At 41.4% G+C, this 57,671-nt stretch carries 53 protein-coding genes and 1 riboswitch (1 of these 54 running past the window's edge); of the genes, 21 read left to right on the top strand and 32 right to left on the bottom strand.

Features of this window, described 5'->3' with window-relative positions; translation table 11 throughout:
• From QZT69_RS15500 to QZT69_RS15480, 5 genes are all read left to right on the top strand, one after another.
• A protein-coding gene (locus QZT69_RS15500) for an insulinase family protein (protein ID WP_294677050.1) crosses the window boundary here: on the top strand, nt 1-1,988 show its 3' portion. 94 nt of this gene lie to the left of the window's left edge; only the last 1,988 of its 2,082 coding nucleotides appear in the window; its start codon lies off the left edge, out of view; it ends in the stop codon at nt 1,986-1,988.
• 264 nt (nt 1,989-2,252) lie between these two features.
• Nucleotides 2,253-3,758 (top strand): T9SS type A sorting domain-containing protein, encoded by a 1,506-nt coding sequence (locus QZT69_RS15495; protein WP_294677049.1) that lies wholly within the window; start codon nt 2,253-2,255, stop codon nt 3,756-3,758.
• Between the two features lie 114 nt (nt 3,759-3,872).
• On the top strand, nt 3,873-5,381 hold the full coding sequence (locus QZT69_RS15490) for a T9SS type A sorting domain-containing protein (RefSeq protein WP_294677048.1): 1,509 nt from the start codon (nt 3,873-3,875) through the stop codon (nt 5,379-5,381).
• Nucleotides 5,382-5,412: 31 nt separating this feature from the next.
• On the top strand, nt 5,413-5,979 hold the full coding sequence (locus QZT69_RS15485; RefSeq protein WP_294677047.1) for a Crp/Fnr family transcriptional regulator: 567 nt from the start codon (nt 5,413-5,415) through the stop codon (nt 5,977-5,979).
• Between the two features lie 57 nt (nt 5,980-6,036).
• The gene (locus tag QZT69_RS15480) at nt 6,037-6,618 is read left to right on the top strand and encodes an NAD(P)H-dependent oxidoreductase (RefSeq protein WP_294677046.1); all 582 of its coding nucleotides are present in this window, start codon (nt 6,037-6,039) and stop codon (nt 6,616-6,618) included.
• 78 nt (nt 6,619-6,696) lie between these two features.
• Here the strand turns inward: QZT69_RS15480 and QZT69_RS15475 are convergent, their stop codons facing one another.
• Nucleotides 6,697-7,692, bottom strand: coding sequence for a 1-aminocyclopropane-1-carboxylate deaminase/D-cysteine desulfhydrase (locus QZT69_RS15475; protein ID WP_294677045.1), 996 nt, complete (start codon nt 7,690-7,692; stop codon nt 6,697-6,699).
• Here QZT69_RS15475 and QZT69_RS15470 point away from each other — a divergent pair.
• Complete coding sequence (locus QZT69_RS15470) at nt 7,626-7,811, top strand: DUF5522 domain-containing protein (RefSeq protein WP_294677044.1); 186 nt, start codon at nt 7,626-7,628, stop codon at nt 7,809-7,811. The two genes, QZT69_RS15475 and QZT69_RS15470, sit on opposite strands and share 67 nt — an antisense overlap.
• A gap of 70 nt (nt 7,812-7,881) precedes the next feature.
• On the opposite strand, the gene QZT69_RS15465 is transcribed toward QZT69_RS15470, so the two are convergent.
• From QZT69_RS15465 to QZT69_RS15455, 3 genes are read right to left on the bottom strand one after another with little or no spacing between them, the layout of a single operon-like run.
• Nucleotides 7,882-8,265, bottom strand: coding sequence for a DUF3037 domain-containing protein (locus QZT69_RS15465; RefSeq protein WP_294677043.1), 384 nt, complete (start codon nt 8,263-8,265; stop codon nt 7,882-7,884).
• Nucleotides 8,243-9,031 (bottom strand): HipA family kinase, encoded by a 789-nt coding sequence (locus QZT69_RS15460; RefSeq protein ID WP_294677042.1) that lies wholly within the window; start codon nt 9,029-9,031, stop codon nt 8,243-8,245. The genes QZT69_RS15465 and QZT69_RS15460 overlap by 23 nt, the downstream gene beginning before the upstream one ends.
• Nucleotides 9,032-9,033: 2 nt before the next feature.
• The gene (locus tag QZT69_RS15455) at nt 9,034-9,585 is read right to left on the bottom strand and encodes a 1-acyl-sn-glycerol-3-phosphate acyltransferase (protein ID WP_294677041.1); all 552 of its coding nucleotides are present in this window, start codon (nt 9,583-9,585) and stop codon (nt 9,034-9,036) included.
• Between the two features lie 41 nt (nt 9,586-9,626).
• Here QZT69_RS15455 and QZT69_RS15450 point away from each other — a divergent pair, with 41 nt between their 5' ends.
• Nucleotides 9,627-10,976, top strand: a complete 1,350-nt coding sequence (locus tag QZT69_RS15450) for a hypothetical protein (protein WP_294677040.1) — start codon at nt 9,627-9,629, stop codon at nt 10,974-10,976.
• On the opposite strand, the gene QZT69_RS15445 is transcribed toward QZT69_RS15450, so the two are convergent.
• Genes QZT69_RS15445 through QZT69_RS15435 form a run of 3 tightly spaced genes read right to left on the bottom strand, consistent with a single transcriptional unit; the run spans nt 10,977 to nt 13,676 of the window.
• A complete protein-coding gene (locus QZT69_RS15445; protein ID WP_294677039.1) occupies nt 10,977-11,420 on the bottom strand; it encodes a DUF2141 domain-containing protein in 444 nt (147 codons plus the stop codon).
• A gap of 47 nt (nt 11,421-11,467) precedes the next feature.
• The gene (locus QZT69_RS15440; RefSeq protein WP_294677038.1) at nt 11,468-12,256 is read right to left on the bottom strand and encodes an ABC transporter substrate-binding protein; all 789 of its coding nucleotides are present in this window, start codon (nt 12,254-12,256) and stop codon (nt 11,468-11,470) included.
• A gap of 58 nt (nt 12,257-12,314) precedes the next feature.
• Nucleotides 12,315-13,676: a pyridoxal-phosphate dependent enzyme gene (locus QZT69_RS15435; RefSeq protein ID WP_294677037.1), complete on the bottom strand. Its 1,362-nt coding sequence runs from the start codon at nt 13,674-13,676 to the stop codon at nt 12,315-12,317.
• A 211-nt stretch (nt 13,677-13,887) separates the two neighbouring features.
• On the opposite strand from QZT69_RS15435, the gene QZT69_RS15430 reads away from it, so the two are divergent.
• The 6 genes from QZT69_RS15430 (at nt 13,888) to QZT69_RS15405 (ending at nt 18,757) form a co-directional block, all read left to right on the top strand.
• A complete protein-coding gene (locus QZT69_RS15430; RefSeq protein WP_294677036.1) occupies nt 13,888-14,916 on the top strand; it encodes a DUF6340 family protein in 1,029 nt (342 codons plus the stop codon).
• A gap of 72 nt (nt 14,917-14,988) precedes the next feature.
• Nucleotides 14,989-16,104, top strand: a complete 1,116-nt coding sequence (gene dnaX, locus QZT69_RS15425) for a DNA polymerase III subunit gamma/tau (protein ID WP_294677035.1) — start codon at nt 14,989-14,991, stop codon at nt 16,102-16,104.
• A gap of 269 nt (nt 16,105-16,373) precedes the next feature.
• On the top strand, nt 16,374-16,703 hold the full coding sequence (locus QZT69_RS15420) for a hypothetical protein (protein WP_294677034.1): 330 nt from the start codon (nt 16,374-16,376) through the stop codon (nt 16,701-16,703).
• A gap of 4 nt (nt 16,704-16,707) precedes the next feature.
• Nucleotides 16,708-17,514 carry a hypothetical protein gene (locus QZT69_RS15415; protein ID WP_294677033.1) on the top strand — a complete coding sequence of 269 codons (807 nt, stop codon included), beginning with the start codon at nt 16,708-16,710 and terminating at the stop codon, nt 17,512-17,514.
• Entirely contained in the window at nt 17,511-18,137 is a 627-nt protein-coding gene (locus tag QZT69_RS15410) for a dienelactone hydrolase family protein (protein WP_294677032.1), read from the top strand. Before QZT69_RS15415 ends, QZT69_RS15410 begins: the two co-directional genes overlap by 4 nt.
• A complete protein-coding gene (locus QZT69_RS15405; RefSeq protein WP_294677031.1) occupies nt 18,134-18,757 on the top strand; it encodes a hypothetical protein in 624 nt (207 codons plus the stop codon). The genes QZT69_RS15410 and QZT69_RS15405 overlap by 4 nt, the downstream gene beginning before the upstream one ends.
• Before the next feature lie 205 nt (nt 18,758-18,962).
• Here QZT69_RS15405 and QZT69_RS15400 read toward each other — a convergent pair whose 3' ends face one another.
• The 3 genes from QZT69_RS15400 to QZT69_RS15390 form a co-directional block, all read right to left on the bottom strand.
• A complete protein-coding gene (locus QZT69_RS15400) occupies nt 18,963-19,523 on the bottom strand; it encodes a GNAT family protein (RefSeq protein WP_294677030.1) in 561 nt (186 codons plus the stop codon).
• A 132-nt stretch (nt 19,524-19,655) separates the two neighbouring features.
• Nucleotides 19,656-20,573, bottom strand: coding sequence for an FKBP-type peptidyl-prolyl cis-trans isomerase (locus tag QZT69_RS15395; protein WP_294677029.1), 918 nt, complete (start codon nt 20,571-20,573; stop codon nt 19,656-19,658).
• A 1-nt stretch (nt 20,574) separates the two neighbouring features.
• A complete protein-coding gene (locus tag QZT69_RS15390; RefSeq protein ID WP_294677028.1) occupies nt 20,575-21,180 on the bottom strand; it encodes an FKBP-type peptidyl-prolyl cis-trans isomerase in 606 nt (201 codons plus the stop codon).
• Between QZT69_RS15390 and QZT69_RS15385 the strand changes: the two genes are divergently transcribed.
• Nucleotides 21,179-21,412: a hypothetical protein gene (locus QZT69_RS15385; RefSeq protein ID WP_294677027.1), complete on the top strand. Its 234-nt coding sequence runs from the start codon at nt 21,179-21,181 to the stop codon at nt 21,410-21,412. The two genes, QZT69_RS15390 and QZT69_RS15385, sit on opposite strands and share 2 nt — an antisense overlap.
• 360 nt (nt 21,413-21,772) lie before the next feature.
• On the opposite strand, the gene QZT69_RS15380 is transcribed toward QZT69_RS15385, so the two are convergent.
• The 12 genes from QZT69_RS15380 to QZT69_RS15325 form a co-directional block, all read right to left on the bottom strand.
• A complete protein-coding gene (locus QZT69_RS15380; RefSeq protein ID WP_294677026.1) occupies nt 21,773-23,188 on the bottom strand; it encodes a serine hydrolase in 1,416 nt (471 codons plus the stop codon).
• 116 nt (nt 23,189-23,304) lie between these two features.
• A complete protein-coding gene (locus QZT69_RS15375; protein ID WP_294677025.1) occupies nt 23,305-24,303 on the bottom strand; it encodes a DUF6624 domain-containing protein in 999 nt (332 codons plus the stop codon).
• Nucleotides 24,304-24,375: 72 nt separating this feature from the next.
• Entirely contained in the window at nt 24,376-25,167 is a 792-nt protein-coding gene (locus tag QZT69_RS15370; RefSeq protein ID WP_294677024.1) for an AraC family transcriptional regulator, read from the bottom strand.
• A gap of 119 nt (nt 25,168-25,286) precedes the next feature.
• Nucleotides 25,287-25,745, bottom strand: a complete 459-nt coding sequence (locus tag QZT69_RS15365; RefSeq protein ID WP_294677023.1) for a GNAT family N-acetyltransferase — start codon at nt 25,743-25,745, stop codon at nt 25,287-25,289.
• A gap of 69 nt (nt 25,746-25,814) precedes the next feature.
• Nucleotides 25,815-26,981, bottom strand: coding sequence for an O-succinylhomoserine sulfhydrylase (locus tag QZT69_RS15360; RefSeq protein ID WP_294677022.1), 1,167 nt, complete (start codon nt 26,979-26,981; stop codon nt 25,815-25,817).
• Nucleotides 26,978-27,391 (bottom strand): OsmC family protein, encoded by a 414-nt coding sequence (locus tag QZT69_RS15355; protein ID WP_294677021.1) that lies wholly within the window; start codon nt 27,389-27,391, stop codon nt 26,978-26,980. The genes QZT69_RS15360 and QZT69_RS15355 overlap by 4 nt, the downstream gene beginning before the upstream one ends.
• The gene (locus QZT69_RS15350) at nt 27,388-28,635 is read right to left on the bottom strand and encodes a homoserine dehydrogenase (protein WP_294677020.1); all 1,248 of its coding nucleotides are present in this window, start codon (nt 28,633-28,635) and stop codon (nt 27,388-27,390) included. Before QZT69_RS15350 ends, QZT69_RS15355 begins: the two co-directional genes overlap by 4 nt.
• A gap of 1 nt (nt 28,636) precedes the next feature.
• Nucleotides 28,637-29,692: a homoserine O-acetyltransferase gene (gene metX, locus QZT69_RS15345; RefSeq protein WP_294677019.1), complete on the bottom strand. Its 1,056-nt coding sequence runs from the start codon at nt 29,690-29,692 to the stop codon at nt 28,637-28,639.
• A 151-nt stretch (nt 29,693-29,843) separates the two neighbouring features.
• Nucleotides 29,844-29,981, bottom strand: a riboswitch (SAM riboswitch).
• A 369-nt stretch (nt 29,982-30,350) separates the two neighbouring features.
• Nucleotides 30,351-31,775, bottom strand: a complete 1,425-nt coding sequence (locus tag QZT69_RS15340; protein ID WP_294677018.1) for an L-serine ammonia-lyase — start codon at nt 31,773-31,775, stop codon at nt 30,351-30,353.
• Between the two features lie 137 nt (nt 31,776-31,912).
• On the bottom strand, nt 31,913-32,677 hold the full coding sequence (yaaA, locus tag QZT69_RS15335) for a peroxide stress protein YaaA (protein ID WP_294677017.1): 765 nt from the start codon (nt 32,675-32,677) through the stop codon (nt 31,913-31,915).
• Nucleotides 32,678-32,822: 145 nt separating this feature from the next.
• Entirely contained in the window at nt 32,823-36,185 is a 3,363-nt protein-coding gene (locus QZT69_RS15330; RefSeq protein WP_294677016.1) for a gliding motility-associated C-terminal domain-containing protein, read from the bottom strand.
• 61 nt (nt 36,186-36,246) lie between these two features.
• Nucleotides 36,247-36,669, bottom strand: a complete 423-nt coding sequence (locus QZT69_RS15325; protein WP_294677015.1) for a hypothetical protein — start codon at nt 36,667-36,669, stop codon at nt 36,247-36,249.
• A gap of 539 nt (nt 36,670-37,208) precedes the next feature.
• Here QZT69_RS15325 and QZT69_RS15320 point away from each other — a divergent pair.
• Entirely contained in the window at nt 37,209-37,499 is a 291-nt protein-coding gene (locus QZT69_RS15320) for a helix-turn-helix domain-containing protein (RefSeq protein ID WP_294677014.1), read from the top strand.
• Between the two features lie 3 nt (nt 37,500-37,502).
• Here QZT69_RS15320 and lhgO read toward each other — a convergent pair whose 3' ends face one another.
• Entirely contained in the window at nt 37,503-38,714 is a 1,212-nt protein-coding gene (gene lhgO, locus QZT69_RS15315; RefSeq protein ID WP_294677013.1) for an L-2-hydroxyglutarate oxidase, read from the bottom strand.
• Between the two features lie 94 nt (nt 38,715-38,808).
• Here lhgO and QZT69_RS15310 point away from each other — a divergent pair, with 94 nt between their 5' ends.
• Together QZT69_RS15310 and QZT69_RS15305 are read left to right on the top strand one after the other, a co-directional pair.
• Nucleotides 38,809-39,924, top strand: a complete 1,116-nt coding sequence (locus QZT69_RS15310) for an acyltransferase (protein ID WP_294677012.1) — start codon at nt 38,809-38,811, stop codon at nt 39,922-39,924.
• Entirely contained in the window at nt 39,921-40,406 is a 486-nt protein-coding gene (locus QZT69_RS15305) for a GNAT family N-acetyltransferase (protein ID WP_294677011.1), read from the top strand. The genes QZT69_RS15310 and QZT69_RS15305 overlap by 4 nt, the downstream gene beginning before the upstream one ends.
• Nucleotides 40,407-40,456: 50 nt before the next feature.
• Here QZT69_RS15305 and QZT69_RS15300 read toward each other — a convergent pair whose 3' ends face one another.
• Nucleotides 40,457-40,714 carry a hypothetical protein gene (locus QZT69_RS15300; protein ID WP_294677010.1) on the bottom strand — a complete coding sequence of 86 codons (258 nt, stop codon included), beginning with the start codon at nt 40,712-40,714 and terminating at the stop codon, nt 40,457-40,459.
• Between the two features lie 111 nt (nt 40,715-40,825).
• Between QZT69_RS15300 and QZT69_RS15295 the strand changes: the two genes are divergently transcribed.
• Nucleotides 40,826-42,202 carry an exonuclease domain-containing protein gene (locus QZT69_RS15295; RefSeq protein WP_294677009.1) on the top strand — a complete coding sequence of 459 codons (1,377 nt, stop codon included), beginning with the start codon at nt 40,826-40,828 and terminating at the stop codon, nt 42,200-42,202.
• A gap of 348 nt (nt 42,203-42,550) precedes the next feature.
• On the opposite strand, the gene secD is transcribed toward QZT69_RS15295, so the two are convergent.
• The 6 genes from secD to QZT69_RS15265 all read right to left on the bottom strand — a co-directional run bounded on the left by secD (nt 42,551) and on the right by QZT69_RS15265 (nt 49,850).
• Nucleotides 42,551-45,577: a protein translocase subunit SecD gene (gene secD / locus QZT69_RS15290; RefSeq protein WP_294677008.1), complete on the bottom strand. Its 3,027-nt coding sequence runs from the start codon at nt 45,575-45,577 to the stop codon at nt 42,551-42,553.
• Nucleotides 45,578-45,794: 217 nt separating this feature from the next.
• On the bottom strand, nt 45,795-46,793 hold the full coding sequence (locus tag QZT69_RS15285) for a glycosyltransferase (RefSeq protein WP_294677007.1): 999 nt from the start codon (nt 46,791-46,793) through the stop codon (nt 45,795-45,797).
• A gap of 40 nt (nt 46,794-46,833) precedes the next feature.
• Complete coding sequence (locus QZT69_RS15280) at nt 46,834-47,520, bottom strand: hypothetical protein (RefSeq protein WP_294677006.1); 687 nt, start codon at nt 47,518-47,520, stop codon at nt 46,834-46,836.
• A gap of 70 nt (nt 47,521-47,590) precedes the next feature.
• Nucleotides 47,591-48,352, bottom strand: a complete 762-nt coding sequence (locus QZT69_RS15275) for a toxin-antitoxin system YwqK family antitoxin (protein WP_294677005.1) — start codon at nt 48,350-48,352, stop codon at nt 47,591-47,593.
• On the bottom strand, nt 48,349-48,891 hold the full coding sequence (locus QZT69_RS15270; RefSeq protein WP_294677004.1) for an HAD family hydrolase: 543 nt from the start codon (nt 48,889-48,891) through the stop codon (nt 48,349-48,351). Before QZT69_RS15270 ends, QZT69_RS15275 begins: the two co-directional genes overlap by 4 nt.
• 8 nt (nt 48,892-48,899) lie before the next feature.
• Nucleotides 48,900-49,850 (bottom strand): glycosyltransferase family 2 protein, encoded by a 951-nt coding sequence (locus tag QZT69_RS15265; RefSeq protein ID WP_294677003.1) that lies wholly within the window; start codon nt 49,848-49,850, stop codon nt 48,900-48,902.
• Between the two features lie 152 nt (nt 49,851-50,002).
• Here QZT69_RS15265 and QZT69_RS15260 point away from each other — a divergent pair, with 152 nt between their 5' ends.
• From QZT69_RS15260 to QZT69_RS15250, 3 genes are all read left to right on the top strand, one after another.
• Nucleotides 50,003-52,162: a M48 family metallopeptidase gene (locus QZT69_RS15260; RefSeq protein ID WP_294677002.1), complete on the top strand. Its 2,160-nt coding sequence runs from the start codon at nt 50,003-50,005 to the stop codon at nt 52,160-52,162.
• A 276-nt stretch (nt 52,163-52,438) separates the two neighbouring features.
• Nucleotides 52,439-55,063, top strand: a complete 2,625-nt coding sequence (gene clpB / locus QZT69_RS15255; protein ID WP_294677001.1) for an ATP-dependent chaperone ClpB — start codon at nt 52,439-52,441, stop codon at nt 55,061-55,063.
• Nucleotides 55,064-55,229: 166 nt separating this feature from the next.
• The gene (locus QZT69_RS15250; protein WP_294677000.1) at nt 55,230-55,883 is read left to right on the top strand and encodes an ElyC/SanA/YdcF family protein; all 654 of its coding nucleotides are present in this window, start codon (nt 55,230-55,232) and stop codon (nt 55,881-55,883) included.
• Nucleotides 55,884-55,968: 85 nt separating this feature from the next.
• Here QZT69_RS15250 and QZT69_RS15245 read toward each other — a convergent pair whose 3' ends face one another.
• Together QZT69_RS15245 and QZT69_RS15240 are read right to left on the bottom strand one after the other, a co-directional pair.
• Complete coding sequence (locus QZT69_RS15245) at nt 55,969-56,472, bottom strand: hypothetical protein (protein ID WP_294676996.1); 504 nt, start codon at nt 56,470-56,472, stop codon at nt 55,969-55,971.
• A gap of 332 nt (nt 56,473-56,804) precedes the next feature.
• On the bottom strand, nt 56,805-57,671 hold an 867-nt coding region (locus QZT69_RS15240), incomplete at its 5' end, for a lipase family protein (RefSeq protein ID WP_294676995.1).

The following is a 57,671-nucleotide window of genomic DNA, read 5'->3' as shown; positions in this document are numbered from 1 at the left end:
CGCCAACTATCAATATTAAAAACTCAGAAGTTTTCAAACTGAGTAACGGTATTACCGTAATCCTTTCTGAAAACCACAAATTACCGCGTGTTTCTTTCTCGCTTACAATGGGAGCTTCCCCGATGATCGAAGGTTCTAAAGCAGGAACTAACAACATGATGGGGCAATTATTGACTTCGGGAACAACCAAGCGTTCGAAAGACGTATTGGATAAAGAAGTTGACAATATGGGAGCTGACTTAAGTGCAGACGGACATTCCGTTTACTTCTCATGTTTGACAAAACACATGGAAACAGGATTGGACATCATGCAGGATGTGACCATGAATGCTGCTTTCCCTCAAAGTGAATTCGAGCGTATCAAGAAACAAAACGAATCCGGGTTGTTATCTGCGAAATCAGATCCGAACACCATGGCTTCGAACGCAGAATCAAAGATCGATTTCCCGAACCACCCGCTTGGTGAAGTTATGGACGAAGCTTCTTTGGCTGCAATCACTTTGGATGATGTAAAAAACAACTACAAACAAGTATTTACACCGAACGGAGCATATTTGGTAATTGTAGGTGACATCACGAAAGAGAATGCTATGAAAATGGCTGAGAAGTATTTCGGAGCATGGAAAGGCGGACAAGCTTACAAGGAAGATTTCGGAACCGGGTTGAAAGCAAAAGGAAACCGCGTAATCTTCGTAAACAAACCGGGAGCTGTACAATCCGTGATCTCTATCACCTTCCCTATCGAAATGAAACCGGGAGCTAACGATCAAATTGCTTTGAACGTTATGAACAGCATTTTAGGTGGTGGTTCATTCGGAGCACGTATCATGCAGAATTTACGTGAAAACAAAGCTTATACTTACGGTGCTTACTCTTCCTTTGAAGTAACCAGAAACGGAAGCTGGTTCGGAACATCCGGAAGCTTCAGAAATGAAGTGACTGATTCTGCAATCACCGAATTATTGGCTGAGATCCGAAAAATCAGCGACAGCTATGTGACTGATGACGAATTAAACCTGGCAAAATCAGCAATGGCAGGAAGCTTTGCACGTTCATTGGAAAGACCTCAAACAGTTGCACGTTTTGCATTGAATATCATCCGTGACAATCTTCCGGCTGATTACTACCAAACTTATTTGAAGCGCCTGGATGCAATTACCAAAGACGATGTATTGACAGTAGCACAGAAATACTTCAAAAACGGATTCAATATTGTAGTTGTAGGTAACGAAGATATTTTGCCAAAGTTGAAAGCTTTTGATACGGATGGTGTGATCGAGAAACTGGATCCGTTCGGAAATCCTGTAAAGGAAATGAAGAAAGCAGACATCACTGCCGATCAATTGATTGAACGCTATATCAATACCGTTACTAAAACTGCGAACGCGAAAGAGCTGGCTAAGAAAATGAAGAAAGTGAAGTCTGTAGTTAAGAAAATAGAACTTTCTTCTCCTCAGATTCCGGTAGTTATCACTATGACTGATGCTTTTGTTGCTCCGAACAAGGAAGCAATGAAAATTGAAGCACAGGGAATGGTTTTCCAAAGTTCTTATTACGACGGAACAAAAGGTTCTGAAATGAATATGCAAACCGGAAAAGAAGCCATGTCTGCAGAAGATATTGCTGCGAAAAAGAAAGGTGAAGGCTTATTCCCTGAATCCACTTACAAGACTTCAGGAATGAAATACGAAATCAAAGGTATCGAGACCATTGCAGGAAAAGACTATTACGTGTTGATGACAAACGATGGTCAAAAAGAGTCTTACGACTACTTTGATGCTGCAACAAACCTGAAATTCAAAACAGTTTCAATTACTAAAGAAGGTGAGGAAACCATGGAAGCTACAACGATGTATGATGATTACAAAGAAGTGAACGGGTTCCTTTTTGCTCACAAACTGAATCAGGTAATGGGTGAAATGACACTTTCAGGAACTGTAAAAACAATTGAATTCAACGGAGAAGTTGATAAAGCATTGTTTGAGTAAGCATTATTCGATTTGAATGGAGATCCCGTCTTGGCTGAGCTGAGGCGGGATTTTTTTTGACCGCAAAGCGCACCAGGTGCACTAAGAATAATGATAGGATTAGGTCTGCGCCTTCGGGCACGGTTCTTTTCACTTCCCGCAGATCTAGCAGATTATTCATTGTACTATTTATTATCTGCGCCTTCGGCACAGCTTTTTTTGTTAGAAGACCAACGAATTAAGAAGAAGTCTCGTTCTGATTCTTATAACGCAAAACCTTGATTTATGAGAACCATTATTACTCCCCTTGCATGTTTATGCTGTTTCTTTGCTTCCTCGCAAAACATTTTTTTGGATCCCACCTTCGGTTATGAAGGTTTTACCTACGTGGAAAACACCTCAGAAATTAACAAAATTGCCCTGAATCCGGATGGCAGCATTATCAGCGCCGGACGTAAATTCATATCCGGTGGTTCTAATATCGTTCTGACAAAGCATGATGCCATCGGAACACAGGATCTTACATTCGGAACGGGTGGAGTTGCACTTAACAGCAATTTTAATTCGGTTGATTTACGTGATATTCAATTACAGGCCGACGGAAAAATTCTTCTGGCAGGATCCAATTACACCGGATTAGATACCGGGCCAGGTGGCTCACCTATTATCCATGCATTCGTTATGCGGTATCATCCGAACGGGGTTATCGACTCCAGTTTCGCTACGAACGGAGTTTTCGAGGTGACTGATTACAACCAAAGCGAATTTAATGCTGTTCTGGTACAAAGCGATCAGTCCCTGCGCTTGATATCATACTCAGATGGTATTACCTACATCACCAAATTAACTTCTGCAGGAACATTGGATAATTCATTCGGAACGAATGGAAGCAGGGCAATTAGTGATCTTAGCACTTTCTTTTTCTTTAACCGGGGGGCAATTACCTTAAACGACGGTTCCATTTTATCTTATGGTTTGGATGACACCGGTTTTACCAATTCTAAACTAACCTGTGTAAAAATAAATGCTTCGGGAGATCTGATCACTTCTTTCGGACAGAACGGAATCTCTTCTTTCGACCTGGATCCGGATCCCAATACTATTGAACTAATTACAAATGCCCAGGAATTGCCCGATGGGAAAATAATTCTTGGAGGAAGTGCCACTGATAACCTGATTCTTAAGATAAAGGCCGATGGGACCGCTGACAGCAGTTTCTCCGTAAACGGGATTTTAAATCATACGTTCCCTTTCAGGGATATGCTCGTTCAGCCGAACGGGAAAATCGTAATCGGCGGTTCCTCCTTGATATCAATGAACAACTATGGTTTCTCGATCACAAGGTTTAACAGTGACGGAACTATTGATCTCGGCTTCAACAGTACCGGAACATTTGAAACAGATCTTACGGAAAGAAACGATCTTTTGTACTGCATGAGATTAGCAGGCCCCGAGCACTTATTGATTGGAGGTTCCATGCGTCCGATTGATTTTAACTCGATTTTTGCACTGGCACAAATTGATATGAGCGAGTCGTTGGGATTGACCGGAAACAAATCCGAAGTACTTTCCATTTACCCGAATCCTTTCTCCGACAACGTAACTGTTTCCATCGAAAACGAATCTGTTACGACAGTTCAATTAACGGATGCAACAGGAAGGATTATTAACAGTTACCCGGTAAACAAAACCGCTCTTTTATCGTTGGAAAATTTGGAAGCAGGTGTGTATCACCTTGTTTTCACGAATAATAGACAAGAAGTTATCAGTAAGAAATTAATCAAACAATAACTCCAATCATTTCGTGGGCAGGCGATTAATCGTCTGTCCACATGTTTTTTTTATTTTGATTGACAACCTTCGCTTTTTCAAGTTGTATTAGGGATAACAAATACTCCATACAACATGAAATTATTTTCTACTCTTTTCATCTCAATCGCTGGAATTTCGGCATTTGCCCAGACCGTTCATTTAAATCCCACTTTTGGGAATAACGGAATTGTCATTACACCCAACACTTCAGAAATCAACCGGATTGCCATTGACCCGAACGGGGTTATCTTTAGTGCAGGATACAGCATTGAGAGCGGCGGAACGGGAATTTATCACCTGACTGTTGCAAAAAACGGTATTCACGGAGCTCCAATTTCTAATTTCGGTACCAACGGATTGGTTACGACCACCATTGATTATTCGGAATTCCCATTGGATATTCAACTCCAGAGCGACGGGAAAATCCTGGTTGCAGGTTCGTCCTACTTAGGTCCTACCCAAAGCGGACCGGGAGATTACAATTCTTTTGTAGTTCGATACACACCAACAGGTGATTTAGACAATACTTTTGCGAACAACGGTATCTTTAAACTGAACCATTCGGACAGTCACATTGCAAAAATGATTGTATTATCAAACGGAGCTGTTCTTTTAGCAGGAAACAGTTACGGCACCGGTACAGTCAGCAAAATCAATTCAAACGGAGTATTGGACCCGAATTTTGGGAACGGCGGCTCCAAATTTCTTTCTGATGCCAATTTCACCTTTCTTCTCTGGGATGCTATCCTGCTTTCAGACAACACCATTCTTTGCGTTGGATACGACGGCAATGATTTGAACAACATGAAACCGGCTTACTGTAAACTGGATCTGGATGGCAATTTTGTTTCGAATTTCGGTCAAAACGGAAAAGTAGTGATGGATCTATTTGCCGGGGGCTTTCCTGAAGTGGTTGAATTTTTGCAAAAAGCCATCGAACTTCCAACCGGTCAGATCGTAATCGGCGGGCAGGCTATGGGATCAATGCTTATGAAGATAAATGCAGACGGAACACTTGTCAGTAATTTTGGAAACAACGGGATTTTGAACCATCCCTACCCCTACGCTGATTTTGAAGTCCAGGCAGATGGTAAATTCCTGATCGGCGGAAGCCATATCATTACGGATTACAATGCCGGTTTTTCAATTACCCGTTTAAATACTGACGGAACTTTGGACAATAGTTTCAACGGAACAGGGACATTTACAGCTGATATTTCTCCGGAAAATGATTACCTGCAGCAGATGAAGCTGAAAGACAACGGACACCTACTGGTTGGTGGCTCATCCGGTTTATTAAGCAACGGTTCGGATTTTATGCTGGCAGACATTGACATCAATCAAAGTTTAACGCTTTCCGAAGAAAACTTGGATGGAATGACTGTTTACCCGAATCCTTTTTCATCGGATCTAAACATTTCTATCACGAATGCAGAAATCGTTGAAGTAAAGTTGGCAGATGAAGCCGGAAGAATTATTGCTTCATTCATTCCCAACATGGAAAACACCTTGCATTTGAACACACTGGCTGGCGGAGTCTATCAATTGGTAATCACGGATCAATCCGGGAAAACAGCTGTCAAAAAGATCGTGAAGGAATAAGCTTTGAGGTGAACTTTGCTAACTTCGTTCCATGCAATTGAAATTATTTTTAGCACAGTTTAACCTGTTTACAGAAACCGAAATAGAAGAAGCTATACTCTTGTTCTCCAAAAAGACTTTCAAAAAAGGAAGTCATTTTGTCCGGGAAGGTGAAAAATGTTCGGAAGTCGCTTTTATTGAAAAAGGTGTCTTCCGTTCTTTCTACATGACTACGAAAGGCGACGAAATGACCTATTGCTTTCGCTTTCCGGGCGACATGATGGCTGCCTATTCTGCATTCATTACCGGAAAAGGGAGCGTGGAATACATACAGGCATTGTCTGATGCAGAATTGTTGGTCATTCCAAAAGACCGGATTGATGACTTATTAGCGAAAAGTCCGGCATGGATTCATTTTTTGAAAATCATGGCAGAGCAGCAATACCTCGAACTGGAAGGACGCGTATTCCAATTACAGCGAGACTCTGCACAGGAACGCTACCAGAACCTCATCGAAGAACAGCCCGAATACGTCCGTCGGATATCCGTTCAGCACCTGGCTTCGTACCTGGGAATTACCCAACGACATCTGAGCAGGATAAGAAAATCTGTCGTTTGATGACAAATGTCCTTTTTTAAGGAATCAGATGAAACTAGCTTTACTCAAAAAACAATCATGGGCAAGAAAATTTTGATCATCAACGGACATCCGAATAAAGACTCGTTCAATTTCGGAATCGCGGCAGCATATAAAAAAGGAGTTTTAAGCACAGGAACTGAAGTTAAAGAAATAGTTATTGCAAACCTGGATTTCAATCCGAACCTGCAATTTGGTTACCAGAAACGCACGGAACTGGAACCCGACCTGCTGGAAGCATGGGAGAAAATCCAATGGGCAGACCACCTGGTTTGGATACACCCGGTTTGGTGGGGAGGCCTGCCGGCTATTACCAAAGGATTCATTGACCGCCTATTCCTTCCCGGATTTGCTTTTCAGTACCGGGAGAATTCTCATTTCTGGGATAAACTCCTGAAGGGTAAAACCGCTCACATCATTACGACCCTGGATCAGCCCGGTTTCTTTTACCGCCTGTTTTTTCACCGGCCGAGTGTTAATCAATTGAGACGTTCTGTGTTGAAATTCTGCGGTATCAGTCCGGTAACAGTCAGTTATATCGGTATCGTCCGGAATTCTACCCCCGAAATGCGGAAAAAGTGGCTGGAGAAGGTTGAGAGCTGGGGAAGAAAATTGAAATAGGTTTGTCCTCCCCCATTGTCCCTCCAGACGAGTTCCTGTCGGGACAAGCTCTCCGAAGGGCGATTAAGGGGGAGGATATCAAAAACTACCATTCATCAATCCGCCGGTATGCAGGAAAACGATGGTCTGCGGTTTTTCAAAACTCTGTTGCGAAAGCCATTCCATGAGTGCATAAAATGCTTTTCCGGTATAGATTTTATCTAAAGGAAGATTGTATTCCTTTTTGCATTCCGAGATAAAATCAAGCAGCTCGGAAGTCCATTTTCCATAGCCGCCGAAATGGGCTTCCAGGTGCACTTCTACCCTTTTCACATATTCATCGATTGTTTCTTCGTCAACCAGGAAAGGAAAAAGCTGTTTGCGCATCTCAGCAAGTGCATCAAATCCTTTCAAAACCGGAACAACATGTAACCTTGTTTCTTCAGTTATTCCAAGCAGTAAACCACAACTGGTAGTTGTTGTGCCCTGTGCAACGAACAAATGATCAATTTCAGTAGGAAGTTCTTTTACAATTTCCTGGCAGCCGACCATTCCGTAATAATTGGAGCCGCCTTCCGGAACCAATAAGAAATGAGGATAGGCTTCTTTCCAGCCTTCCTGACAGCTTTTTTCATTGCGTTCGTCATAAGATTCCCGCGAAATAAACTTCAGTTCCATTCCGAGTTCAGAACAACGCTTCAGATTGTGATTGCTTTCAGCAGTCAATTCTTCGCCTCTCACCACGCCTACTGATTTCAATCCTGCCGCATGACAAGCTGAGGCTACCGCCAGCAAATGGTTTGAAAAAGCCCCGCCAAAGGTTAAAATACCGTCTTTCTTCTGGTGATCCGCCAATTCAAGGTTGTATTTCAATTTTCGCCATTTATTCCCGGATACTTCCGGATGGATCAGATCGTCGCGTTTTACCAGCAAACGAACATTCCTAAACTGATCAGAATCCAGTTTGATTTCCTGTAAAATGGAAAGGGATGTATCAAAGAGCTCCATGAAATGCGTAATTTTGTCGTATGAATGATGATTTTCGTCCACTCCCCAAAAATAATGGTTTAGATCCGGAAGACTTTTATTATACACCGGAAGGTTATATTGTTTTTACGGAAAAATACCATTTGAAACGTGGTCATTGCTGCAAAAGTGGCTGCAGACACTGTCCGTATGGGTATGATAAAAAAACGGATTCGTTCAGAAAGTAATTATCAATTATGAATTTTACAATTATCGAGGTTTGAAACTCTTGATAATTCATTCCTTGATAATTGATAATTACCCCACGTATTCCTCAAACAACCGCTCCACTTCTTTCTCCAAATCAGCTGTCTTTCCCGGGTGTGGGCGCGAAGTCTGGATAATTGAGCTTCTTACGGCCGTGAGCCAGCGAAAACGTTCCGGTAATTCCTCACATGCAATTGGTCCGCCGGCTTTTGATCCTGCACTGATCAATTCGAATGCATGCAGGTTTGCCTTAATCTGGCCTAAATCCATTTCGCACTTAAAGAGTTTCAATCGTTCTTCGGGAATCACAATCTTAGTCCGGATAAATTTTTGCTTTTTTGAAAACAAAATGATACCCACGTTGATGAATTCTTCGCGTTCGACCTGCGGGACCAGGCGGATTACTGCATATTCATACAAGAACATTTCGGGCATTTTTAGCTTCGTTTACAAAATTCACAGAACTCTTCAGCCGGATACTTAAAAACTGTTTGTACACATTTCTAATTTCATCCGGTGTTGCTTCCAAATCTTCCCATTCCAGCCAGGATTCAGGAAGTTCATCTACCAATGCGTGCAGTTTTTCTTCGTTCAGCCTGGAATGTGCGAATGCTTCCGCCTCATCCATTTTGGAAGCCCGGGGAAGTAATACATGATCTTTCACATACATGAAATTGCTTTGGGCTGTAAGCTTCCAATTCTCCCAGGTATGGTGAAAATAAAACGATGCACCATGGTCGATCAGCCACAGTTCTTTCTTCCAGATCAACATATTTGTATTTCTGAACGTGCGGTCGATATTCGTAATAAAAGCATCCAGCCATACAATGCGTGAAGCTATTTCCTCATCGACATTCGTTACTACCGGATCGAATGTGATTGCGCCCGTTAAAAAGTGCAACCCTAAATTCAATCCGTGGCTGGCGCGAAGCAAATCCTGGATTTCTTCATCGGCTTCCGAACGACCGAAATCCTCGTCCAGGTTCACAAAAACCAATTCCGGGACTTTAAATCCGAGCATCCGCGCAATTTCTCCACCCAGGAACTCCGAAATCAGTGCTTTTACACCATGACCTGCTCCCCTGAATTTCAAGACGTACTTAAAATCGTCATCTGCGTCCACCAGTGCCGGAAGCGAACCTCCTTCTCTCAGGGGAGAAATGTACCGGGTAACATTTACTGTTCTTAACAATTCCGACATAATCAATCTGGCTTTCGAATACCATTTTCAGGGACTTTCCCGGTGTATTCAGATAAAATGGTTTTAATGTACTTGATATCCGCATCTACATTCCCGGTTGGAGTAAACGGAGAATGGAATCCGCCTATCTTGCGCTTGTAATCGATATATGCGATATAGATCGGAACACCCGCATTCTGTGCGATATAGTAAAATCCTTTTTTCCAATGCGGCTGATAGCTTCTCGTTCCTTCAGGAGTAAATACCAAAAAGCACTTTTCATTGTTTTTGAAGATATTTACTGCTTGCTCCGTAATGTTATTGTTTTTCTTACGGTCTACCGGAATTCCTCCCATAGCCTTTAGGATAGGCCCCAGCGGAAAGAAGAACAAATCTTTTTTGATCAGGAATTTCGCATTCACTTTATAGTGTGCAAAAGCCATTTTACCTATCACAAAATCCCAGTTAGAAGTATGCGGACCGACAACGACAACAGCTTTATCAATACCTACCGGAGTATGACTATCTATTTTCCAACCGAATAACTTAAGTATCCAGAAAAAGAATTTTCCCATGAAACAAAGTTACAATTTCAATAAAAAATTACCTTTATGCCATGCAAATAAAAAAACGCTTTTATGCTGCCTTCCTTGTAGTGCTGCTTACAGCATCCAGTTTACTGATTTTTATTTGCCTGAATCTCCTCTCTACTAATCAAAATAATCCGCTTGTTCCTGTTCCTGATGACGCCAACTGGGTGTTGAGACTGGATGCGGAATCATTTGTTAAGAAAGAAGTCTACAACACCTTATTTGCAGATAAAGACGATGCCTTTATTCTAAAGGTACGCGAGTTGATCGATAAGAACTTCAACGGTGAATCCGATAAGAAATCACTTCGCATTGAGCCGCAGGAAGATATTGTACTTTACGGGATTGACCGGAACAATAAAAGCTACCTGCTGATTGCTGTCCAAACAAAAGATGCAGCCGCATTCAGTGAAAACATAACTGCCTATTGCAAATCCAACCAGGCCGGAAAAGCTTCAGGCCGCTGCGGATTATTCATCCAGCAGACCAAAGGAAAAAAGAACCGGGCAGAATTGGAAAAAATACTGGAAGATATTTTAAACCAGCCATTTAAAGAATTAAAAAAGGCCGCTTCCGAAAAGAATGAGTTTATTGCATTGAAAGTGAGAAAACTCCCTTCAAAGAGTGGTTTTTCCACCATGAACTTATCCATTCAACATCAGGAGAAATCCATTAACCTGGAAGGAGAAATTACCTACCCGAAAAAATTACATCCAAGTTTGAAATTCGGGTTAAAACCAGAAGGTGTGTACGTTTATTCCCGCTTTATACCGGAAGCATTACCGGATACTTTGTTGAATTTCCTTCCCGACGGGCTCCCCCACTTTAAAGACATCGAAGCTTATGCCGTTGATTTTAAAGGGACTTATTTGGAAGATCCGAAAGACAGTCTTCCGAGTATCGTAGGTTTTTTACCGACTCCGGTCATGAACCTGATTATCCGATCGAAGCATGAATGCAAGGTTGAAGACCTTTGGAAAGCATTTCCGGAATCTGTTCGCAGACCAAACCTGACATTAAACTTCGGAAATACGGTCTTCCATTTGAAGCAGCTTTCTGAGACCACCTATTTCATTGGTGTTGATCCGAATGCTATAATCCCCTATTCCGGAAATGATGTTTTCTTTATCAAAGGACATTTGGAAAAATCTACCAAGATTTATGGAAGTACTTTTGTAACTGCTTTCATTGAGAATATGGGCCCTGTTAAGGCATTCAATGACTTTTTGAACAGCTCCGAATCGATCCATATAGAGATCAAACCGAAAAATGGAGATCGCTACTCTATAAACGGGAAAATTAATTTCAAGCAAGACAAGCATCCGCTTCATGAAATGACCAAAATGGTTTTCTCAATGCCGATCTTTGAACAGTAATCAAACGTAGCGTATTTTAGCGGTCATTGTTCTGTCACCCTTGAGTGAAAATTTAAAATTTTCATATTTGGGCTTACTCCAGGAAGTGTGGTAATAATCTGCAAACCCAAATCCTTCATCGGGCATGAACATGGTGTAATCCATTTCCTTATTCTTGTTTTCATCATCTAAAAGGGCTATTCCGTATTCTCCTTCTTCGATTCCTGTAAACGTACATGTGAGTGAATTGTTTTTCATTTCACTTTTATCTACCACCTTAACTTTCCAGGCCAGTCCTTTGTTGTAGTTTTCTGAACTCCGGAAAATCTGAAGCTGGATAGTACCGTTATTGTTTCGGATATTGGTTACTTTAATGGTTATCGTATGATAATTCGGCGCCTTAAACGAAACAGATACCACATAAACGAGCGCGAAGAAAATAAAGGTGAAGAATGATTTTTTCATTGGTAAAATAGATATGCCTGCATAAATTTAATACTTCTGTTTTAAACTTATCCGGCTTCGATCTGATTTAACAATTCTTCAAAATAAGCCGGTGCGTCTATTAAACGGGATCCGTACCAGGAAAAGAATTCACCGTCGACAAGTACAACCTGGCTTCCGGGAAATTGATTTTGCAATTCTTCGATGTGTTTTTCCTTGAAGGGATAAGGTTCCGAGCTAAGGAAAATCAGTTCCGGATTCAAACCCGTCATTTCAACTTCCGGGTAGCGTTCTTCCTTTATCGCATTTTGAAAACCCAAAGTGGTTAACATCGCATCAATGAAAGTATTCGGACCGACTGCGATGTAGGGATTTTTCCAAATAAGATAAAGAACCGTTTGATTCGTTCTTTTCAGATTTTCCAACCGGGAAAAGTTCTGTCTGATTTTCGATACGATTTCTTCCGCCTTTTGTGAAGTCCCTGTGAGCGATCCTACCTCCCGGATCATTTCAAGCGCATCCTCCAGGTTGAAAATGTCACTCATCCAGGTGGGAAGGAATTTTTCCAGTTCCTCAATATCCGTTTGGTTGTTTTCTTCTTTATTTCCAATCACCAAATCCGGATTCAGGGATTTCACCAGGTCAACCTTCACATGCTTCGTCCCGCCGATCAGCTGCACTTCTTTTTTCAGCCCTCTGGGATGGACACAGAACTTTGTAATCCCGACCAGCTTATCCCGCAATCCCAAATCCACCAATAATTCCGTTTGCGAAGGAACCAACGACACAATACGCGAAACGGTGGAATTCACCTCCACCGTTCGCTGCATTTGATCTGTATAATTCTTTTTATCCATTTTTATAAAAATCCTTCGTTGTGGTTAGTCGCGACTGACCACAACGGGTTTTTATTTATTATGCCAATGATGCAATTACATCCTGGCGAGTCAGGATTTTCTTATCTCCGTTTGCACGCTCCACGATTACTGCCGGAGTTTGCTCGTTGATTAATTTCGCTACGTCTTCCAATTTCGCTGTTCCGGGAACAACCGGGAAAGGTTTCTGCATGATCTTCGAAATCGGTGTGTCTCTCAATGCAGGATTATCGACTAATAACTGGTAAACCTGGGAATCATTCAAAGAACCAACCAATTCACCGTCTCTCAGAACCGGAATTTGGGAAATGTTGTATTTGCGCATTTTCATAATGGCATGTGAAACCAGCTCTTCGGAATACAAAGTCACCAAAGGCAGGTCTGCATGACGTGCAATCACGTCTTCTGCTGTTTTGAACTCTTCTTCCAGGAATCCGCGCTCACGCATCCAATCGTCGTTGAAAATCTTACCGACATAACGGCTTCCATGATCGTGGAATAATACAACAACCACATCATTTTCTGTTAATTGGTCCTGTAACTGCAGCAACCCACCGATAGCCGCACCTGCAGAGTTTCCAACGAAAATTCCTTCTTCACGTGCCAGGCGGCGTGTATAAACCGCAGCATCTTTATCCGTTACTTTCTCAAACAAATCAATGACATCGAAATCCACGTTTGCAGGAAGAATATCCTCCCCGATTCCTTCCGTGATGTAAGGATAGATCTCGTTCTCGTCAAAAATCCCTGTTTCCTTGTATTTCTTGAAAACAGATCCGTAGGTATCGATTCCCCAAATCTTGATATTCGGGTTTTTCTCTTTCAAATATTTTCCAACTCCGGAAATAGTTCCTCCTGTTCCAACTCCAACGATAAAGTGTGTTACTTTCCCGTCAGTCTGTTCCCAGATCTCAGGTCCTGTCTGCTCATAATGAGCGACACGGTTCGACAGGTTATCGTATTGGTTAACATACCAGGAATTCGGAATTTCTTTCGCCAGTCTTTTAGAAACAGAATAATAAGAACGCGGGTCAGAAGGCTCAACAGCTGTAGGGCAAACCACCACTTCAGCTCCAACAGCACGCAAAATATCCATTTTCTCTTTCGACTGCTTGTCGTTCAATACACAAATCAGTTTATAACCTTTTACGATAGCTGCAAGTGCTAATCCCATTCCTGTATTCCCGGAAGTTCCTTCGATAATTGTTCCGCCCGGCTTCAACAGTCCGTTTTTCTCAGCATCTTCAATCATTTTCACCGCCATACGGTCTTTTACAGAGTTCCCCGGGTTGGTTGTTTCAACTTTCGCCAAAACAGTTGCCTTACAGTTTTTGGTAAGCTTGTTTAGTCGGACTAAAGGCGTATTCCCGATAGTCTCTAATATGTTGTTATAAACTTTCATGTACTGAATTTTACACAAAGATAGTTTTAATTCAAAATTCAACAGGTAAAATGCAAAAGTGACGGAAGAAAGTGTGAAATGTACCGTTTTGGAATGCTTAAAAGTCAGTGGTCAGAATACTCCGGCACGGTTTTAGATATTCCTGCAACGACTTTAAAGCTGCAGGTATGTACATTCAAGGAATCCATATATTTGCAACGAACTACATATTATGAAACAACTACTTGCACTCAGTATTTCCAGCTTATTGATTTTCAGCTCCTGCAGAACTACACAGGGTATGCAAATTGAAGTACAACGGCCCGCAACAATTTCGGTTGATCGGAATATCAAATCATTGGCATTGCTTAATCACTCCATTCCGGGAAAAGCAGGACTTCTTGAAGGAACGCTGACTTTGGAAACTCCCAAACAAGACAAGGAGCTATCCAATGAATGCATGCGGGGGATCGATCAGCTTCTTCGAACGAGTCCACGTTTCGAGATCAAACAATGCGACAGCTCCATGATGGCTTCCAAACCAACCAGTGTGGATTTTGGATCTCCTATGAACTGGGAACAGGTAGACAGTATTTGTAAAAAATACGGTACAGACGCTTTACTAAGCCTGGAGTTTTTCGATACCGATTTCAGTGTGATCAACCCGGCAGCCACTGCTGTGAATACGGTGCAAAGTATCCTCAACGGAAATGCTGAAGTGGAAATTACCGGAAAAGCTACTGCAAGAGCCGGTTTTATGCTCTATGATCCCGTTAATAAAGCAATTATTTACCGCGACATGTACAAACAGGACAAAACCTGGGTGCAGCGCTCCACCAACCCAGCGGAAGCTTTAGGCCGTTTAATTAAGCGCAATGAGGCTTTAAGTGAAGTCAGCTATTATACCGGGCAGTCTTTCGCGCACGACCTGATACCTCTTTATTTCTGGGAACAGCGTATGATGTACATTGGCAAAAAGGGCCGCATGAAAGTTGGAGCACGGCAAGCATTGACGAGAGATTGGGAAGGAGCGTTAAATACCTGGAAGGAAGAATACGATTCCAATCCGAAATCCAAGTTTAAAGCACGGGCAGCTTACAATGCTGCTTTGGCTTATGAAGTGTTGGGTGATCTGCAGAATGCCAAAGCTTGGATCCAAAAATCTTATGTGGAAGGTGGAAAAGATGAAGCGCTTCAATATTCCAATGTCCTTGAGAAACGCATCCGTGATCTGGGTAGACTGGAAAACCAAACCAATTGATTATTCAAACTTTTTTGAATTTTGAATTTGGCATTTTGAATTGTTTGAGAAAGTTTAGCTAACTTTGTGTTCATGTCGGATTTCGTTGTTTCTGCCAGAAAATACAGACCCCAGACCTTTGATACGGTTGTTGGGCAGAAGGCAATTACCAATACGCTTAAAAACGCAATTAAGAACCAGCATTTAGCGCAGGCTTTCTTGTTTTGCGGTTCGCGCGGGGTTGGTAAAACAACAACTGCACGTATCCTTGCGAAAACTATTAACTGTTTTAACAGAACGGAATCTGTTGAGGCTTGTGATCAGTGTGAAAGCTGCCTTTCCTTCAATGAAGGAGCTTCTCTGAATGTTTACGAATTAGATGCTGCATCCAACAACTCTGTTGACGATATCCGCGGACTGATTGACCAGGTGCGCATCGCCCCGCAATTGGGAACCCACAAGGTGTATATCATCGACGAGGTTCACATGTTGTCAACAGCAGCTTTCAATGCCTTTTTGAAGACTCTGGAAGAACCGCCTGCACATGCGATCTTTATTTTAGCGACCACCGAAAAGCACAAAATCTTACCAACGATTTTATCGCGCTGCCAGATTTTTGATTTTCAACGCATCAAGGTAAAAGACATTGCCGATCATTTGGCACATGTTGCTACACAGGAAGCTATTTCTGCAGATCCGGATGCGCTTCACCTCATTGCTCAAAAAGCAGACGGTGCTTTGCGCGATGCTTTGTCTATTTTCGATCAGATCGTAAGCTTTTGCGGAACGACGATTACACATAAAGCTGTACTGGAAAACCTCAATGTACTGGATCACGATTACTATTTCAAGGTCGTGGAAAATGCATTGAATGAAGATATTCCGGCTTGTCTCTTATTGTTCAATGATGTCATGGAAAAAGGATTTGACGGGCATCATTTCATAGTCGGGCTTGCCGAGCATTTCAGAAACCTTTTGATCTGCAAAGATCCGCGAACTGCGAACTTACTGGAAGTGGGTGAAACTACTGAAAAACTGTTTGTTGATCAGGCTAAAAAAATAGACGCAGCTTTTGCACTGCGCTGCCTGGGTGTTCTCAGTAAAGCAGATGTGGATTACAAATCCGCAAAGAACCAACGCCTGCTGGTCGAACTAACGCTTATGCAAATTTGTTCGGTTAAATCTGAGCTTGAAAAAAAAAATCCTTAACTGACCCTGTTCCGATTATTCCATTTGCAGGACAAAGTCTCAGAAATGAATCCAAACCGATAAACAAACCTTCGGTAACCCCTGAAAGAGCTGCTTTCTCGGTAAAACCAGAGGCAAAAGTCCTGTCAGCACCAACTGGAAATTTAAATTCGAACAATTTATCGATCAATCACTTAATTGAGCAGCAAAAAGCCAAGGCGCAAGTTCCACAAAGTGATTTGCCTAAAAAGGAATTCCATAAAGACGACGTAGTGAGGCTTTGGAAAACCATGGCGCATACGCAAAAATTGAACGGACAAGACCAGGTTTATCACGTAATGATCAAACGGGAGCCTGTTCAGCTGGATGAAACAACTTTCCAGTTTGAAGTAGACAATACCATTCAATTAACCCGCCTGGAAGGTGCAATCGGCGAGGTCATGGCATATATCCGCAAGGAAATCCAAAATTACGACCTCGTCATTCAATTGGAAATGGTCAAAGACGCACCGGAAGAAGTCAAATACCTGAATGGTCCGGACCGTTTCGATAAATTAGCGAAGAAAAATTCAAACCTTTTCGACCTGAAGAACCGTTTTAACTTAGACATCGATTATTAAGTATATGAAAATTCTTGAAATTAGCATGCTTTGCGTGCTGCTTATTGCAAGTTCCTGTAATGACGAATCTGCATCAGACGCGAATATAACTACCGAAAATACGGACGGTAAAAAAAGCAATGAGAGCCTGGATGCAAGAGCCAAAAGAGAGATCATGGCATCTTTGGCTATCCCGGTTAACGAAAAGTTTTCCCTGAGAATTTACAAGGAATACATCAATGCAGACACGATTGAGGACGCGATCATCACGGTCAACCGACTGGAATATGCCATGGACGAAGCCATCAGGAACAAGCGCGAGGCAAAAGCTGCTGAAATCGGGTTCACCGGGAACTACAACTATATATTCTATTACGACGGCGCTCTGGACCGTATTTCCAATCCAATCTTTGCCCCATCAAGCCCGGGAAGAGAACTGGATATCGAATTCCGCTCAATTGTAGCTCCGACCAGAAAAGATGTGATAGTAGGATACCGCATCAGGAACTCGGGCTGGAAAAGTTATTTCTCCGTATTTAACGAACACGATCTGATGATGGTTTTCCAATGGAAATCCTTTGATTATGCCGGTGAGGACCATCCTGAAGCGCTATTCCATGAATTCGAAGAAAACCCGAACCAGGTGCCTATGGATATTGCAATCTATGAAAGCGAAATAGACTCATACACCAAAAATATCGGTGATATGTACCAATACATTCCTTCGATTACCCGGAAAAAAACCTTGAAATTGAAGTTCTTCCTGGACCCGGTTGTAAAAAAGTACCGCCTTTACCCGGAATTTGCCAAAAACCTGCCGAAGAAAGTATGAGTTCCACCGAAGGAAAAATAGAAGTCCCTTCTTCAATCAGATACCGGACATTTCAAACAGGCGAACATGTCAAACACCTGGTTTACGTCCTTCACGGCTACGGACAATTGGTCGAATATTTCAGCCAAAAGTTCCTGGATGTTCCACAAGAAGACATTCTGTTTGTTTTCCCGGAAGGAAGACACCGATTTTACCTCAGAGGAACTTCCGGCAGAGTTGGAGCTTCCTGGATGACCAAAGAATGGCGGGAAGAAGATATTCGATTGAATATCCTGAGTTTGGACATCCTTCACGCTGCGATGCTGAAAAACCATTCACCGGAAAAGATTACCGTCATCGGCTTTTCACAAGGCGGAGCAACGGCTGCTCGCTGGCTTGCACACGGCAGTGTCAACTGCGACCATTTTGTTTCCTGGGCAAGTGTTTATCCTCCCGACCTGGCAGTTGAAGAACATACAAATCTGGCTAAAAAAAGCTCTTTTGTTTTGGGTACTGAGGATGAGTTCTTCCCGAAAGCGGACCAGGAAATCCTGATTGCGGATTATCAATCCCGGGGTATACATATTGCCCGTTTTGAAGGCACACACGATATTGATAAAGAAACACTTATACGTATTTTATGAAACAGTTCCTTTTACTCCTGATTCTTGCATGCAGCAGCAATTTCGGTTTTGCGCAGGAAGACACCGAGCTTTACCTGAAAGATGAAGAAGAAACCACCACAAAAGAATTTACTCCATACAATGAAATTGGTGCCGATATTCACTTTTCAGCCAGTACATTCGGTGGAACCGGTGGTGTGGGACTAAAGTTCGGTATTGTCCGCAACAAATATATTTCTTTCGGTCCGTCTGCACGTTATCATTATTCCTTTTACAAGAATAACGGACTAAGCGGATCTTATTCCGTATATGGAGGCGGAGCTTTTATACACGGGCGTTTTTTCAACTACCTGTTTGTTGGTGCTGAATTTGAGCTATTATCCAATCCTTTCAGCAATACCAACGGAATTATTGCTCCCAAACGCGTTTGGGTTCCCACTGCTTTAGTCGGGTTTGGTTTCTCTCACGCATTCGGTGAGGAAGGAAATTTCAGACTAAATGCGGGAATCATGTATGATGTCATCAATAATCTGAACAGCCCTTTCAGACCAGGATATTTCATGAAAAAACAAACCGCAAATGGTCAACCGGGTGCACTGATTCCATTGATTTACCGGATTGCGTTCTTTTTCAAGCTTTAGCTTGAAAAGTTCAAATCTTCTTTCACTGACGACCTTCAGTGTCAGGATTTGAAAACGTTCTTCGAACTTCGAAGGTTCAAAAAGGTTCAAAGTGAACTGTTGCTTAAATGAATCTATTTGAACATTTGAACATTTGAACATTTGAACATTTGAACATTTGAACATTTGAACATTTGAACATTTGAACATTTGAACATTTGAACTATTAAACCTTCGAGCGAAATAGTGTATAAACTGCCATATCCTGGTAAGTTCCGTTGAAATAGACCCTGTCTTTGAAATGCGCTTCTTTTTCAAATCCCAAAGATTCCAGCAGGAATATTGCCCCCCTGTTTCCCGGTGACACGAATGCTTCGATGGCATGCAGGTTCATTTTTTCAAATCCGAAAGAGACAATTGCCCGGACAGCTTCCAGGGCGATATTCTTTCCCCAGTAATCGACAGAAAGCTCACCCCCGATCTCAGCGCGATTGTTCGGATAATCGATCCGGTTAAACCCGCAGGTACCTATAATTTCGGATCCGTCTCTCAGGATTCCGGCCCATCCGATAGCCGCTTTTGATTCAAATGCATCCGAAGTCTTTTTGACCAATTCTTCTGCTGCCTCAACTCCTGTCATGCTGTTGCGCGCAATAAATTGGTTTACCCGTTTATTTTGCCGCATTTGCATGATCTCTACGGCATCTTTCAGCTGGATTTGCCGCAATAACAATCTTTCCGTTTGAATAACCGGGAATTGTTCGAAAACTGTTTTATTTATGTTCATAATTTTATTATTGTGCCTTTCCCGAAACTTCGGGACTCATTCACCTTTATCAGTTCCTAATAGTCTTCCGGAGACTGAGCGCGAAGTCCCGGCCAAAAAAAATCCTCTCCGAAAACGAAGAGGATTAATCCATTATTTTACACTGCCCATTGGTCCGAAATCAACCAGTTCAACATAGAAAACCAATGTTGAGAACGGCGGAATGGTATTCGGGTCCGGAGAGTCTTTTCCATAAGCCATGTTTTGAGGAACGTATAATTTGTACTTCCCTCCTTTTTTCATGAATGGAATACCAACTGTCCAGCCCGGGATCACTCCTCCAAGGTTAAATACCGGGATTTGCGGCCCGTTAAGGGATGATTGCAAAGTATCCCCTTCAGTATTCATTAAAACATAATGAGCTTTCACATCGCTTGTCGCTGTCGGACTTCCACCTGTTCCTGCCTGGATCGTTTCCATATACAATCCGTTTGGCAATTCTTTGATGGTTGCAATCTGTTTCACTTTATTGAAGAACGCTGTTTCCTTTTTAGTTACTTCAGCCATCACGCGCGTGTTGACTTTTGTCATAAAATCTTTCAGCATTGTTGCTTTCAAATCTTTCGCGATCAGGGTATCTTCTTTCTTCAAACCAAGACTAAAACCGTAAACCAGGTATTCTTTATCAAACTCGTTGTATGATTTAGCCTGTGTCCAGCTTGTTTTAAACATTCCCCCGATGAACTTACCGATACACAAGGAAGCATCCTTCACGTATTTCTCATTGAATTCCTGTTGGCTTGGTCCCAATAAATTCTGAATGGTTGTCTGACAAGCCGCATCAAATGATTTTTCGTCTGTCAATCCTTCTTCAAACCCTTTTAGAATTTGGTCCTTGTCGTATTTCGCGAAGTTAGGGTCCTGAAGCAATTGTCCTGCATTGTCAGCTCCCATCAGGTAGGAAATTCGCTGTTTCGGTGTATTCAACGGCAATGATTTTGTAGCGTCTTTATCGTCACCACATGCAAAAGTCACCGCTAATAGCAGAGAGGCAAGAATGATTTTTTTCATCTTAGTTATTTTCAATTCCTAATAGTTCAACGTCAAAAACAAGCGCCATAAACGGCTTGATTGCTCCCCCCGGATGCGGATGAGCTCCGTATGCCAAATCTTGCGGGATGTACAAACGGTATTTCGATCCAACAGGCATCAATTGCAATGCTTCTGTCCATCCTTTAATCACCTGGTGCACTCCGAAAGTTGCAGGAATTCCTCTTGTAACAGAACTGTCGAATACTGTTCCGTCGATCAGAGTTCCGTGGTAATGAACATTTACCGTATCTGTACTGGTTGGTTTCGGTCCGTTACCCAATTCAACCACTTCGTACTGCAAACCTGAAGCAGTTGTTGTAACTCCTTCTTTCTTAGCGTTCTCAGCCAGGAATGCTTCTCCTTCGTTTTTATACACTTCAAACTTTGAAGCTGTAATTTCCTGGATATACTTCTGGATAATTTCATTCGCCTGATCGGGTGAGTATTTCGTTGTTTTCCCGCTGAAAACATCCGAAATTGCTTCCGCCATAACTGAAGGATCGATTCCTCCCAAATCCTGCTGCATCAAACTATCTGCAACGCTTAGACCAATGCAGTAACTAACTGCCTGAATATCTTGTGACATGCTTATTTTTTTTGGTGCAAAGATAGGTTATAATTACGAATTACGAGTTCCTAATCATTGTTGTCCGGTTAAATTTCCAACACCTCTGATAATCCTCTTTGTCTCCCTACTTTTTGCCCAGGCAGAAAAAGTAGGCAAAACTGCCTTTGCACAATTACAGCTTTCGGCCAACCAGTCGATCCGGATCAATTCACGAAAAGGCGGGATCAGGATCCAAAATGCAATCCTGTAGTTGTTTTACAAACACTACAGGATTAGCACTTTCCGGAATTGATAACCGAATCGACTGGTTGTCGTTTCTTCAAAAAAATCTGAAGGACGGGTAATGATTGGAAGATTCTGTACTATTCCTACAGGCCGTGTAATTGTGCGTTTTAGCAACTCGTATCAAGCCATCAAAAAAGTTAGATTCTTAATTTCAAAAATCACCCTCCCTATTAGTTAGAATTGATTCAAAATCTCATGAAATAAGGAAAAGTAAGAAAGACAAATCTTTTTTGTAGGACCAAAGTGGTTCCTAATTCCTAATTGATGTTATGCATTTCTCTCATTTCATTCGGAATTCGGAAATGGGAACTCCATTCATGAATAATTACTTTCTAACCCCGCTTCCTATTACATTCCCGTACATGCTCATTTCCAACTTCATGCTGCCATCTTCCCGGGGTTTGAATTCCATCACTCCGTTGGTTCCTCCCTGACGAATGGCCTGAAAAACCGTCGCCGAAGAAGGGAAAAAGCGCATATCCCAATCCGCTTTATTCGTGTTATAGACCAAATGACCATCCAAGTATGTGATTATGTGCTTTTCATCCGGGTTTTCCGGATCGGCATATTCGCCTGTATACAGTTTCATCACTTCTTCCTTTTGATCCGCTTTTTTCACGAATTCATTCGAAGATGGTTTATTGTCCATAATCTCACAGATTGTTTGATACGGACAAGCTCCATTGTGAAAATTATTCAGCACAATAACTGTGCGGTCCTGTTTGGAATTGTAATGTATCAAAGTAATATAACCGTCCCAGCTTCCGGTATGTCCGTACGAGATCGAACTACTCCCTTTTCGCACATCAAACCCAAATCCGTACTTTACGTCTTTACCTTCTGAAGTTTTGGTAATTGCCATCACTTCTTCAAATTCCTGAGCGGTTAGCAATTGATTATTTTTAATCGCATTTATCCATTTGTAAAGGTCTTCCACCGTGGAATGCACTTTTGCAGCGCCATAAACCCCATCCATGTAATAGTACTCCTTTTTCCCAATCCGCTCATCATCCGGTGTTGCTTTTTCAAATGAATTTTTAATCCATTCGTAGCCGAAGGCATAATTCTTCAGTTTACGCGGAGCTTCTCGTCTACAGTAAATAAAAGTGTGATCCATTTTAAGCGGGCGAAAGATCTTTTCAGCCAGGTAAGCATCCAGCTTCTTCCCGGAAACCCTTTCGATAATTACTGCTAAAAGTACGTAATTCGTATTGGTATATCTTTGTTTGGAATGAGACGGAAATTCCAGCGTATCTTTTTGTTCTGCAAAATAAGCTACCACATCCTGCGGAGTTGCAATCCGTTCATTTTTCCAGTCCTGTGTAAAATGCCCGAGTATGAATTCAGGAATTCCACTTGTGTGGTGAAGCAGATCATAGATGGTAACTCCTTTAAAACTGCTCAGCTCAGGAAGATACTTCGTAATGTCGTCTGTATATTCCAGCTTTTTATCCCTGTGAAGCAAAGCAATTCCTACTCCCGTGAACTGCTTACTGCAGGATGCCAGCTCGAAAATAGTCTTGGAATTGTTCAGCTCTTTGGAAAGCTCATTGCGGTAACCTTTCCCTCCTTTGTAAATGATCTTTCCTTTTTCAGCTATCAATACGCTTCCGCTAAATTGATTTTGCGCTGCCAGAGATGTAAATAAAGAATCTAATCGTTTTTCGGTTTGGTTCTTTTGTCCGAAAGACAGAACGCCTGCAAATAGAAACGCTGTCGTTAAAATGGGTTGAATGTTCATATACCTTTGAAATTTATCATTCAAAGGTACGAATAATTTCGTACGAAATAATAGGTAGGTAATTTTAACCAATAATATTATCTCAAAAACGACATCTATTCTATTGATTATCAAGATTAATCCTGATGATATTTCTTTTGCTCTTCTTCATAGCGCGGAAGGTTAAGCTTGTATTCTTCCACATTCCAGGTCATTCCCCAATAAGAAACATAATCCTGAAGTTTCCCCAATCCTACACTTGCTCTTCGCTTGTCGACATTGTCAGGATCTTCCAGCGGTAATACATAATTTTCATTGGTTTCTTTGAACATCCCGATCTGGCTTCCATAGATCTGTTTCTTTCCTTGTCCCAATGCAACGCGGTCTTCCAATAAAGCCAGACTGGAAGCAGCCGCATTTCCTTTTGCAACTGCTTCACGCATCATCGGCAAATACTGTTCCTGCGTTTTCTGATCAGCATGCTGGATCACCAGGAACAGGGTAGAATTTCCTTTTCCGCCCACCACATCGGCTCCAAGCCAGCCCCGAGTGTCTAAGATCTTTTTGACTTCGATCAAATTCAGGGAATCGTGAAACCCTATGACTTTCCATATCGAATCCATTTGCGGGGATTTCCACCCGTATTTCTCATTGATTTCATTGATCCGCATACGGTGAGACTGATCTTCTTCGTATATTTTATTCAGCTTTGCTACAAGCGGTTTGTCGAAATTTGCTTCTTCTTTTTCCTTATTCTTTTTAACACTGTTAATGACTTTTTTCCAGCGCTTGTCTTTGTGTAAAGTATTCAGGTCGGTGTCGGAAGAAATGTGTTCCAGGTTCGTGTAACCTCCATTTTGGGTAATCTTAAATAACTGAACGAAAGCAGAATCAGGTACACCTGCCAAAGCCCATGAACACGCTGCATTGTAGCGGTCTCCGGCAAACCCCTTCCCTCCAAAAGCAGCAAAAGCTTCCGCGTATTTCTCTGCGGAAGCTTTGTACTCTTTAACTTCATAAAAACCAAATGCCTGAGTTACAAGCGAATCATAAACCTGCTCTTGTTGTGCGTTTGCATTTCGCACCCAGAAAAAGCAACTGAAGAATATGCTGAATATAAAAGTGGTTCTGATCATTTGATATTTATTGGGCTTTGTTATGAGACAAAATTAGTTCTCCAAAAAAACAAATACTTGTAGAATTGGGACTCATTCATCAAATTTCCAAAAAATATCTTCTTCCCCCATTTTCTGTACTGAGGCAAAGAAATTACCCGGAGTTTGTCCTGTTAACTCTTTAAACCGGTTGGTAAAGTCTGACTGATCGTAATAGAGACTGTAAAGTGAGACCTCTGTCAGATTTTTCATGCCCATATTGACAGCTGCCTGGATACTGGTCCGGAACTTAACCACTTTTTTGTACTCTTCGATTGAACAATTGAGGTGCTTGTGAAAATGACGGAGCAGTGTTTTCCTGTTCACACCGATCTGATCAGCCAGTTCATCTACCTGTATCGTTCCAAAACTGCTGAAAATACGTTCAACTGCCTGCTGTACAATTTTCAGGTCCGGGTTCTGCCGGAAACGTTTTTCAAACAACTGATCTAACAAATCTCTTTTATGTTCCAGATTATGAGCACGAAATACCTCCTCCAGTTCGGGGTAAATTTCCGGATTCCAGTGTGAAAATTCCACTGTTTCCCCGTTGTAAAGTTTGAAAACAGGTTCTGAAATAAAATGATTGATTCCAAGGGGATGAAATGCAACACCTAATTTATGAAACGGCTCCGGTAATTCTACACGCATTTGCCGGTCATAATTCATGGTATACTTTGTTACAAAAGAGTCTCCGGTTTTATAAGCTGTGAAACCATGTTTAAAATGGGGAAAAAAAACAAAACTCCGGCCCGGGTCTGCTTCGTCCGAATCATGAAAATAATAGTAGGAAATGTACTTTGCAATTAGTTCGTTCTTGGGTTTAACTGTTACAAAACGCTCCATGAACTCAAAATTAACCATTCGGACCGGATCCTTTTTTCTATTCAATCAACGTTTCGGACTATTTAATAAAAAACGACTCCTACAGGTTACAGTTGTGTATAAACCTGGTTTTAAATTCATTAAAGGATCTTTTTCATTTTGATATTTCCACGTTCGTAAACACCTGCTTCCAGCTCTATTTCTTCAAATCCAAATTTTCTATACAGATGGATTGCCGGCTCCAATTTCGTATTGGAATACAAGATCAGTTCACGAATATCTTGTTGTTTTGCAAATTCAAGGCAATGCTCCATCAATTGATTCCCGATCCCCAATCCCCGCGAATGCTTAGAAACTGCCATTTTTCCCAACTCGAAGATTTCATTTGTCTTTTTCAGAAGTGATGCTGTTCCGACTATTTCTTCTGCATATTTGGCAAAAAAGATAAAACCTCCTTTATCTATGATTTGTCCCTGCGGATCGGAAAGCGAAGCTTTGTCGCCTTCTTCAACATGAAAGTATTCCTCCAGCCATTCGTAATTCAGGGCTTTGAGGTGTTCTTTCAGCTCAGTCGAATACGGGATGATTTCTACTTGCATGCTGCAAAACTAAACAATAATAAAACAGTAGGTGCGCGATTAATTGCGCACCTACATTGTCATTTGCAATTATAAAAGCGCTTGTTCAATATCTTCCCAAATATCTTCCAGGTGCTCCAATCCGATGCTTAACCTTACCAATCCGTCGGAGATGCCAACTGCTTCACGTTCTTCCGGTTTCAATTTACTGTGTGTTGTTGATGCCGGATGTGTTGCAATACTGCGGCTGTCACCCAGGTTTGGCGTCAGGGAAAATAAGTTCAGCTTATCGAGGAATCTTCTTCCTGCTTCCAAACCTCCTTTGACCTGGAAGGTGACAATTCCTCCTCCAAATTTCATTTGGTCTTTCGCAATTGCCTGCTGCGGATGTGAATCCAGGAAGGGATATTTTACCCAGGCTACCTGTTCGTTTTTTTCCAATCGCAGGGCAATCTCGTATGCTTGTGAACAGTGTTTCTCCATTCTCAAATGCAAAGTTTCCAGTGACTTCGAAAGTATCCAGGCATTGAAAGGTGACAATGCAGGTCCGCTGTGACGGGCAAATCCCTGAATTTGTGCGATGATATCTTTGGTTGACACGATCAATCCTCCGAGTACTCTTCCCTGCCCATCCATGTATTTGGTAGCGGAATGGATCGCAATGTCAGCACCCAATTTCAAAGGCTGTTGCAAAACCGGTGTTGCAAAACAATTATCGACCACCAACAAAACATTTTTTGCTTTACAAATTGCAGCCAATTTTTTGATATCGATAATATCCAGGCCCGGATTGGAAGGTGTTTCAATGTAAACTATTTTCGTTTCCGGTTTGATTGCTTTTTCATATCCATCGTAGTCGATTGCATCAACATAAGTGGTTGTAATTCCCCATTTCGGAAGAATGTTTACAAATAACTGGTGTGTAGAGCCGAAGACAGATTTGGAGGAAACAATGTGATCGCCTTTTTGGAGCAGTGCCGCAAAAGTGGTAAAAACCGCCGCCATTCCTGTTGCTGTTGCCCAGGCCGCTTCCCCGGCTTCCAGTAGCGCTACTTTCTCCAGTAATTCGTCTACATTCGGGTTGGAGTAGCGGGAATAGATATTTGCTTCAATTTCGTCTGAAAATGCCGCCCGCATTTGCTCTGCATCGTCAAATACATAACTGGAGGTTAAATATAAAGGAACACTGTGTTCCGCTTCTTGTGAGCGTTCGTTTTGTATCCGGATCGCTAAAGTTTCGTTTCTGTAATTACTCATGATTGATGTCTGACTTCTGTTTGAATGTTTATTTCAGGATTTAGGGAAGCGGAAACCGAACAATACTTTTCGTGGCTCAGTTTCACTGCCGCCGCTGCTTTTTCAAGGTCTACTTCTTTATTAAAAACGAATACCAAATGGATGATCTCAAAAGAAGCCGGAACTGCATCTTTACGGTTAGCATCAATGCTTACTTCGTAATAGGTCACTTCCTGACGTTGTTTTTGCAGGATCAACAGCACATCAATTGACATACATCCGGCAAGAGAACTTGCCAGTACTTCCATCGGGCGCATTCCTTTATTCTTACCTCCTATTTTCTCTGTTGCGTCCATTTTTATGGAAATCCCGGACTCGTTAGTTGCTTCCAATACAAAGGGAGATTCTACTAGTTTCAATGCTAATTTCATGACAATTCTTCTATTAATTCCGTGGTTCCTGAAGCTGAAAACCGGGATTTATCGTTTAAGGTCACACTGTCGGGAATTACAGCCAGGAAATAATCTGAAACATCGTTCCAATCCAGTTTTTGAATTTCGGAGTACGTAACGATTCCGATCTTATAACTGTGTGATTGTCCGGAATATGTTTCCAGTGTTTCTGTAAATTCGACCTGGTCCAGTTTTTCCTGGGTTGTTGCGCTCAGGTAGACTTTTAGCGAGAAATCATTCTCGAAATTCAGAATTTCTTCGGTTTTTGATTTCTTGTATTCGTATGCATAATCGAATTGCAAAGCCGAGATATCAGAAAGTACAGCACTTGCTGTGGGGTGGCTTCCCGCACCTTTCCCAAGAAATAATTGTTTGTCGGAAAACAAAGCTTCTACTACTACCGCATTGAACTCATTTTCTACATTGAATGCGAAGTGGTTATTCGGGATCAAATGCGGGGCCACAAAACCAATCACCTGGTTATTGATGCGTGTTCCGAAAGCCAGCAATTTGATTTTCAATCCTTTTTCACGTGCGTAAACCGCATCCCAGTCTTTCAATTGGCGGATCCCGTAATTCCAAACCTCATCTTGTTTAGCGGTAAAGCCAAAAGCATGCTTGAGCAGCAATACCAGTTTGTATTTAGCGTCGAAACCATCCACATCAGAAGTTGGATCTAGCTCTGCAAAACCAAGGTCCTGGGCATTTTTAAGCGCTTCTTCGAAAGACTCGCCTTCACCGGTTTTTGTCAGAATATAGTTTGTTGTACCATTCACGATCCCGTTGATATTTGACAGGGAATCGTTATTGTAGTATTCTTCCAGGTTGCGGATAATCGGAATAGAACCTCCTACCGAAGCTTCATACAGGAAAGAAACATTATTCTCTTTCGCCAGGGAAACCAACTCATCCAGGTAATAGGCGATCAATTTTTTATTGGCTGAAACCACATGTTTTCCAGCTCTCAGAGCGCGTGTCACAATTTCATAGGCGGCTTCGTAATCGTTGATCAATTCTACAACTACATTAATCTCTTCATCATTTAGAATGCGATTTGCATCCGTGCTGAAATAGCCGGAATCAATAATCCGTTTTTTGCTCAGATCTTTAATGACAATGTGTTTGATCGATGCCTGAAGAAGCGTTGTTTTGTTCAATACTTCGTATAAACCGGTTCCTACACATCCGAAACCAAATAATCCTATTGTTAGTTGTTTTTTCATCTTAGTTAATCTTTAAAAATTGTTTAATGTAGTTTGTTAATGTTTCAGTTTCTACCAAAAATCCGTCGTGCCCAAAATCGGATTGCAAACGGATAAGTCTCGCGTTTTGCAGTTTATCTGCTAGTTCTTCCTGCTCTGAAATCGGGAATAATAAATCCGAATCAATCCCGATCACCAAAGCAGGCATGCGACATCGTTCCACTATTTTTTCGTCACGCCCCCTGAATACATTGTGCGAATCCATTGCTTTCGACAGGTACCAATAACTGAATGCATTGAAGCGTTTCGCCAGCTTTTCGCCCTGGTATTTTTGATAGGAACTTGCTTTGAAATGGTCAAATGCCTCATCGTTCTCTTCACTTTGAGTGATTTTATACCCTTCATAAGTTCTGTAACTCAGCATTCCAATTGCACGAGCAGCTTTCATACCTGCTTCCCCTCCATTTGGTTGTTTCTGATAAAAGGTCGGATCTGCCTGAATGGCCATGCGTTGAGCTTCGTTGAAAGCTATTCCGAAAGGTGAATGTTTTAAATTGGTTGCAATTGGAATGATATGCTCAATTTTTTCCGGAATCATTAAAGACCATTCCAGGAGCTGCTGTCCGCCCAGGGATGCCCCGATCAAAACATGGATGCTTTCGATATTCAGTTCTTTCCGGACCAGTTCCAACCCATTCACCATATCGCGAATGGTCAGCACCGGAAATGCATCAAATTTCTCATCATACGGAAGTTCTTCACTCAAAGGACCTGTTGATCCGTACGCACTTCCCGGAACATTTACGGCAACAATAAAATACTCTTCCGGATCGAAGCACTTTCCTTCGCCGAATAAATCGCCCCACCACTCCTGCACACGGTGATTTCCCGTAAGCGCATGGCACACCCAAATTACGTTTGAACCTTCCTCGTTCAACTGGCCCCAGGTTTGGTAGGCCAAAGACAGGTTTGAAAGTTTGCTTCCCGACTCTAATCGGAATTCAGAACCCAATGAAAAAATATGTTGCAATGGCTGTAATGCCTTTTCGCTTTCGCGAACCGAATAACTTGTTGACATGAAAAAATATGTTGTAAATAAAAACTAGAATTGACTGAGGAATTAACAACAGCAACAACAACACATTTGATCGAAAGAAAAATAAAGGGATTTTATCCGAAGGCCCGGATGATACTTAGAATTGTAAACGTTTGCTCTTTTCATAACACACTATTTATATTCGTCCGATACACTTTGCATCAAACTCGGAAGTTGGCACCGGTTTTCCAATCCCGACGTTTACAGTCGTGACTTAAAGTTGGTTGCCAGAGGGTCAAAAAGTCCGTCTCTCGCCTCTTCTGTATAAACTATTTGTATTTCTCGCTTAGAATTACGGCACATCGCTTGTGCAATAGCTTCAGCGACGGCACAAAGATTCTTAAAAGAAATTGATAAATGCAAATTCTTTTTGAAAAAATTAAAAATTGAGAATCGCTTCCTGAGCTATCGGGATAGAAAGAAGACTGTGAAGCCCTTATCAATTTTATCGTTTATGGGTATTGGAAATGGTTTTAGAATTTTAGAATTCGCGTGTTCGCGTGTTCGCTAAATTACGAACAGTGGTTGGAGTCCTAAAAATTGAAGTTTATTTTTATAAACCTCTAATATCCAAAATTCTAAGTAACACACATGATTCTGTAATATTCCGTCTTACCCTCCTAATCCTTGAAATCCTAAATTAGCACTCCGAAATATTCACCGAAATGTTTGTTGCCAGTCCACCGTCAGACGTTTCCTTGTATTTCTCATTCATATCCAAAGCGGTTTCCCACATGGTTTTGATTACTCCATCCAAAGAAACTTTTGCTGTATCCGGATTTCCCTGTAAAGCGAGCTGACAAGCCGTAATAGCTTTTATGGCTCCCATGGTATTGCGTTCAATACAAGGAATTTGAACCAATCCACCGATCGGGTCACAAGTTAATCCCAGGTGATGCTCCATCGCAATTTCAGCAGCCATCATAGCCTGATCCGGATTCCCACCCAAACATTCTGTTAAAGCAGCCGCTGCCATAGCCGAAGAAACACCGATTTCAGCCTGGCAACCACCCATTGCAGCAGAAATTGTAGACCGCTTTTTGAAAATACTTCCAATCTCAGCGGCAACGGTCATAAAACGGATAATATCTTTATCGTCCGTTCCACCGGCAAAGCAGACATAATACATCAAAACCGCAGGAATTACTCCGGAAGCTCCATTCGTAGGAGCTGTAACAACTCTTCCGAAAGCAGCATTTTCCTCGTTTACTGAAAGCGCAAAACAACTTACCCAGTTTAGTGTATTTTGGAAAATATTGCTCGTTGACTGGATTTGCTTAATAAAATCCTTTGAGTCTTTACAGGCGATTCCGTTCAACAAACGTCTGCTCATTTCATAAGCGCGTCTTTTCACGTTCAATCCTCCGGGCAGTGTACCTTCCGTATTTACCCCTCTGTAGACACATTCGCGCATAACATCCCATATTTCCAAACAACCTGCAAAGGTTTCTTCCTGTGTTCTCCAGGTCGATTCATTTCGCAGTACGATTTCAGAAATACTAACCTCTTGTTCATCGCAATATCTTTTAAGATCCGCAGCCGTTTCAATAGGAAATGGCAATTGTACGGAATCAGCTGATTTTGTTTCTTCTTCGCCCTCTTTCACGACGAATCCGCCGCCTACAGAATAATAGGTGTGTGATTCCTCCGAGCCATCCATCATAAAAACCGTTAAAGTCAAAGCGTTCGGATGCCCGGGAAGTGATTTATCAAAATGGAAAATCAGGTCTGTCACAGGGTCGAATGTAATAACATGTTCCCCACAAATTTCAAGTGTTTTTGTTTGATGAATCCGTTCAAATTTCGGATCGATGGTATTCACAGCAATTGTAACAGGATCTTCCCCCATTAATCCAAGCAGAACAGCAATATCTGTCCCGTGTCCTTTACCTGTTTTGGCTAAAGATCCATATAAATCCACATGGATTCGTTTGATCTCTTTGATCCCGGGATTTGTTTTATATAAATTGATGAATTGCTGTGCTGCTCTCCAGGGGCCCATAGTATGCGAACTTGAGGGACCTACTCCGATCTTGAAAATATCAAAAACACTAATTTGTTCCATTGGGTGAGTTTACTGAAGCAAGGTTAAGCAAAGAAATTACTATACCTGCTATTGCAAAGGTAAGTTTTCATAAGTGAATTGTTAAGAATTCTGAGTTAAATAGCCCGAAATAAAACGTTTTAATTAGATTCTTAGAATTACCTCACAAAAACCCATTCGGAAGGGGAAGACTGTTTTTCATCGAACGAATAACCATCTACATGATAGCTTTTCAGATCCTCCGGGTTAGTCAGTTCATTCTGGATAATGTATCTGGCCATTGCGCCCCGGGCATGTTTTGCAAAGATCATAACCACTTTATATTCACCGTTCTTAAATTCTTTAAATACGGGGGTCACAACCGGATTTTTGACTTTCTTCCATAAAATGGCTTTATTGTACTCATTGGAAGCAAGATTGATAATCGCTTCTCCTTTTTCGGTTTCCTTTAAAAGTGATTTGGTTAGTTTATCTCCCCAAAACTGGTAAAGGTTTGAGATTCCCTCTTTGACCTCCCATCTGGTTCCCATTTCCAGGCGATAGGGATGAATCAAATCCATTGGTTTCAGAAGTCCGTACATTCCGGATAAGATCCGAAGGTCTTTTTGAGCTTTTTCCAATTCTTTTTCGGAAAGTGATTCTGCTTCTAATCCTTTATAGACTTCTCCGGTAAACAGAAATACTGCAGGTCTGACTTCATCCGTTGGTTCAGGGGATAAATACCAGGATTTATTCCTGTTCACATTTAACTCGGCAATGTCTTTTGAAACATGCATCAATTCCATGATGTCCTTTGCTTTCATTTTTTTCAGCTTTCCGACAAGGGCTTTTGCTTCTTTGGAAAATGCAGGTTGTGTGAAATCAAATTTGGGGAATTGACAATTTTCGTTGATTGACTTTGCAGGAGAAATGAGAACTTTCATAATTGGATTTTGATTTGCTCAAAAATACGTTGAAAAAATCGAATTGGTTTTCATTCATCAAGTTGAATATAACAAAAATCGCCTCAATCCCGTAAGAACGGGACTGGGCGATTTCAACGCTATGAACAGTGTTTAGGTGTCTCTATTATTTCAGTAAGGTAACGTGTCCTATCAATTCAGTTTTGTTATCGTTCGACAAGTTCTTAACCTTAATTTTCCAGATATATGTTCCGTCCAGCAGTTTTTTATCGTGGTAAGTTCCATCCCATCCTTGTTCGTAATTCAAAGATTCGAAGATAAGCTCCCCCCATCTATTGAAAATGGAAAGGTGATAACTGTTCACGTCAAATCCTGAAGTTAAGATTGGTTTAAAAACGTTGTTGAATTCATCACCATCCGGTGAAAAAGCATTCGGAACATAATAAATCAAATCTTCCCCTACATGAATTGTTTTGAAAGTTGTATCCCTGCAGCCATCGCTACTGATGGCAACTAGAATAATGTCGTAATACGCAGATTCTTCGTCCGGGAAAACATGTGTCGGATTTTCAGCAGTGCTTCCCATACTTCCATCGGAAAAATCCCAGGAATAAGTTACCGCTCCGTACGAATTATTAAACAAGTTCACAAAAGTATTGGAAGTCTCCAGTTCTGTCGGTGTCATATTGAAGTCAGCAATCGGATTAGGATACACACATAAAAATGCCGGTTTCGTAGCTGTATTCGTACATCCTTCAGGAGTTGAAACAGTCAATGTAACATCATAACACCCTGGATTTCTTAGCTCCATATCAACCGTACCGCAACCAAAGTATTCCGCCCCGTTGGATAAAGTCCACTGGCAATTAGTCAAATTCCCGGTTGAAAGGTTTGTAAGTGTTGTGATGAGGGGAGAACATCCCGCTATTTCTGTTGCAGAGAAATCCACCTGAGGAATCGGAACCACAGTTACCTGGATTACATCCGTATTTTTACAACCATTGATATCCGTTCCTTCTACCGTATAGCTGAGTGTTGTTGCGGGATAAAAAGGAACGCCATTGATTACGTTATTGTCCCACACATAAGTTACCGCTCCCTGGCCATTCAAAGTTGTTGCTTCTCCGTCACAGATCGGATAATCAGCTCCGGCTGTTACATTCGGTAAATCCCATACACGGACCATTACGTCATCCCCCACCTGATTGGTACACATAGAAACGGAACCTTCCTGTACGGATATTAATTCATAGGTAAAATCTCCCGGAGCATTCGTAGGCACTGAAATAGTTGATTGCCCGGACATAGAAACCAAAGTCTGAGGTGCACCACCGTTTATGGAATAAGTGAATGTGAACGGCGAAACTCCATTTGTACCCTGGAAAGTCACAATCGGCTGATTTTCGTTCAGACATAAACTGGTATCTCCTGCTATACTCGCATTCGGAAGAGGATTTACATTAATCGTTACTGTACCGGCCTGATTGTTTACACAAGCAGTTGAAGAACCATCCTGAACACTGACTAAATTATAGACAAAGTTCCCAACGGTATTTGTAGGGACCGTTATTACAGCATCATTACTACCGTTCGGGGTTGTTACGGTTTGTTGTACTCCATTCAGTGTGTAAGTAAATGTGTACGGTCCGACAGTATTTCCCCCGGTAAAAGTGACCTGGGGTTGATTGGAAAACTGGCAGATTGTGGCATCTCCTGTTATTGCTGCAGTAGGAAGATCATTTACTGTAATGTTCACAACTCCAGCCTGCTGATTCAAACAAGTAGTCGTACTCGCATCTTCTACACTGATCAAACTATACTGATGAGTTCCGGCTGGATTCGTTGGAATGGAGATGGTAGCAACTCCGGCCGCATTAGATACTACTTGCACAGGTGCACCACCATTATATGAATAACTAAATGTATACGGCGCTGTTGCACCTGATCCAGTGAATGTAACTGTTGGCTGTGCATCATTCAAACAAACTGTTGCATCTCCTGAAATAGCAGCTGTCGGTATCGGATTTACAGTCAACACTCTGACGTCAGTATTAGTACATCCGGCTGCGCTTGTCCCTGTGGCAGTGTAACTGGTGGAACCAAGAGGTGGCGTTATAACAGTTCCGTTAGGTGTATTTGCTCCCCAAAAATAGTTCACGGCATTTCCTGTTGCAACCATAGGCATTTGATCGCCTTCACAAACAGAAGCATCCGCACCTGCATCAACAGTTGGTAATGCATGAATTGTTAACTGGGTTGTGGTAACGGCATAACAAGGTACGCTCGGCGTAAAGGAAATTGTATACAGTTGTGAAGTTGTTGTAGTACTGGTAGATAAGTCCAGAACTCCTGTATTCGCATTAATGGTAACTGTAGCCGGTGCCACACTATAGGTTCCTGCCAAAGGCGTAGAAAGTGTTGGTGACGGATCTGCCGCGTCCATACAGTATTCCGTATTCGGATATGTTAATGTGTATGGGTTGGATGGATTCACTGTTACAATCACCTGATCTGTTGCAGGGCAACCATTCAAATCGATCCCGTTGACAGTATACGTTTGTGTGGTTGTAGGAGCAAATGCTACTCCATCGGTTACTCCGTTATCCCAAACAAAATTGGTACCTCCCGCTCCGTTTAATGTTACATTTTGCCCTTCACAAATTGTCTGGTCTGGTCCGCCGTTAATAACAGGAGTATATACATTTACGGTAAGTGGCTGCGACTGACATAAGAGAACTCCATTGTTGTCATACAATCCAGCTACAATGACGGTATCACTGTTAATCGGAATTGTAATGGTATTTGAAGACGGAGTGTTAGTTCCGGGGATATCCCAGCCGATATTGGTTGTCAAACAAGGCCCCGCATTAATAAAAATGTTATCCAACCCCCAGTTATCACAGCATCCTCCTGACGAATTGGTCTGGATCCATCTGAACATGGTATTCGTTGTTGCAGCTACGGCAGGAATAGGAATAGAGAATTGTCCCCAGTTCGTATAAGCGGTTGCTCCATTGATAGATGCATTTCCTCCGGGATTTGCTCCCAGCTGAAAGCCCCACGGACTGAAATAAACAAATTCTATCCAGGTAGCACCACCATCGATGCTGTACTGAATGGAAACTCCTTCATCCTGCTCATCGGGTCCTTCACATGGAACAGCTCCCCCCTGAATAGCGTATCTCATTTCAAAGTCCAAGGTACCTCCCGAACACACGTCAAAATTATCTGTCGTAATCTGTGGTGTTCCAGCAGCTGTTGAAGCCCAGAAATAAGGCGTATTGTCTAATGAATTCCCGCATAACACACCATAGTTTGCAGTTCCGGAAGTTGACCATCCAGCAGGTAGCGCGTTGTTATTGAAATCAAAGAATTGGTTTGACTGCGTTACAGTTCCGGTAGCAGTTAGAGTTATGACAGTCCCCGGACAAACTGTTAATGGATTAGGTCCGGCTATAGAGACTTCACATGTTTGAGCATACCCGGTAAGTACACCGAGCAAACACATTATTAGTAATGTTGCTTTCATAGTAGTTCAGTAAATATTAATAAGTTTCTAAGTCGAATAATTCTATAAGGAGAGCTCTTATTTATTCAACTACCAGATTTTCAATTCGCAATTCCTGGAAATTCCAGGCTCCCGAAAAATTCGGATTACGTAAGTAGACTTTAGTTTTGTCATCAGATGCGCAGGAAGCAGCATAAACCTGATTAGGCGACAAACTAACATAGTAGAGGCTTTCATCACTTCCGTTGCATCCGGAACATCCTTCTGCAAATTGAGTGACGATATTAAATCCGACATGCAATGGATTACTTGTCAGGTTCTCAATTTTTAAAAAAGCAAATTGATAAGCTTGTTTTCCCAATTCAACGTCACATTGCCCATCCACGTAGGAAATTTTTAATTGTGGAGTAGTAACGAGCGGATGCTCCTCCTGTGAAAACGCTGTCGAACAAAAAAGAACGCTTACAGCCATACTTTTTGCCCATGTGAACAGATCCCTTTTCATAATCTAACAGTTAGTAGTCATTGGTCTATTAGCAGACAAATGGTTTATTAATAGATGTGTGTTTTAAATAACTCCTCAGTAGTAATTTTAGTCAAAGTCATCTATTTTCAAGACTCCTTTACAGACTAAACAGTCAGTCCATTTTATCAAAACGCAACAGCTGGTTATAATTCTACCAGTTTAGTCGAATATTAAAGGTTTGTAGAAATAATTCATTCAAAATGAACTATTATGGTTTCAGAGGGTTCTCAAAGGAACTATAACAAAGATATAATAATTTGTGAATTACGCAAGTAAACCGTCAATTATTATTCTAAAAAGTTTGGGTGACTGGGATATTATGGCTAAAAACTTATGTTATGAAATTCATAAATTGATTCATCGGTTCATCGCTATATATCGATGTTCCAATATCCGAATTTTTCAATATCCGAATATTGAGATTTTTAATTTTTTAGAGTTTGTTGTATTGCAACAAATGAACTTTTTATCTAACTTAAAGTAAAAGCCTCTGCTTATTCATTCAATTTAAATCGATTATGGGAGCATCAAAAGACAACAATTACACGCATGAAGAAGTACTTATGTCTCAATTCGGAAGAGCTATGGCTCATCCTGCAAGATCAAGAATGATTAACCTGTTAAAAGAGAATAAGTCTTTTAGAAATACGGATATGTGCAAAGAACTGAAAATGGGCGTCTCTTCCGTTCACGCTCATATTAAAATTTTAAAAGAAGCCGATCTTATTCATGTAGAGTATGCCACTCACGAATACCACATTACCCTTCACCAGGAAAACTTTCAATTGTATTACAACCTATTGACTTAAGCCCTACTTCCAGCCAAAATGCTTCTCAGCTTCATCAACAATCTGTCCGCCGATGGCTAATGACGCTGTAGCTGCCGGAGATGGTGCATTCAAAACATGGATGGAGTTTTCATGAAACTCGAAACGGAAATCGTCACGCGTATCACCGTCTTCAGCCAACAGCAAAGCTCTAACCCCTGCCCTTCCGGGATGAATATCTTCCATGGTAAGCGAAGGAATAATTCTTTGCAGTGTTTTCAGGAATAAACGTTTGGAAAATGCTCTGCGGTATTCATCAATCCCGAATTTCATATTATTGAAGAATAATTTCCAGGTTCCTTTATATGTCAATGCGTCAAAAGTATCTTTCATAGAGAAATCGGTCTTGCCATAACCTTCACGCTTGAATGTAAACACGGCATTCGGGCCGCATTCTATCTCTCCGTTCGTCATTCGCGTAAAATGTACTCCCAGGAAAGGAAAATCCGGATTAGGAACCGGGTAGATCAGGTTTTTCACCTTGTGTTTTGCCTCCTCGGTTAATTCGTAATAATCTCCACGGAAACCAACCACTTTCTCTTTCAGTTTTACACCGTCTTTTTTAGCCAGACGATCAGCCTGCAATCCTCCGCAGAAAATCAGGTATTTCGCTTCGATATTGCCTTTATTGGTTGCAATGATCGTTTTTTCTGCCGAACGTTCAATCCCTACTACTTCATGACTCAGCTTCATAGCACTTTTTGGCTGCATCGAAAGTGCAATCTCGGCCATTTTTTCGGTCGCTCCGCGAAAATCAATAATTCCCGTACAAGGAACCCAAATCCCTCCAATGCTTTCAACGTAAGGTTCGATTTCCTTCACGCGTTTTGCATCAATCATTTCAATTCCTTCGGTATTATTAGCCAACCCGTTCTGGAAAATCTTTTCCATATTAGGCAATTCAGACTGATCAACGGCTACAACCACTTTCCCGCATACATCATGTGCAATGTGGTGTTCTTTAGCGAAAGCCACCAATTCATGGCGACCCGAAACGCAGTTTTTTGCTTTTAACGAACCAGGTTTGTAGTACAATCCACTGTGGATTACACCTGAATTATTTCCTGTTTGATGATCCGCAAGCTTTGCTTCTTTCTCAATCAAAACAATCGCTAAATCCGGGTAACGTTTTTGCATTTTGTAAAGTGTCGCTGCACCTACTATTCCACCTCCGATAATTGCTACATCGTATGCCATGAATGTGTAAATTTTCTGCAAATGTACTAGAAAAACCAATAGTATATAATGACTACATTTGAACAGCTTCACAAACAGCTGAACTTAAGTCTCGATGCAAAAAGAAAAAATTCACTTTGATAACCTGGATGGATTGCGGTTCATAGGTGCTTTCATGGTCTTTTTGTTCCACGCTTTTACCATTAACAGGGAAGTTTGGGGAGATTTCTTTGAATCTGCTCCGCTTTTGTGGATCAGAAAACTGACATCTATCGGACATTACGGTGTCAATTTATTCTTTGTCCTGAGTGGTTTTTTGATTACGTATTTATTGTTGAAAGAATTGAAGGAGCGGGGAAAAATCCATATCGGGTTCTTTTTAGTAAGAAGAATCCTGAGGCTGTGGCCGCTTTATTTCGTAATCGTATTGTTCGGATTCTTCGTCTTCCCGCACCTCCCCTTTGGCACTCCAACAGTGCACGAATTATGGCGCTACAGTTTATTCTTATCCAATTTCGATGAGATCATCAATGGAAGCCGGGATCCGATCAATTTCCTGACAGCAACATGGAGTGTAAGTATTGAAGAGCAGTTTTACATCTGCTGGGCAGTGGTGATCGGATTTTTCCAATGGAAAACGATCCGCTCGTTTCAATACTTCTTTTTGCTTGTAATTACCGGTTCTTTCGCCTTCAGGTTCTATTACGCAGCAAATCCGGATTTGCTCTATTACCACACAATAAGCGTAATTTCCGATATGGCAATCGGTGGAATCCTTGCTTCGTGGATCTTTGAAAAACCATCTGTCCGGGTCATTGAAGATCTCAAAAAATGGCATATTGTGCTCATTTATGTTCTTGGGATTAGCTTCCTGTTTTCAGCACATAAACTGCTCCCCGGAAGGTTTGTTTCACTTGAACGCCTGATTTCCGGAACTTTTTTTGCTTTTGCGATTGTTGAACAATTGAAATCACGGAATTCTTTTTTTAAAGCCGATCAAATTCCCTTTTTTCAACGAGCCGGAAAGCTGACTTATGGTTTTTACCTCTTCCACTGTATTCTTATCTTCTACATCTGCAAAACATTCGAATACATGGGATGGACACAACAAGCAGGATATTTTATGCTGTATTTCATTCTATTACTGGTGATAAACAGTTTGCTATCCGTTATTTCATACAGTTATTTTGAGAAACCACTGTTAAACCTTAAACGTTACTTCAGAGTATGATTACGATCGGAAACATACAGCCGGAAGACAATACTGCAATTGCGCAGCTGATCCGGGAAGTGCTTACGGAATTCGGAGCAAACAAACCGGGAACAGTCTTTACTGACCCAACTACAGATAATCTCTTCGAACTATTCAAAGCCGAACATTCACAGTATTTCATTGCGAAGGAAAATGGAAAGGTTGTAGGCGGATGCGGCATTTATCCGACGAAGGGACTTCCCGAAGGATGCACTGAATTAGTGAAATTGTATGTTGCCAAAACGCATCGAAGTGTGGGGCTTGGAAAACAACTGATGGAAAAATCCATTGCTGCAGCCATCTCGGAAGGTTATACAGAAATCTACCTGGAAACCCTTCCGGAATTGCATATTGCTGTTGGTTTATACGAGCATTTGGGATTTGAGTACCTGGAGCATCCGTACGGGGATTCCGGGCATTTTGCCTGTGATTTGTGGATGCGGAAGATCATTCGTCATTAAACACGTAGGGCCGCGATTAATCGCGGCCCTACGTGTTTAATCTAAAAACCTTATTGCAAACCGTTCAATTCCTCAATGAAGTAAACGCCTTTATCTTCCATCATTTGACGAATAGCAGGGAAATCTTTCTTCGTTTTAGCTTCGTGGATCTTAGCCAGAACATCATCTCCGAAACTCAATGCTTCTTCAATTAATTTATCAGTAGCTTCTGTTTTGGATTCGTTATACAATTGGATTGAGAAACATTCATCCAAAACGTCGATGATCATTCCGTTCAATTGCTTTTTGATTACTCTCTTATTTGCCATATCAATACTATTTTAGGCAAATTTAAGGAATTTCAGGAACTAATCGTTAAATTCTGTTGACACGACAGTTGTTTGACAAATCACCCACTAAAAAATCCGTAAATTTGTGCCGTGAATTACGCAATTGTCGATATCGAAACAACCGGTGGGTCAACTAAATCTTCCAAGATTACGGAAATCGCTATATACAAGCACGATGGAACTCAAATCATTGATTCCTTTGCTACTCTGGTTAACCCCGAAATGCCGATTCCTGAGTTTATTTCCAGGCTGACCGGTATTCACGATAAAATGGTTGAAGATGCCCCTAAATTCTATGAAATCGCCAAACAAATCATTGAATTTACGGAAGACTGTATTTTCGTAGCACACAATGTCGGGTTCGATTATGGAATTATCCGCCATGAATTCAAGCAATTGGGCTACGACTACCGGAAAGCACATCTGTGTACGGTAAGAGCTTCCCGCTATGTCATTCCGAATCACGAATCTTATAGTTTGGGGAAACTAACCAAAGCACTGGGAATCGACCTGGTTGACAGGCACCGTGCGAAGGGCGATGCGGAGGCAACTGCTCATTTATTTACGCTTCTGCACCAAAAAGACTCAAAAGGACTCCAAACTTTCATCCAGGAAGAGGTCAACCCGAAAATACTACACCCGAACCTCGACCTTGAAATACTCGAAGAAATTCCGAATAAACCCGGAGTTTACAAGTTTTATAACGATACGAACCAACTCATTTATATCGGTAAAAGCAAACATATTCGCAAACGGATCGAGCAGCACCTCAAAAACTCCAAGACGCTGAAAGGTTCTATCATGCGGCAGGAAATTGCCCGTATCGAATTTGAATTGACCGGTTCTGAATTGATAGCTCTGCTGTTCGAATCGGAATTGATCAAAGTGCACAAACCGATTTATAACCGTGCTCTTCGAAAAAGTACTTTTGCGTATGGCTTGTTTGATTATGAAGACCAGGCTGGTTACTTACAACTTTATGTAGACAAGATCAACAAGACTTCCAACGCCCCGATCACCACTTTCACAACCAAACGTGAAGCAAATGAATATATTTTCGGCCTGATTGAAAAACACCAGTTGTGCCAGAAGTTATGCAGTTTGGAAAAAACCAGTAGCAGCTGTTTCGGATACCAGGTACGGAAATGCCATGGAGCATGTGTTGGGATTGAAAGCCCGGAATCTTACAATGAACGTGTGAGCCAGCTTATCAATTTACTGACTTTTGACGATGATAATTTCTTCATTGTAGAAAACGGTCGGGATAAACGCGAAAAGAGTGTTATATGGATCGAAAATGGCTCTTACCGGGGTTTTGGTTTTGTTCCTTATTACACGATTAAACAGGCTCACAGGAATTGGCTCCGTTACATCGAACTTCATCCGGAAGATAAAGATGCACGTACCATATTGCGGTATTACCTGCGAAAAAACAGCGAGACCTTAAAAATTCCTTACACAGGATAATTATCAAAACGATAAGCAGAATGAGAATGACGAATTGATCATCATTCTCGCTCTCGTTTTCATTCTATATTAGTCTTTTCTTTGAATTAGGATATTCCCGACAAGCAGCGCGAGAACCAGGGAAACAATGACTATCATGGCGTGTGTTTTTTTACAAGTTAAATCGTTCAAAGAGTTACAAAGTTCAAGTTAAAAACGGACAAGTATCTGTTTTCAAGCGGGAAGCCACTGCTTTTGAACTTTGGAACCTTTTTAAACTCTGATGGAACATCCTGTAAAAGGTTGTAAAAAAAGCCATAAAAAAACGGCCGATCTATTGACCGGCCGTTCTCAACTATTTAAGTATGATTATTTCTTACTCTTAATCTTGAATGACTTCGTGAAGTCAACAAGAATCGGTGTAGCAACACATAGTGATGAGTATGTTCCGATAACAACACCAACCAATAGTGCGAACAAGAATCCTTTGATTGCCGGTCCACCGAAGATGAACATGATCAACAATACTACGAACAAGATCATCGATGTATTGAAAGTACGGCTCAGGGTTTTGTTCAACGCTTCATTGATTACTTCTTTCGCTTCGTGCTGGTTCTTATCAAAATTCAAGCTCTCACGAATACGGTCGAATACAATCACGGTATCGTTCATCGAGTAACCGATTACCGTAAGAATAGCTGCAATGAACGCCTGGTTCACATCTAAGCTGAATGGCAGAATTCCATGCAGCAATGAGAATACTGAAAGAACGAACAATACATCATGCGCCAATCCTAAGATCGCACCCAATGAATACTGCCACTGACCGAAACGAATGAAGATGTATGCAAAGATCGCGATCAAAGCCAATGTAATCGAAAGTGTTGCCGAAGACCACATTTCTTCCGATACGGATGCAGAGATTGAACGTGTATCTGTTACGGTAATTTCTCCCGACTTATCTTTGATCGAAGCAAAACCTTCTTTCATTTTGTCTTCTACTTTTGAAGTTGCAGTAGCATCCGCCAATAAGTAGTTTGTTGTAATCTCTACGTTATAAGCATTGGATTTTGTTTTGATCTCCACGTTCGATTTTTCACCGTTTGATTCGATGAATACCGACTCCATTGCTTTTCTTACAGTTTCGATGTCTGCAGGTTTCTCCATTTTAACACCAAATGTCCTACCTCCTGTAAATTCCACACTTTGTTTCAAACCTCTTGTCGCAAAAGCAGCGATTCCAAGGATTGTAACCGTGATTGAGAAGATGTAGAAGTATTTTCTCTTACCGATCCAGTCGAAATGGAAATTAGAGAACATATTGTGTGTATACTTTGTACTGAAAGAAACTTTTTTCCCTTTTTCCAAAGAAGACGTAATGATCAATTTAGAAATAATGATAGCAGAGAATACGGAAGTGAAAATACCCACGATCAATGTAGTTGCGAAAGATTCGATCTCACCTGTTCCGAAGATCTTCAAAATCATCGCTACCAATAAGTGAGTTACGTTGGCATCGATGATGGATGGCAATGCTTTCACGAAACCAATGTTCACTGCATCCTCAGAAGATTTTCCTAAAGCGTTTTCTTCTTTAATACGTTCGAAAATCAGGATGTTCGCATCGACCGCCGTACCAATTGTTAATACAATACCTGCGATACCTGCTAATGTCAATACTGCTCCGAATGAAGCTAAACAACCGAAGATCAATACAACGTTTACAGCCAAAGCGATGTTTGCTACCAAACCTCCTTTTCCGTAGTAGAAGTACATGTATATGAATACCGCTAAGAATGCAAAAGCAAAAGAGATTAATCCCGCTTCAGAGTTTTCCTTACCGATTGTAGGTCCGACTTTGGTTTGCTGTTTGATCACACAAGGTGCAGGAAGTGATCCTCCGTTCAATAATCCGGAAAGGTCATCAGCCTCAGCAATACTGAAGTTACCTGAAATCTCTGTGCTTCCTCCTTTAATAGCTTCGTTTACTACAGGCGCAGAATAAACTACGTTATCCATAGTAATCGCAACTGAACGTCCAACGTTTCTCTCAGTCATCTGAGCCCATTTCTGAGTTCCGTCGATTGACATTGTTACACTTACAGTTGTCTGAAGGTTTTGCTGATTGAATGAACGAACTGCAGATTTTACATCTTCACCTCCAACCATTGCTTTTCCTCCTTCCGGAATTCTTACAGCATATAATACGTATCCTTTTTTACCTTCCCCGATATCTTCCAGGTTAGCAGACCACATGAATTTAAGATCTTGCGGGAATAAGCTGATTACGTCAGAACGCTTCAAAATTTCATCTACTTCGTCTCTGTCTTCTGCATTAGCAGTACCAAGTCCCATTCCAGGAGCTACTTTCAGATAGTCGAACAAAGGCTTTTTAGCGCCAGCCGCAGGCTTCGCCGAAAGAGAAAGTGATTTAGCAGGCTTTACAGCCGCTTTAGCTGTATCAACACCTGTTGTATCCGCACTGTTTGCTGCAGTATCAATTTCTGTTTTCTTGATTTCAGGATTTCTTGAAATAACATTCGCATTAGATAGACCGACCTGGATACCAGCATCTGCCAACACATATGTTTCATAGAACTCAAGGTTTGCAGTTGATTGTAATTTCTTAGCAACTGTTGCCTCATCCTGAACTCCCGGAAGCTCAATATATAAGCGGTTTTTACGGGATTCTTTCTGAATATTGGGCTGCGCGACACCAAACTGGTTGATACGCTTGCTCATAATCTGCTCTACCCCATCCATTGAACTTGCAATCTTATCATGGAAATAAGAAGCAACTTCCGAATTGGAAGAGTTATAAGACAATTCTTTTACCTCACTGATATTCAACTGGCGAACCAATTTCTCGGATCCGTTCTTCTTTTCATAAGCATCAATGAACAAATCGATGAAATCTCCACCTTTTGTTGTATGAATCAGATAAGCCTCATCGAATGGTGCCTGGAATTTCAAATCTCTTGCGTTACGTGCATATGATTTAACGAATGCAGGAACGTCGATTTCCATCGTAACACTCATACCACCCACAAGGTCCAAACCAAACGCTAATGAACGCGCTTTTACATCCTTGAATTTAGATCCGATAACCGGGTAAACAGCTTTTTCTGCTTTTTCAGACAGCACCTGGTTAATCATTGCTGCCTTAGCAAGTTCAAACGCCTCCGGCTTATTGAAATCGATGATAGTTCCATTAGATAAAGCAACTTTGTTGCTGTCAGTAGCAGCTGCCTTTACTTTTAAATCTTCAACTAGTCCCAGTGCCTCACGTTCAGCATCGTTTTCAACGCCGATTGCCACCCAAGTAAATGATAATTGATATACACATACTCCAGTAAGCAAAATCGTTAAAAACCAGAAAAATCCTTTATTACGCATTTTGATTGATTGTATTTTTTAAGCCCGCAAATATATCATTTACGACTATCAAAGTCAACTTATGTGTAAAACCTTTTTAAAAAAAAGAAGATAAGTCCTTTTAAATCTTTTGATTTCAGGCTTTTAACACGAATAAATTAGAACCAACAAAGCATTTTTCCCCAGGTATAACTGTTTTATTCCGATACCGTTAGTGCAATATCCGGAAACAAGCCCGCTACTTTTTGAAAAACAGCCCTGGAAATGCTGCTTCCGGCTTTTGTTTCAGCAAGGATACTTTAATGAATGATTTCAGGAATCCGATACCATATCCATAAAACTGGATAATGCAAGCTATGAGTGAAAGAAAACCTATTTTCAGGCTTGAATTGCTTATTGCTCCGAATACAAAGATCAATACAAAATAAAATGCATACAGGAACAAAAAAACAGGAGTCAGAAAAAACGCTAAGATCACTGATACTGCAAATCCAATCAGGAACAAGGTAGGAAACCAAAAAGTAAGTTTCTTGTATTTCGGGTACCAGGAATCAAGTATCGGTCTTGCTTTGCCGAATTTGTTTACCTGCTTGTAGAATTTTGACCAGTCGATCCTTCTTTTGTGATAAACATATGAGTCCCTGAACAGTTTACTGTCAAAACCCAACTCCCACAAACGGATGGATAAATCAGGATCTTCTCCGGGATGGATATTCCCAAACCCTCCTGTAGCTTCAAACCCCTTTTTGGAAAGCCCCATATTAAAGCTTCTTGGCTGGAATCTGCCGATTTTCTCAGACCCCCCGCGAACCCCGCCGGTTGTGAGGAATGAGGTCATCGTAAAATTGATCGCCTTCTGAACATCGGAAAAAGAGTCCAATGCATTATCAGGACCGCCGAAACAATCCACATATTCCCGTTCCAGGTTTTCTGCAACAGATTGCAGGTAAGTATCGGGAAGGATACAATCGGAGTCCAAAATGAGGAAATAATCTCCCTTTGCCTGGTGCATTCCGAAATTCCGGGAATCACCCGGGCCTGAATTGGGTTTGAAATAATAAGAAATCGTTAATTGATCTTTGAAGGAATCGATGATGTGTCCACAAGGTATAGAGGAACCGTCTTCCACTACAACAACTTCAAATTCTTTACTGTAAGTCTGCCCGGACAAACTCTCGAGCAATTCTTCTATTTCATCAGGTCTGTTGTAGACAGGAATAATAAATGAAAAATACATGGATTCCTTTTCGGCAAAGATAGCAAGAAAAGTAAATGGGCTAATCCCCGTAACTCACCAATTCCATCGTCAGCAATCTTCCCTTTTTGAGATTATTCGGATTACCGTTATTGATGGTGAAATCCCTGAAATATTTATGCACCAAACCAACTCCGCGTGCATATACTTCATATTTGCGGCGGGAATCAATATACGATGAGAAATCTTCCTGTTCAACCGTAACCGTAGAAGAGTAACTGTTCCCGTTAAGCGTATAGGACTGGTGGATATTCGAATAATAACACTCTAAAGGTTCCAGGGTATTGTACGCATTCATATCCCATTCATCGTCTTCGCTCGGTGCAAATACCAGCTTGATGACCCGGTTGTTTTCTTCAACCAATTCTGCTTTACCGTCAGCATAAATGGCAGTCCATATATCATGGATCATCCAGGGTCCATTGGCACTTGATCCGTAATAACGCTCAAACTGTTTGGCTGTTCTGCCGGAATTGTCCGTAATTGTATCACCGATAACTGTCTTGATGAAATAATCGAAAGTATCTCTGACGTTTACCTGCTGGTCAACGATCACTTCCCGAACCGAATAAATGGCATAATGTCCTTCATTCAGCGGAAAGTAGTTGTAATACATATCAAAATTCGTGTCTTTCTTACAAGAACTGATCAATAGGAATGGGGGTAGTAGTAACACAGCTATAGCTATGACTTTTAAATTCTTACGCATGAGGCGCAAGATACTTAAAAAAGTAGTTTCAAGTCAAGCAAATGTTCAAAATACGTATTTAATTGAGAATTTAACCGTTCGGATTGATTCCTTTTGCTTTACATTGCTTCAAATAAGAGTCAAGCTCCTTTCCCTCAATTCGTTTCCCGAAACGATAGTATTGTTTTCCGGTTTCCTTCCCGGTTTGATCGTGAGCAGACTGCCAGCCATGCTGAACACCTCCTTTATAACGCTCTGTGATCATCACCTTTCCGTTCGGATGGTTTATTATTGCAACTCCTTCTTTCTTTCCGTTGACATAAGTGACTTTGCTTTTGATCACATTCGTATCGAAATACTCAATAACATCCCCGTGGATCACTCCCATTTTATAAGGTGTCACTTTTGCCGGAATTATGCGCTTATCATTCGGGTCTTCCATTACATAATAGATCGTGTGGTTCCCGTTTAGCTTTCCTTTCGTATACGTTTCTTTGGTACTTAATTTCCCGGAAGGACCGTAATATTCCCAAATGCTGTCTTTTTCCTGGTTTCTGAAAATCCCTTTTGCCATCAGGACCCCATTTTCATGGTACATCACTGAAGTTGAACGACCGGTTTTCTCATCATGGGTTACAACCGCTTTTTTCTTTGTGGAAGGATAATAATAATAGAACGTTCCCACCGGCTTATCATCTTTAAACTGTCCTTTGTATTCAAAAGCCCGGGATTTTGGATACGTTTTCTGCCAGGGACCTTGTTTTCTGCCCTGCGTATCTTTCTGATTAACTGTTTGTCCCAATCCCTGGGAAGCAATAAAAAGCAATACCGTAAAAAGAATCCTAGTTATCATACCAATAAGTTTATAAACGATTCAAGCGAATCACAAGTTAAATCAGCCTTTTCGTGTTCAGTAACAACGTTATGCCCTATAAACACGGTTTTCATTCCAAGTTTCCTGCCAAATTCGATATCCGAATCAGAATCACCCACCATAATTGATTTGTGAAAATCAACTGTAGGAAATTCTTTTCGGGCTAAAAGCGCCATGCCCGGATTTGGTTTTCGTAAGTCTGAATTGTCTGAAGCTAAATTCGGAGCAAAATAATAGCGGTCAATGCGGCCGTTTTCAGTTTTCAGTAATTCACTACAATAACTATGGATTTCCGAAAGGTTACGCTCAGTCATCAATCCTTTTCCGATTCCCTGTTGGTTGGTCACTACAAAAACGTGTGAAAACAGTTTATTTGCCCTGGAAATAGCTTTTGCCACGCCGGGGAGCAAAATAAATTCCTCTTTTTGTTTGACATAATCATCCATGATACGTTCGTTGATCACCCCGTCCCTATCCAGGAAGAGTGTCCAGGAGCCATCCAAATGCCAGTTTTTCATGACGATTTTCAGATTTCGGTTTCGATCAGGTAATTATTTCGTGTAGAAGAATTCCGTCCTACCAATTCTGCCAGGAAACCCGCCAAAAAGAACTGAACTCCCATAATCATTGCTGTAAGACCAATAAAGAACTCTGTGCGATCAGCTAATTTGATAGCCGTGGAATGAACAAACAATTTATCAATTGCCAGGTAAGCCGCAATTCCAAATCCGAGGATAAACAGTAAAGATCCCATCGCGCCAAAAAAGTGCATCGGTTTCTTGCCGAATTTCCCCATAAACACAACGGTCATCAAATCAAGCGGGCCATTCAAAAAACGATTCAGTCCGAATTTCGTAGTACCATATTTCCGTGCCTGGTGGATTACCACCTTCTCCCCGATCTTATTAAATCCGGCAAATTTTGCCAGTGGTGGAATATAGCGGTGCATATCCCCGTAAAGCTCAATACTCTTAACTACGGCGTTCTTATATGCTTTCAATCCGCAATTGAAATCGTGCAAATGAATTCCGGTCATTCTGCGTGCCGCCCAGTTGTATAGTTTGGTAGGAACTGTCTTTGTGATCGGGTCATAGCGTTTTTTCTTCCACCCGGAAACCACGTCGTAATCCTCTTCGGTAATCATGCGGTGTAATTCCGGAAGTTCATCAGGTGAATCCTGCAGATCGGCATCCATCGTAACCACCACTTTCCCCATCGCTGCCTGGAAACCGGTATGAAGTGCCGCAGATTTCCCGTAATTACGCTGAAACTTGATCCCACGAACATTGGAGTCGATCAATTTCAATGATTCGATAACTTTCCAGGATCCGTCCTTACTTCCATCGTCTACAAAAATGACTTCGTAAGATAAATGATGATCGTTCAATACCCGCTTTATCCATGCATGAAGCTCCGGTAAAGACTCTGCTTCATTGAATAAAGGGACGACTATTGATAATTCAAGTTGATTTTCCAACGCTTTTAACTTTTAAACAAAAGTAAGGATTCTGTTGAATTGACAATGAGCGCAACTGCCCTTGTTTCACCCTGTCCGTTCAAAATTAATCAGACGAACTTTAGTTGTTTTTGATTTTGGGTTACTTTTGCAGGAGATTATTAATAAAAGCAATGAATCAACTTTTAGCCTCAATTAAGTTCATACTAATTAGCGTTTTAACACTTCTCGTATCTTTTTCCTCATTCTCACAAAAGGATTTAAACAATTACCAGACGCTTTTGTCGCAGGGAGAAATGCCCCAGGATTTCAAAACTTCCGTAGCAGATAAAGTGGCGCAGGACCTTCTAAGAACAGACCTGGTTTTCCCTTCCAAAACAGAGGCTCAGAAATACTGGACAGAAGTCCACACAGAATTGAATAATGCATTCTATTCCGGTGATATTATTTATGGTGATGAGATTTCGAATTATGTTCGTGAGGTAGCTGCTAATCTGCTGAAAACCGATCCTAAGCTTCTAAAAAAGCTGCGTTTTTACACCATCAAATCGAATGAAGTAAATGCGTTTTCAACCGCTCCGGGGATCATATTTGTAACTACCGGGTTAATTTCGCAGCTTTCTTCGGAAGCACAGCTTGCATTCATATTATCTCATGAGATTGCTCACTATGAAAAAAATCACTCTTATAATGAATACCTCAACTTAAAGAAAGCCGGTAAAATAAAAAGACGTGATCAGGTTCTAAAACTCAGTCAATTCTCAAAGGAACAGGAATTCGAAGCCGATGAAGCGGCTATCAAACGTTATTACGATTTGGGATATTCCAGGGAAGATCTGTTAGGTACATTTGATATTCTGATGTATTCTTACCTGCCTTTCGACGAGATCGTTTTTCCGAACGATTACTTTAATACGGACCAGTTTTACATTCCTCTATCACGCATAAATAAAGAAATCAAAGAGATTACCGCGCGTGAAGACTATAACGACAATTACCACACACATCCCAACATCAAAAAAAGAAAAGAAGCCATCCAGCTTTCGTTGGAAAAATACAGCCAATGGGGAAAAACCCATTTTATCCTGGATGAGAAAACCTTTCGCGAGGCAGTTAAGACCTGTCGTTTTGAAGATGTTCGTACGAACCTGATACAGGGAAATCCTTTCAATGCCCTTTACTCCATTTTTCTACTGGAAAGACTGCACCCGAACAACCTGTTTTTAGAACACATGAAAGCCGGGGCCTGGTTGTCGATACAACAAACCGGACACATTATTCATGAACGCTTTGACAATCCTAAAATAGAAGGTGAATCCTCCAAATTGAACAAATTTCTCAAGCAGGCAAAACGAATTGAACTGGCAACTATCGGTTTGCGTATTTTGTACGACCTGAAAAACAAATACCCGGACGATGCGTACTTCGAAATCACCTATAATAACTACCTGAAAGAATTAAGCACTACCACTTATTTTGAATTGTCGAAGTTTCAAAAGCTAAACTATCACCAGGCAGCATCCGAAGCTCTGCTAAAAAAGTCCGAACCCGCCTCTACTTCTATCAAAGACAGCGTAAAAACAGAAGGTGATAAATACAGCCGTATCCGTGAAAAACGCGAAACCCAGCAAACCACAGTCGCATTTGACTCCACCGAATATGCCATCTACGGCATTTCTGATATTATCCTGGATTCTGTTTTTATAAAGACGTTTAAAGCACTCCGGGCAAAAAATGATTCTATCAAAGAAGCTGAAAAAGATTTTTTCAAACTAACTCCGAAAGAACAGGAACTTGCAAAAAGGGAAATGGCGAAAAAACAAGCTGCCGCAATACCAACATTTAAGGATGTGCTGCTGATTGAACCGGAGGCTTTGATATTTTCCGACAAAACAGTTCCGGATTGGGAAAAGGAAAAAGGACAAACTGCTTTCTTTAATTTCATCCTGAATACCTGCCAAAAAAACGGATTTAACCCGGTATTAATGCAGGCTGATTCTATTTCAAAATTGGGCACTGAAGCCCTGAACGAATATGTTACCTATCTTTCTTACCTGGAACAGGTTTGGTACATGAACGACGGAAAACCATGTCTGCCTGTGGACACTGATTTAATCAAAAACTACAATAAGAAAAGAGGGATTTCCCACATCCTGTCAACCAATGTCTATTACGCAAAAGATTACCACGGCCTGAATATGGAGGCAATACTCATTGATCTAAATAAAAGCGATGTACTGTTGTCGGGTGCAACAAGATCAGACTTCCTCAGTCCTTCAAACTATACGCCCTTTTTCAATCAGTTCTTCGTACTGATGAAAAACCTGAAGTAACTTATAAAAAGAAGATTGCGGCAATAATGAAAATCAGAATGATCACAATGTATTGCCATACATCCACAAAATAAGGATAGAGTTTTTTGTAAGTTTTTTTGATTTTAGACATTCCGGCAATTTTTGGCTAAATTACTATTTATCGCGGTTATCTCGCCTGGAATGAGAGTGTCAATTTGTCGGTTCTCCCTTTTTAAAACTGCCTTTTTGTCTTGAAAAGACCTCGAAACAGGTTTTGGTTCGCGATTTGAACGAATGGAATCAAATTCAAACAAAATGGATAGCAATCAATTTACTATAAAAACACAAGAAGTCATTCAGGCAGCACAGGACTATGCTCAAACAGAAGGGCATCAGGCTATCGAGAATGCACACTTATTGAAAGGGATTTTCCTGAAAGATGCAGATGTGGTTCCTTATTTATTCAAACAATCGCAGGTAAACCCGAAAACCATCGAACTTGCTTTAGACAGAATATTGGAAAGTCAGAGCAAAGTTTCGGGCGGACAGATTTACCTTTCACCAAAAGCACAGGAAACATTGCAGCTTGCATTAAAAACAGCCAAGGAAAACGGTGATGAATACGCCACTGTAGAAATGCTTTTCCTGGCACTAATAGACTCGAAAGATCAGATCGGGCAATTATTACGTGACGCAAAACTCGACAAGAAAAAGGTTATAAAAGACATTATGGAATTAAGGAACGGAGAGAAAATTACTTCCAATCAACAGGAAGGGACTTACAAATCGCTGGAAAAATACGCCAAGAACCTGAATGAATTGGCCCGAGAGGGGAAATTAGACCCGGTAATCGGCCGGGACGATGAAATTCGTCGTGTCCTTCAAATCCTTACCAGAAGAACTAAAAACAACCCGATTTTGATCGGTGAACCGGGAGTTGGTAAAACGGCTATTGCAGAAGGAATTGCGCACCGCATTATCGACGGCGACGTTCCGGAAAACCTGAAGTCCAAAATTGTTTACAGCCTCGACATGGGAGCTTTGGTTGCCGGTGCAAAATACAAAGGTGAATTCGAAGAGCGCCTGAAATCCGTTGTCAAAGAAGTGACGAGTGCTGACGGAGAAATTATCCTGTTCATTGACGAGATTCACACGCTGGTCGGTGCCGGCGGTGGTGAAGGTGCAATGGATGCAGCAAATATTCTAAAACCTGCATTGGCAAGAGGTGAATTAAGAGCCGTTGGAGCAACAACTTTAAACGAATACCAAAAATACTTCGAAAAAGATAAAGCATTGGTACGTCGTTTCCAGCCGGTTTTGGTTGATGAACCTGATACGGAAGACGCTATCTCGATCCTGCGTGGTATCAAGGAGAAATACGAGAATCACCACAAGGTACTGATTAAAGATGCGGCAATTATCGCGGCAGTTGAATTGTCACAACGATATATTACGGAACGTCATTTGCCGGATAAAGCAATCGATTTAATTGACGAAGCAGCTTCCAAACTTCGCATGGAAATTAATTCAAAGCCGGAAGAACTGGATGAGTTAGAGCGCCGCATTATGCAGCTGGAAATTGAAAGAGAAGCCATTAAACGCGAGAACGACACCAAAAAACTGGAAGTTTTAGGGAAAGAATTGGCCACTTTAGAAGAACAGCGAAATGCTTTCAATGCAAAATGGCAGGCTGAAAAAGACATCGTGGAAGGAGTTCAGAAGACAAAAGAAATGATCGAGAACCTGAAACTGGAGGCCGACCAGGCTGAGCGTTCGGGAGATTATGGAAAAGTAGCTGAAATCCGCTACGGAAGAATCAAAGAAGCAGAGGCCCAACTGGAAGAAGGGAAGAAAAAACTGATCGAATTGCAGGCTAACTCCAAACTCATCAAGGAGGAAGTCGATGCCCAGGAAATTGCGGATGTAGTTTCCAAATGGACTGGAATTCCCGTTTCGAAAATGGTTGAAAGCGAAGTATCCAAATTACTCCGACTGGAAGATGAGCTCGGAAAACGGGTTGTCGGACAGGAAGAAGCCATTGAAGCTCTTTCCGATGCAGTAAGAAGAAGCAGAGCCGGATTACAGGATATGCGCAGACCGATCGGTTCGTTCATTTTCTTAGGTCCGACCGGTGTAGGTAAAACCGAATTGGCAAAAGCATTGGCCGACTTCTTGTTCAACGATGAAAATGCCATGACGCGTATAGACATGTCGGAATACCAGGAAAAACACAGTGTAAGCCGATTAGTAGGAGCACCTCCGGGATACGTTGGGTATGATGAAGGCGGACAATTAACAGAAGCTGTTCGCAGAAGACCCTACTCCATCGTTTTGCTCGACGAAATTGAAAAAGCGCATCCGGATGTTTTCAATATCTTGCTGCAAGTATTGGATGACGGACGTTTGACGGATAACAAAGGGAGAACGGTGAACTTTAAGAACACCATCATCATTATGACTTCCAACATGGGATCACATTTGATCCAGGAAAGTTTTGAAGGTGTAAAAGAAGAGAATCTGCACGATGCTATGGAAAAAGCAAAATTCAAAGTGTTGGAATTATTGAAACAAACCATTCGTCCGGAGTTCCTGAACCGTATCGATGAAACGATCATCTTTACGCCGCTGAACAAGCGATATGTGAGACAGATTGTGCAGCTTCAGCTCGACCAGTTGAAAAAGATGCTTCTTGAAAAAGGAATTAAAATGCACATGACCGAAGAAGCTAAAGCACATTTGGTTGAAGCAGGCTACGATCCGCATTTCGGGGCAAGACCGGTGAAACGTGTAATCCAGAAACAAGTGCTGAATGAACTGTCCAAAGCATTGCTCGGTGGAACTTTAGATACTTCACTGACAGTAGTCATGGATATCTTCGACGGCAAAATCGTATTCAGAAAACCAATTTCCCAGGAAGAGGAAATTGATGCAGAATTATAAATAAGTAGTAGTAGTTTAGTTTTAGGTGTAAAGTAAGGTCGGAAAATTTTCCGACCTTACTTTTTTGTGGTTTATTTTAAAGAGATGAAATGGCATTCAGGAAAATTTTGAATTCTGATTTTCGCATTTTGAATTCTGCTACTTTTGATCTTCCAATCTTTCATACATGAAAAGCAAGCGCAACTGGTCCAAAATCATCAAAAGAACATTTATAATCAGCTTTTTATTCGGATTGTTTTGGTTCTTTGGGGCCAATTGGGCCATCGAATCCAATGCAGAAGGGAAAATCTTCGACAAAGTAAGTAACTGCCCGAAAGTGAAAGTTGCACTCGTTTTGGGCACTTCCCGAACCAATAAACAGGGCAACGACAATCTTTACTTTTCTTACCGGATCAAGGCTGCCGTGGAGTTATACCGTGCCGGAAAAGTCAAATACATCCTGGTAAGCGGAGATAACAGCATTGCAACTTATGACGAACCTACTGATATGAAAAACGCCCTGGTAGCTGCCGGAATTCCTGCAAACCGCATTTTCCTGGATTACGCCGGATTCAGAACACTTGACTCTATGGAACGAGCTTTGAAAGTATTCGGTCAGAAAGAAGTCATTGTGATCTCGCAGCGTTTTCACAACGAACGTGCAATTTACCTCGGAGAGCATTTCGGGATGACTGTTTACGGATACAACGCACAGGATGTGGTTAAAATGGGCGGTTTCAAAACCAAAGTCCGTGAGCGATTTGCCCGCATGAAAGTATTTTGGGATATTGTTTTCGGAGTTGATTCCAAATTTTTGGGACCACAAGTGAAGATCGGTTAGTTCGATGAAAAATTATCAATTATGAACGACTCAATTATCAAGAGGAACCCCTCCTTGATAATTCATAATTCTTGATAATTCCAGGTTACCTTCCCATCACCGACAAAACCTGCATAATATCTTCCGGTTTTGAAGTACCGATTAACAGTCTTCTTCCATCCTTAAACACCAGCTGTAAGCCCATTCTTCCGGAAACATTGAGTGCTTTTCCTTTGCCTACAAAACTATACCGGATTCCCCACCCGCCATATTCCGCTATTGGAGAATACTCTCGCAAATAAACTTCAGCCAGATCTTCCCACCGGTAGTTCCTGAATTTCAATTGAAGCGGATAGAATCTAACAGCTATTCCGTAATCGGAAATCCGTGTTTCCAGCTTCATAATAAAGAATAAAAGTGAAAGGATCAGCATGAATAAAAAACCTATCAACAGGGCCGCATTATCAACTACACTGTCCCCAAATGGCTCTCCAAACAACACCTGTGTCACAATGAAAAAGCCCATTAATCCTTTAATGCCTGCAAATACAAACCACAGCCACCACTGTCTGAATTTCTGTATCTCTGAAAATCGCTGATAATCCTTCATTATTTTCTTAATTGATTTATAAATTATTCGTTGATCACTTCAAAATTTTCTGCACACAATCACATAAATAACCTTTCCTTCAAAAGGCAATCATTCAAAACAATCCGTAATTAAAAGAGGTTCATTGGTAACGTGAATAGTATCAAGTGAATCATAAAGTGCTAACTCAAATATAACATATTTGGGTTAATTCTAAAATAAATTTAACAAACATCCGTCTTTCAAGTTAAAATTCACGTATAAAAACCTGGAAAACATAAGCTTAAAAAATCGAATACCTATAGGATTTCAAAGATTTACCTGCAAAAACAGAAAAGCAGCCCGTTAAATAATTATTCGGGTAGTTTATCCAACATAAACAAATAAGGTTCCAGCTGATGGTTTAAAAAGATCGCCTTACGATCCTGCGGGAACTCAGCATAATACTCCAAATCCGGATACAAAATAATGTAGTTGCCGCAACGGGTAAACGCAGAAGAACTCATCAATGCCGGAGGCTCAAACCCTTTCAGGCTTTTTGTCATCCGCTTCCCTAGTTTCTTTCCAAGGTTTTTCTCAAAACTCCGCTGTGATTTCCGGGAAGGACGGTCCATTTTGTTATACATGCTTCGGACTACCAGCCTTGGAAGTAACGGCAATTTCTTCATGGCTTTTTTCGCATCCCTGAACGGATTGATTGCGTTAAAGTCATTGACGGTTTGAATCGAGAACGGGGATTCAGGTACCCAGTCCAGTGCATTTACGGTATTGTAAGCCCAGCCCTGCTGGGTCATTTTCTCATAATAATAAGCGAAATATAAATTCCCGGGCTTGGGTGCTGCACTGCAATAAGTTTTGAAGCGGACATCAGCAGGGATGATCCCATTTTCCTGCATGATCAATAAGTGAGCCGTAAGCAGATAAGCCAATGCCCCGCCCTGACTGTGTCCGGTAATGTAAAACTCCTTCTTTCCCTGATCTATCTGAGCAAAAAGCAGCGAATCCATATCTTGCCACAAACACCCCAGCGCTGTCGTCCAACCTACGTGCACCAAGGCTTTCGGATCTTTTGACAATTCATAATGAAAAGTGTCTTTTTCACTGATCCTGATCCATCCTTTTGCCGGTACCATTCCCGCATAAAAGTTAGCTCCCCAACTGGAAAAAGAACTGGTTGTACCTCTTAAAGAAAGAACTCCCACCCCGTCTTTATCTTCCCA

Source organism: uncultured Fluviicola sp. (assembly GCF_902168135.1).
In the GTDB taxonomy this organism is placed as follows: Bacteria; Bacteroidota; Bacteroidia; order Flavobacteriales_D; family Crocinitomicaceae; genus Fluviicola.
Note: the sequence above shows the minus strand (reverse complement) of the source record. Positions and strands in the feature narration are given on the sequence as shown.

What these genes read in the sequence shown, in the direction of transcription:
- QZT69_RS15270 (WP_294677004.1), bottom strand. Translation starts at nt 48,891, where the DNA reads ATGAAAAACTGGCATTTGGATGGCTCCTGGACACTCTTCCTGGATAGG.
- QZT69_RS15490 (WP_294677048.1), top strand. Translation starts at nt 3,873, where the DNA reads ATGAAATTATTTTCTACTCTTTTCATCTCAATCGCTGGAATTTCGGCA.
- QZT69_RS15260 (WP_294677002.1), top strand. Translation starts at nt 50,003, where the DNA reads ATGAATCAACTTTTAGCCTCAATTAAGTTCATACTAATTAGCGTTTTA.
- QZT69_RS15450 (WP_294677040.1), top strand. Translation starts at nt 9,627, where the DNA reads ATGCAAATAAAAAAACGCTTTTATGCTGCCTTCCTTGTAGTGCTGCTT.
- QZT69_RS15390 (WP_294677028.1), bottom strand. Translation starts at nt 21,180, where the DNA reads ATGTCACAAGATATTCAGGCAGTTAGTTACTGCATTGGTCTAAGCGTT.
- QZT69_RS15375 (WP_294677025.1), bottom strand. Translation starts at nt 24,303, where the DNA reads ATGATCAGAACCACTTTTATATTCAGCATATTCTTCAGTTGCTTTTTC.
- QZT69_RS15470 (WP_294677044.1), top strand. Translation starts at nt 7,626, where the DNA reads ATGAATGATGATTTTCGTCCACTCCCCAAAAATAATGGTTTAGATCCG.
- QZT69_RS15435 (WP_294677037.1), bottom strand. Translation starts at nt 13,676, where the DNA reads ATGAAAGTTTATAACAACATATTAGAGACTATCGGGAATACGCCTTTA.
- secD (WP_294677008.1), bottom strand. Translation starts at nt 45,577, where the DNA reads ATGCGTAATAAAGGATTTTTCTGGTTTTTAACGATTTTGCTTACTGGA.
- QZT69_RS15360 (WP_294677022.1), bottom strand. Translation starts at nt 26,981, where the DNA reads ATGAGTAATTACAGAAACGAAACTTTAGCGATCCGGATACAAAACGAA.
- QZT69_RS15330 (WP_294677016.1), bottom strand. Translation starts at nt 36,185, where the DNA reads ATGAAAGCAACATTACTAATAATGTGTTTGCTCGGTGTACTTACCGGG.
- QZT69_RS15320 (WP_294677014.1), top strand. Translation starts at nt 37,209, where the DNA reads ATGGGAGCATCAAAAGACAACAATTACACGCATGAAGAAGTACTTATG.
- clpB (WP_294677001.1), top strand. Translation starts at nt 52,439, where the DNA reads ATGGATAGCAATCAATTTACTATAAAAACACAAGAAGTCATTCAGGCA.
- dnaX (WP_294677035.1), top strand. Translation starts at nt 14,989, where the DNA reads ATGTCGGATTTCGTTGTTTCTGCCAGAAAATACAGACCCCAGACCTTT.
- QZT69_RS15280 (WP_294677006.1), bottom strand. Translation starts at nt 47,520, where the DNA reads ATGCGTAAGAATTTAAAAGTCATAGCTATAGCTGTGTTACTACTACCC.
- QZT69_RS15410 (WP_294677032.1), top strand. Translation starts at nt 17,511, where the DNA reads ATGAGTTCCACCGAAGGAAAAATAGAAGTCCCTTCTTCAATCAGATAC.
- QZT69_RS15440 (WP_294677038.1), bottom strand. Translation starts at nt 12,256, where the DNA reads ATGGATAAAAAGAATTATACAGATCAAATGCAGCGAACGGTGGAGGTG.
- QZT69_RS15325 (WP_294677015.1), bottom strand. Translation starts at nt 36,669, where the DNA reads ATGAAAAGGGATCTGTTCACATGGGCAAAAAGTATGGCTGTAAGCGTT.
- QZT69_RS15305 (WP_294677011.1), top strand. Translation starts at nt 39,921, where the DNA reads ATGATTACGATCGGAAACATACAGCCGGAAGACAATACTGCAATTGCG.
- QZT69_RS15365 (WP_294677023.1), bottom strand. Translation starts at nt 25,745, where the DNA reads ATGCAAGTAGAAATCATCCCGTATTCGACTGAGCTGAAAGAACACCTC.
- QZT69_RS15455 (WP_294677041.1), bottom strand. Translation starts at nt 9,585, where the DNA reads ATGGGAAAATTCTTTTTCTGGATACTTAAGTTATTCGGTTGGAAAATA.
- QZT69_RS15245 (WP_294676996.1), bottom strand. Translation starts at nt 56,472, where the DNA reads ATGAAGGATTATCAGCGATTTTCAGAGATACAGAAATTCAGACAGTGG.
- QZT69_RS15370 (WP_294677024.1), bottom strand. Translation starts at nt 25,167, where the DNA reads ATGGAGCGTTTTGTAACAGTTAAACCCAAGAACGAACTAATTGCAAAG.
- QZT69_RS15405 (WP_294677031.1), top strand. Translation starts at nt 18,134, where the DNA reads ATGAAACAGTTCCTTTTACTCCTGATTCTTGCATGCAGCAGCAATTTC.
- QZT69_RS15400 (WP_294677030.1), bottom strand. Translation starts at nt 19,523, where the DNA reads ATGAACATAAATAAAACAGTTTTCGAACAATTCCCGGTTATTCAAACG.
- QZT69_RS15480 (WP_294677046.1), top strand. Translation starts at nt 6,037, where the DNA reads ATGGGCAAGAAAATTTTGATCATCAACGGACATCCGAATAAAGACTCG.
- QZT69_RS15465 (WP_294677043.1), bottom strand. Translation starts at nt 8,265, where the DNA reads ATGCCCGAAATGTTCTTGTATGAATATGCAGTAATCCGCCTGGTCCCG.
- QZT69_RS15485 (WP_294677047.1), top strand. Translation starts at nt 5,413, where the DNA reads ATGCAATTGAAATTATTTTTAGCACAGTTTAACCTGTTTACAGAAACC.
- QZT69_RS15380 (WP_294677026.1), bottom strand. Translation starts at nt 23,188, where the DNA reads ATGAACATTCAACCCATTTTAACGACAGCGTTTCTATTTGCAGGCGTT.
- yaaA (WP_294677017.1), bottom strand. Translation starts at nt 32,677, where the DNA reads ATGAAAGTTCTCATTTCTCCTGCAAAGTCAATCAACGAAAATTGTCAA.
- QZT69_RS15350 (WP_294677020.1), bottom strand. Translation starts at nt 28,635, where the DNA reads ATGAAAAAACAACTAACAATAGGATTATTTGGTTTCGGATGTGTAGGA.
- QZT69_RS15275 (WP_294677005.1), bottom strand. Translation starts at nt 48,352, where the DNA reads ATGATAACTAGGATTCTTTTTACGGTATTGCTTTTTATTGCTTCCCAG.
- QZT69_RS15445 (WP_294677039.1), bottom strand. Translation starts at nt 11,420, where the DNA reads ATGAAAAAATCATTCTTCACCTTTATTTTCTTCGCGCTCGTTTATGTG.
- QZT69_RS15420 (WP_294677034.1), top strand. Translation starts at nt 16,374, where the DNA reads ATGGCGCATACGCAAAAATTGAACGGACAAGACCAGGTTTATCACGTA.
- QZT69_RS15310 (WP_294677012.1), top strand. Translation starts at nt 38,809, where the DNA reads ATGCAAAAAGAAAAAATTCACTTTGATAACCTGGATGGATTGCGGTTC.
- QZT69_RS15495 (WP_294677049.1), top strand. Translation starts at nt 2,253, where the DNA reads ATGAGAACCATTATTACTCCCCTTGCATGTTTATGCTGTTTCTTTGCT.
- QZT69_RS15340 (WP_294677018.1), bottom strand. Translation starts at nt 31,775, where the DNA reads ATGGAACAAATTAGTGTTTTTGATATTTTCAAGATCGGAGTAGGTCCC.
- QZT69_RS15460 (WP_294677042.1), bottom strand. Translation starts at nt 9,031, where the DNA reads ATGTCGGAATTGTTAAGAACAGTAAATGTTACCCGGTACATTTCTCCC.
- QZT69_RS15250 (WP_294677000.1), top strand. Translation starts at nt 55,230, where the DNA reads ATGAAAAGCAAGCGCAACTGGTCCAAAATCATCAAAAGAACATTTATA.
- metX (WP_294677019.1), bottom strand. Translation starts at nt 29,692, where the DNA reads ATGTCAACAAGTTATTCGGTTCGCGAAAGCGAAAAGGCATTACAGCCA.
- QZT69_RS15430 (WP_294677036.1), top strand. Translation starts at nt 13,888, where the DNA reads ATGAAACAACTACTTGCACTCAGTATTTCCAGCTTATTGATTTTCAGC.
- QZT69_RS15355 (WP_294677021.1), bottom strand. Translation starts at nt 27,391, where the DNA reads ATGAAATTAGCATTGAAACTAGTAGAATCTCCCTTTGTATTGGAAGCA.
- QZT69_RS15385 (WP_294677027.1), top strand. Translation starts at nt 21,179, where the DNA reads ATGCTTATTTTTTTTGGTGCAAAGATAGGTTATAATTACGAATTACGA.
- lhgO (WP_294677013.1), bottom strand. Translation starts at nt 38,714, where the DNA reads ATGGCATACGATGTAGCAATTATCGGAGGTGGAATAGTAGGTGCAGCG.
- QZT69_RS15395 (WP_294677029.1), bottom strand. Translation starts at nt 20,573, where the DNA reads ATGAAAAAAATCATTCTTGCCTCTCTGCTATTAGCGGTGACTTTTGCA.
- QZT69_RS15285 (WP_294677007.1), bottom strand. Translation starts at nt 46,793, where the DNA reads ATGTATTTTTCATTTATTATTCCTGTCTACAACAGACCTGATGAAATA.
- QZT69_RS15415 (WP_294677033.1), top strand. Translation starts at nt 16,708, where the DNA reads ATGAAAATTCTTGAAATTAGCATGCTTTGCGTGCTGCTTATTGCAAGT.
- QZT69_RS15300 (WP_294677010.1), bottom strand. Translation starts at nt 40,714, where the DNA reads ATGGCAAATAAGAGAGTAATCAAAAAGCAATTGAACGGAATGATCATC.